This is a genomic window from Nitrincola lacisaponensis (genome assembly GCF_000691225.1).
Classification (GTDB): Bacteria; Pseudomonadota; Gammaproteobacteria; order Pseudomonadales; family Balneatricaceae; genus Nitrincola; species Nitrincola lacisaponensis.
The window spans coordinates 115,344-173,014 of the sequence record NZ_JMSZ01000015.1 but is presented as its reverse complement, the minus strand read 5'-3'; the positions used below and the strand labels follow the sequence as shown (position 1 = coordinate 173,014).

The 57,671-nt window shown below is 52.8% G+C and carries 52 protein-coding genes, 1 tRNA gene and 1 other RNA gene (2 of these 54 cut by a window edge); 22 read left to right on the top strand and 32 right to left on the bottom strand.

The window, feature by feature from the left end; all coding sequences use genetic code 11:
* Window positions 1–349, bottom strand: the beginning of a protein-coding gene (locus ADINL_RS03120) for a cytochrome-c peroxidase (RefSeq protein ID WP_036543854.1). The gene continues 710 nt to the left of window position 1, outside the view; the window shows 349 of its 1,059 coding nt (coding positions 1–349); its start codon is at window positions 347–349; its stop codon lies off the left edge, out of view.
* Between the two features lie 140 nt (window positions 350–489).
* Window positions 490–1,158 (bottom strand): ribulose-phosphate 3-epimerase, encoded by a 669-nt coding sequence (rpe, locus tag ADINL_RS03115; RefSeq protein WP_036543852.1) that lies wholly within the window; start codon window positions 1,156–1,158, stop codon window positions 490–492.
* Window positions 1,159–1,252: 94 nt separating this feature from the next.
* On the opposite strand from rpe, the gene ADINL_RS03110 reads away from it, so the two are divergent.
* Window positions 1,253–2,137, top strand: a complete 885-nt coding sequence (locus ADINL_RS03110) for a DUF3530 family protein (protein WP_036543850.1) — start codon at window positions 1,253–1,255, stop codon at window positions 2,135–2,137.
* Between the two features lie 3 nt (window positions 2,138–2,140).
* On the opposite strand, the gene djlA is transcribed toward ADINL_RS03110, so the two are convergent.
* The 3 genes from djlA to ADINL_RS03095 are packed head-to-tail and all read right to left on the bottom strand — an operon-like array spanning window position 2,141 to window position 4,697.
* Window positions 2,141–2,971 (bottom strand): co-chaperone DjlA, encoded by an 831-nt coding sequence (gene djlA / locus ADINL_RS03105; RefSeq protein WP_036543848.1) that lies wholly within the window; start codon window positions 2,969–2,971, stop codon window positions 2,141–2,143.
* The gene (gene murU, locus ADINL_RS03100; RefSeq protein ID WP_036543847.1) at window positions 2,968–3,663 is read right to left on the bottom strand and encodes an N-acetylmuramate alpha-1-phosphate uridylyltransferase MurU; all 696 of its coding nucleotides are present in this window, start codon (window positions 3,661–3,663) and stop codon (window positions 2,968–2,970) included. Before murU ends, djlA begins: the two co-directional genes overlap by 4 nt.
* Window positions 3,660–4,697: an aminoglycoside phosphotransferase family protein gene (locus ADINL_RS03095; RefSeq protein ID WP_036543846.1), complete on the bottom strand. Its 1,038-nt coding sequence runs from the start codon at window positions 4,695–4,697 to the stop codon at window positions 3,660–3,662. Before ADINL_RS03095 ends, murU begins: the two co-directional genes overlap by 4 nt.
* Before the next feature lie 112 nt (window positions 4,698–4,809).
* Between ADINL_RS03095 and ADINL_RS03090 the strand changes: the two genes are divergently transcribed.
* From ADINL_RS03090 to ADINL_RS03040, 11 genes are all read left to right on the top strand, one after another.
* On the top strand, window positions 4,810–7,659 hold the full coding sequence (locus ADINL_RS03090) for an LPS assembly protein LptD (protein ID WP_036543841.1): 2,850 nt from the start codon (window positions 4,810–4,812) through the stop codon (window positions 7,657–7,659).
* Window positions 7,646–8,944, top strand: a complete 1,299-nt coding sequence (locus tag ADINL_RS03085) for a peptidylprolyl isomerase (protein WP_036543840.1) — start codon at window positions 7,646–7,648, stop codon at window positions 8,942–8,944. Before ADINL_RS03090 ends, ADINL_RS03085 begins: the two co-directional genes overlap by 14 nt.
* Window positions 8,919–9,959 carry a 4-hydroxythreonine-4-phosphate dehydrogenase PdxA gene (pdxA, locus tag ADINL_RS03080; RefSeq protein WP_051632506.1) on the top strand — a complete coding sequence of 347 codons (1,041 nt, stop codon included), beginning with the start codon at window positions 8,919–8,921 and terminating at the stop codon, window positions 9,957–9,959. Before ADINL_RS03085 ends, pdxA begins: the two co-directional genes overlap by 26 nt.
* Window positions 9,952–10,773 (top strand): 16S rRNA (adenine(1518)-N(6)/adenine(1519)-N(6))-dimethyltransferase RsmA, encoded by an 822-nt coding sequence (gene rsmA, locus ADINL_RS03075; protein WP_036543839.1) that lies wholly within the window; start codon window positions 9,952–9,954, stop codon window positions 10,771–10,773. Before pdxA ends, rsmA begins: the two co-directional genes overlap by 8 nt.
* Window positions 10,774–10,782: 9 nt before the next feature.
* Window positions 10,783–11,169 (top strand): Co2+/Mg2+ efflux protein ApaG, encoded by a 387-nt coding sequence (gene apaG, locus ADINL_RS03070; RefSeq protein WP_036543838.1) that lies wholly within the window; start codon window positions 10,783–10,785, stop codon window positions 11,167–11,169.
* A 402-nt stretch (window positions 11,170–11,571) separates the two neighbouring features.
* Window positions 11,572–12,393, top strand: a complete 822-nt coding sequence (locus ADINL_RS03065) for a motility protein A (protein WP_051632505.1) — start codon at window positions 11,572–11,574, stop codon at window positions 12,391–12,393.
* Window positions 12,390–13,178 carry an OmpA/MotB family protein gene (locus tag ADINL_RS03060; protein WP_036543837.1) on the top strand — a complete coding sequence of 263 codons (789 nt, stop codon included), beginning with the start codon at window positions 12,390–12,392 and terminating at the stop codon, window positions 13,176–13,178. Before ADINL_RS03065 ends, ADINL_RS03060 begins: the two co-directional genes overlap by 4 nt.
* Complete coding sequence (locus tag ADINL_RS03055; RefSeq protein WP_036543832.1) at window positions 13,175–13,561, top strand: PilZ domain-containing protein; 387 nt, start codon at window positions 13,175–13,177, stop codon at window positions 13,559–13,561. Before ADINL_RS03060 ends, ADINL_RS03055 begins: the two co-directional genes overlap by 4 nt.
* Window positions 13,562–13,630: 69 nt before the next feature.
* Window positions 13,631–13,707 (top strand) — tRNA-Met (locus tag ADINL_RS03050).
* A 228-nt stretch (window positions 13,708–13,935) separates the two neighbouring features.
* Window positions 13,936–14,913 (top strand): efflux RND transporter periplasmic adaptor subunit, encoded by a 978-nt coding sequence (locus ADINL_RS03045; RefSeq protein ID WP_161667728.1) that lies wholly within the window; start codon window positions 13,936–13,938, stop codon window positions 14,911–14,913.
* Window positions 14,910–17,972 (top strand): efflux RND transporter permease subunit, encoded by a 3,063-nt coding sequence (locus tag ADINL_RS03040; protein WP_036543827.1) that lies wholly within the window; start codon window positions 14,910–14,912, stop codon window positions 17,970–17,972. The genes ADINL_RS03045 and ADINL_RS03040 overlap by 4 nt, the downstream gene beginning before the upstream one ends.
* 8 nt (window positions 17,973–17,980) lie before the next feature.
* Here the strand turns inward: ADINL_RS03040 and ADINL_RS03035 are convergent, their stop codons facing one another.
* Both ADINL_RS03035 and ADINL_RS03030 read right to left on the bottom strand, forming a co-directional pair.
* Window positions 17,981–18,952 (bottom strand): D-2-hydroxyacid dehydrogenase family protein, encoded by a 972-nt coding sequence (locus tag ADINL_RS03035; protein ID WP_036543826.1) that lies wholly within the window; start codon window positions 18,950–18,952, stop codon window positions 17,981–17,983.
* 24 nt (window positions 18,953–18,976) lie between these two features.
* Window positions 18,977–21,316, bottom strand: coding sequence for a methyl-accepting chemotaxis protein (locus tag ADINL_RS03030; RefSeq protein ID WP_036543820.1), 2,340 nt, complete (start codon window positions 21,314–21,316; stop codon window positions 18,977–18,979).
* Between the two features lie 209 nt (window positions 21,317–21,525).
* On the opposite strand from ADINL_RS03030, the gene ADINL_RS03025 reads away from it, so the two are divergent.
* Genes ADINL_RS03025 through ADINL_RS03000 form a run of 6 tightly spaced genes read left to right on the top strand, consistent with a single transcriptional unit; the run spans window position 21,526 to window position 27,367 of the window.
* Entirely contained in the window at window positions 21,526–24,321 is a 2,796-nt protein-coding gene (locus tag ADINL_RS03025; protein WP_036543818.1) for a monovalent cation/H+ antiporter subunit A, read from the top strand.
* Window positions 24,321–24,677, top strand: coding sequence for a Na+/H+ antiporter subunit C (locus ADINL_RS03020; RefSeq protein WP_036543810.1), 357 nt, complete (start codon window positions 24,321–24,323; stop codon window positions 24,675–24,677). The genes ADINL_RS03025 and ADINL_RS03020 overlap by 1 nt, the downstream gene beginning before the upstream one ends.
* Window positions 24,677–26,200 carry a monovalent cation/H+ antiporter subunit D gene (locus ADINL_RS03015; RefSeq protein ID WP_036543808.1) on the top strand — a complete coding sequence of 508 codons (1,524 nt, stop codon included), beginning with the start codon at window positions 24,677–24,679 and terminating at the stop codon, window positions 26,198–26,200. The genes ADINL_RS03020 and ADINL_RS03015 overlap by 1 nt, the downstream gene beginning before the upstream one ends.
* A gap of 1 nt (window position 26,201) precedes the next feature.
* Entirely contained in the window at window positions 26,202–26,705 is a 504-nt protein-coding gene (locus ADINL_RS03010; protein ID WP_036543806.1) for a Na+/H+ antiporter subunit E, read from the top strand.
* Window positions 26,699–26,968, top strand: a complete 270-nt coding sequence (locus tag ADINL_RS03005; RefSeq protein ID WP_036543804.1) for a K+/H+ antiporter subunit F — start codon at window positions 26,699–26,701, stop codon at window positions 26,966–26,968. The genes ADINL_RS03010 and ADINL_RS03005 overlap by 7 nt, the downstream gene beginning before the upstream one ends.
* A gap of 9 nt (window positions 26,969–26,977) precedes the next feature.
* On the top strand, window positions 26,978–27,367 hold the full coding sequence (locus tag ADINL_RS03000; RefSeq protein ID WP_036543803.1) for a Na+/H+ antiporter subunit G: 390 nt from the start codon (window positions 26,978–26,980) through the stop codon (window positions 27,365–27,367).
* A gap of 50 nt (window positions 27,368–27,417) precedes the next feature.
* Here ADINL_RS03000 and mutT read toward each other — a convergent pair whose 3' ends face one another.
* From mutT to rsmI, 21 genes are all read right to left on the bottom strand, one after another.
* Window positions 27,418–27,840: an 8-oxo-dGTP diphosphatase MutT gene (mutT, locus tag ADINL_RS02995; protein ID WP_084154367.1), complete on the bottom strand. Its 423-nt coding sequence runs from the start codon at window positions 27,838–27,840 to the stop codon at window positions 27,418–27,420.
* The gene (gene argJ, locus ADINL_RS02990; protein WP_036543802.1) at window positions 27,821–29,041 is read right to left on the bottom strand and encodes a bifunctional glutamate N-acetyltransferase/amino-acid acetyltransferase ArgJ; all 1,221 of its coding nucleotides are present in this window, start codon (window positions 29,039–29,041) and stop codon (window positions 27,821–27,823) included. The genes mutT and argJ overlap by 20 nt, the downstream gene beginning before the upstream one ends.
* A 23-nt stretch (window positions 29,042–29,064) precedes the next feature.
* Window positions 29,065–31,803 carry a preprotein translocase subunit SecA gene (secA, locus tag ADINL_RS02985; RefSeq protein WP_036543801.1) on the bottom strand — a complete coding sequence of 913 codons (2,739 nt, stop codon included), beginning with the start codon at window positions 31,801–31,803 and terminating at the stop codon, window positions 29,065–29,067.
* Between the two features lie 210 nt (window positions 31,804–32,013).
* On the bottom strand, window positions 32,014–32,928 hold the full coding sequence (gene lpxC, locus ADINL_RS02980) for a UDP-3-O-acyl-N-acetylglucosamine deacetylase (RefSeq protein WP_036543800.1): 915 nt from the start codon (window positions 32,926–32,928) through the stop codon (window positions 32,014–32,016).
* Between the two features lie 82 nt (window positions 32,929–33,010).
* The gene (gene ftsZ, locus ADINL_RS02975) at window positions 33,011–34,162 is read right to left on the bottom strand and encodes a cell division protein FtsZ (RefSeq protein WP_036543797.1); all 1,152 of its coding nucleotides are present in this window, start codon (window positions 34,160–34,162) and stop codon (window positions 33,011–33,013) included.
* Window positions 34,163–34,224: 62 nt separating this feature from the next.
* The gene (gene ftsA, locus ADINL_RS02970) at window positions 34,225–35,496 is read right to left on the bottom strand and encodes a cell division protein FtsA (RefSeq protein WP_239644323.1); all 1,272 of its coding nucleotides are present in this window, start codon (window positions 35,494–35,496) and stop codon (window positions 34,225–34,227) included.
* On the bottom strand, window positions 35,483–36,301 hold the full coding sequence (locus tag ADINL_RS02965; protein ID WP_084154366.1) for a cell division protein FtsQ/DivIB: 819 nt from the start codon (window positions 36,299–36,301) through the stop codon (window positions 35,483–35,485). The genes ftsA and ADINL_RS02965 overlap by 14 nt, the downstream gene beginning before the upstream one ends.
* 1 nt (window position 36,302) lies before the next feature.
* The gene (locus ADINL_RS02960) at window positions 36,303–37,262 is read right to left on the bottom strand and encodes a D-alanine--D-alanine ligase (protein WP_036543794.1); all 960 of its coding nucleotides are present in this window, start codon (window positions 37,260–37,262) and stop codon (window positions 36,303–36,305) included.
* Window positions 37,259–38,707, bottom strand: a complete 1,449-nt coding sequence (gene murC, locus ADINL_RS02955; RefSeq protein WP_084154365.1) for a UDP-N-acetylmuramate--L-alanine ligase — start codon at window positions 38,705–38,707, stop codon at window positions 37,259–37,261. The genes ADINL_RS02960 and murC overlap by 4 nt, the downstream gene beginning before the upstream one ends.
* Complete coding sequence (gene murG / locus ADINL_RS02950; protein ID WP_036543792.1) at window positions 38,704–39,789, bottom strand: undecaprenyldiphospho-muramoylpentapeptide beta-N-acetylglucosaminyltransferase; 1,086 nt, start codon at window positions 39,787–39,789, stop codon at window positions 38,704–38,706. Before murG ends, murC begins: the two co-directional genes overlap by 4 nt.
* Complete coding sequence (gene ftsW / locus ADINL_RS02945; protein WP_239644322.1) at window positions 39,786–41,003, bottom strand: putative lipid II flippase FtsW; 1,218 nt, start codon at window positions 41,001–41,003, stop codon at window positions 39,786–39,788. The genes murG and ftsW overlap by 4 nt, the downstream gene beginning before the upstream one ends.
* Window positions 41,000–42,352, bottom strand: coding sequence for a UDP-N-acetylmuramoyl-L-alanine--D-glutamate ligase (gene murD / locus ADINL_RS02940; protein WP_036543789.1), 1,353 nt, complete (start codon window positions 42,350–42,352; stop codon window positions 41,000–41,002). The genes ftsW and murD overlap by 4 nt, the downstream gene beginning before the upstream one ends.
* Before the next feature lie 12 nt (window positions 42,353–42,364).
* Complete coding sequence (gene mraY / locus ADINL_RS02935) at window positions 42,365–43,447, bottom strand: phospho-N-acetylmuramoyl-pentapeptide-transferase (RefSeq protein WP_036543783.1); 1,083 nt, start codon at window positions 43,445–43,447, stop codon at window positions 42,365–42,367.
* Window positions 43,447–44,829 carry a UDP-N-acetylmuramoyl-tripeptide--D-alanyl-D-alanine ligase gene (locus tag ADINL_RS02930; RefSeq protein WP_036543781.1) on the bottom strand — a complete coding sequence of 461 codons (1,383 nt, stop codon included), beginning with the start codon at window positions 44,827–44,829 and terminating at the stop codon, window positions 43,447–43,449. Before ADINL_RS02930 ends, mraY begins: the two co-directional genes overlap by 1 nt.
* The gene (locus tag ADINL_RS02925; protein WP_036543779.1) at window positions 44,826–46,322 is read right to left on the bottom strand and encodes a UDP-N-acetylmuramoyl-L-alanyl-D-glutamate--2,6-diaminopimelate ligase; all 1,497 of its coding nucleotides are present in this window, start codon (window positions 46,320–46,322) and stop codon (window positions 44,826–44,828) included. Before ADINL_RS02925 ends, ADINL_RS02930 begins: the two co-directional genes overlap by 4 nt.
* A complete protein-coding gene (locus tag ADINL_RS02920; protein ID WP_036543777.1) occupies window positions 46,319–48,031 on the bottom strand; it encodes a peptidoglycan D,D-transpeptidase FtsI family protein in 1,713 nt (570 codons plus the stop codon). The genes ADINL_RS02925 and ADINL_RS02920 overlap by 4 nt, the downstream gene beginning before the upstream one ends.
* Entirely contained in the window at window positions 48,028–48,399 is a 372-nt protein-coding gene (ftsL, locus tag ADINL_RS02915; protein WP_204368188.1) for a cell division protein FtsL, read from the bottom strand. Before ftsL ends, ADINL_RS02920 begins: the two co-directional genes overlap by 4 nt.
* Complete coding sequence (gene rsmH / locus ADINL_RS02910; protein WP_036543775.1) at window positions 48,396–49,334, bottom strand: 16S rRNA (cytosine(1402)-N(4))-methyltransferase RsmH; 939 nt, start codon at window positions 49,332–49,334, stop codon at window positions 48,396–48,398. The genes ftsL and rsmH overlap by 4 nt, the downstream gene beginning before the upstream one ends.
* Before the next feature lie 34 nt (window positions 49,335–49,368).
* Window positions 49,369–49,821 (bottom strand): division/cell wall cluster transcriptional repressor MraZ, encoded by a 453-nt coding sequence (gene mraZ / locus ADINL_RS02905; protein ID WP_036543771.1) that lies wholly within the window; start codon window positions 49,819–49,821, stop codon window positions 49,369–49,371.
* 269 nt (window positions 49,822–50,090) lie between these two features.
* An RNA gene (gene rnpB / locus ADINL_RS15830) (RNase P RNA component class A) lies at window positions 50,091–50,445 on the bottom strand.
* Between the two features lie 46 nt (window positions 50,446–50,491).
* Complete coding sequence (rsmI, locus tag ADINL_RS02900) at window positions 50,492–51,334, bottom strand: 16S rRNA (cytidine(1402)-2'-O)-methyltransferase (protein ID WP_036543770.1); 843 nt, start codon at window positions 51,332–51,334, stop codon at window positions 50,492–50,494.
* A gap of 34 nt (window positions 51,335–51,368) precedes the next feature.
* On the opposite strand from rsmI, the gene ADINL_RS02895 reads away from it, so the two are divergent.
* Genes ADINL_RS02895 through ADINL_RS02880 form a run of 4 tightly spaced genes read left to right on the top strand, consistent with a single transcriptional unit; the run spans window position 51,369 to window position 54,702 of the window.
* Window positions 51,369–53,165 (top strand): penicillin-binding protein activator, encoded by a 1,797-nt coding sequence (locus ADINL_RS02895; protein WP_036543769.1) that lies wholly within the window; start codon window positions 51,369–51,371, stop codon window positions 53,163–53,165.
* A gap of 3 nt (window positions 53,166–53,168) precedes the next feature.
* Complete coding sequence (locus ADINL_RS02890; RefSeq protein ID WP_036543768.1) at window positions 53,169–53,519, top strand: YraN family protein; 351 nt, start codon at window positions 53,169–53,171, stop codon at window positions 53,517–53,519.
* Window positions 53,520–53,542: 23 nt separating this feature from the next.
* Entirely contained in the window at window positions 53,543–54,130 is a 588-nt protein-coding gene (locus tag ADINL_RS02885; RefSeq protein ID WP_036543767.1) for an SIS domain-containing protein, read from the top strand.
* Window positions 54,131–54,135: 5 nt separating this feature from the next.
* Window positions 54,136–54,702, top strand: a complete 567-nt coding sequence (locus tag ADINL_RS02880) for a BON domain-containing protein (RefSeq protein ID WP_036543766.1) — start codon at window positions 54,136–54,138, stop codon at window positions 54,700–54,702.
* A 78-nt stretch (window positions 54,703–54,780) separates the two neighbouring features.
* Here ADINL_RS02880 and ADINL_RS02875 read toward each other — a convergent pair whose 3' ends face one another.
* The 4 genes from ADINL_RS02875 to ADINL_RS02860 all read right to left on the bottom strand — a co-directional run.
* Window positions 54,781–55,254: a ClpXP protease specificity-enhancing factor gene (locus tag ADINL_RS02875; RefSeq protein ID WP_036543764.1), complete on the bottom strand. Its 474-nt coding sequence runs from the start codon at window positions 55,252–55,254 to the stop codon at window positions 54,781–54,783.
* Window positions 55,255–55,284: 30 nt separating this feature from the next.
* Window positions 55,285–55,917: a glutathione S-transferase N-terminal domain-containing protein gene (locus ADINL_RS02870; RefSeq protein ID WP_036543763.1), complete on the bottom strand. Its 633-nt coding sequence runs from the start codon at window positions 55,915–55,917 to the stop codon at window positions 55,285–55,287.
* Between the two features lie 94 nt (window positions 55,918–56,011).
* Window positions 56,012–56,785, bottom strand: coding sequence for a cytochrome c1 (locus ADINL_RS02865; RefSeq protein ID WP_036543762.1), 774 nt, complete (start codon window positions 56,783–56,785; stop codon window positions 56,012–56,014).
* Window positions 56,785–57,671 carry the 3' portion of a cytochrome b gene (locus ADINL_RS02860; RefSeq protein ID WP_036543761.1) on the bottom strand. 370 nt of this gene lie beyond the right edge of the window, so only the last 887 of its 1,257 coding nucleotides appear in the window; its start codon lies beyond the right edge, outside the window; it ends in the stop codon at window positions 56,785–56,787. The genes ADINL_RS02865 and ADINL_RS02860 overlap by 1 nt, the downstream gene beginning before the upstream one ends.

Sequence of the window (57,671 nt, the reverse complement as noted above, 5' to 3'; positions counted from 1 at the left end):
AGAACTGGGCTGCGTTGAAAACCGCATTGAAGACTGTTGGTGCGTTACGTGGTCCTTTCTGCCAGCCGTGCCCAATAGACACAGGCAGGTAGTCATCACCACCGAAGCCAACGTTATGACAGGTATTACAGCTGATCAGATGACTGGCAGACAAGCGCGGTTCAAAGAACAGCATTTTGCCCAGCTCCACCTTTTCAGGCGTCAACTCATTGCCTTCAATCACCGGCGGCTCTTGTGGAATGGCTTCAAACAGTGCTGAAGCGCGATCCCGAAGAGCGTCAGCCATGGCTACAGAAGAAGCCAAAGACAAACAGACTGCAGATGTCAGTAGACTGATTTTACGTTTCATTTTGCCCCCTTTAACCCGTCTAGCGGGTATTAAACTAGGTTTAGTCTAGCAAGGTTACATGAAGGGGCAAATCGACAAACGCCCGAAAGTTCCTCGTATTAATTGACCTGGATCAAGAAAACTTCCGGTAAGTGTTTTTCCTATAAGTGCTTGAGATTTGATCTCATTTTCTCGATAGTGGCCTGATAATCGTTCGTATTAAAGATCGCTGACCCGGCCACAAAGGTATCCGCTCCAGCTGCTGCAATTTCAGCAATATTATCAACCGTCACCCCGCCATCAATTTCCAGACGTATGGCATAACCACTGGCATCAATGCGTTGACGCGCCTCGCGCAGCTTATCCAGCGTACCCGGAATAAAACGCTGCCCTCCAAAACCAGGGTTAACCGACATCAACAGGATTACATCCAGCTTATCCATCACATAATCCAGATAATGCAGTGGCGTTGCCGGATTAAACACCAAGCCAGCCTTACAGCCACCATCACGAATCATCTGCAATGAACGATCAATATGCTCAGATGCTTCAGGATGAAAGGTAATCCAGCTGGCACCTGCTTCAATAAAGTCCCCGATCAGACGGTCTACCGGCTTGACCATCAGATGCACATCAATGGGCGCTGTCACGCCATGTTTGCGTAGCGCCTTGCAGACCATCGGTCCCACAGTCAGATTAGGGACATAATGGTTATCCATGACATCAAAATGCACCACATCCGCCCCGGCAGCTAACACACTATCGACTTCTTCCCCAAGACGGGCAAAATCCGCAGAGAGTATTGAGGGGGCAATCAGATAATCAGTCATACAGGTTTCCTGGTCGTCAATCGATCAAATTTCCGCTATTGTAGCCTACAACGCATCACACAACAGCCACACTGACAGCATTGGAACCTCGAACTTGGCGACAAAACGCATCCTGGCCAGACTGCAGGCACTGTTGCTCTGCCTGTTCCTGACAAGCAGCCATGCAGCAGAAGACGCATTCATGGCGACATTGAAAGCAGCCGTACCCGCCGATACCCGGATAACGTTTTTGGAAACCGACAACGAGCGCTATCCAGCCTTGTTGCAAGCAGCTGAACGCTTTGAAGCACTGGGCGGCATACTGTTACTCAGTGACACAGACAGTCAGCAGCAGTGGTTACAACAAACCCACGCATTACGACTGTATCTGGCAGAACAGGGCTGGTTGACACTGACTCTCCCGCTTCCGTTAACACCTCAACACCTGAACACCCAGGCAACAGAAAGCTTTGCAGAACTGCAAGCAGCCCACCAGACACAAACCCTATCTCGTATACAGGAAGGTCTGCGTTTGCTGGAACAGCAGGATCTGGAACGTGTTCTGGTAATCGCCATGGGTCGCAGCGCCGAGTGGGCCAGCCTGTATCTGCAACAGAATCCGGCTGAACCCCAGATCCGACTGATCTTGATCAACCCGCGCCCGGCAGAGGATACAGAGCATGCACGCCTGCTGGAGCGGCTGACCGCATTGGACATGACCGTGATTGATCTCTACCGTGAGCCCTATGTCACCGGACAGAGAGCCCTTCCAGATGCCCGCATGCGCCGCAATGCAATGCGCCAGGCAGGCCAAACTGACTATCACCAACAGCGCATCAAGGACCCCTGGAGTGACTGGAATTCCGATATGACCTGGCTAAAGCGCCAGGTGCGTGGACTCATACAGACCCACATACTGAACCCGGATGAGCAGCGCCAGCAACAACGGATCAATACGCCTGAAACAGATCAGCGCCCACCCGGCATTCGCCGTGATTAGCCCTCAAAGCCCACGCGCCTTGCGAATCCGGTCATAGGCACTCTGGATCTCCTGGGTTTTCTCTTTGGCCAGCTGCAACATCTCTTCAGGCAAACCCTTGGAAACCAGTTTGTCCGGATGGTGTTGACTCATCAGCTTGCGCCAGGCTTTTTTCACCTCCGAATCACTGGCTGACGCACTCACACCCAGCACACCATAAGCTTCGGCAAGCAAACTGGTCTGCGAACGACCACTGCTTGCATCCCAGTCGCCTGCATGCTGGTTAAATGCCTGGGCCGCGCGTATCCGCTCCACTACCGCACGCATTTCCATCGGGGTAAACGCCAGGTGATGACAGATTGTCTCGATAACACTCAATTCCTCGGCAGACAGTTCGCCATCGACCATAGCCGCCTGCAATTGCAACTCCAGAAACATGAGTTTTACCGGGAAGCGATGCTTCAGCACAATCGCCAGAGGGCGCAGTACTGTTTCAATATCCACTTCAGGCTGCTTACCTTCAGTGAAATAACGAATCGCCAGTGACCGGGCTGCGTCGCTCAGTCGCATTTGCGTCATGACAGCACGGGCAAAATCTATCTCGGATTCGGTTACCCGACCATCAGCCTTGGCGATTTTACCCATGACGGTGAAGGTTGCTCTGAAAAACAACTGTTGCGGAGCCAGGGCTTTAACCTTTCGCAATGCCCGCTCTGCAAAATAGCCCAGGGTTCCACCGAACACCAGACCAAACAACCCGCCAAACACCAGTCCGATCAAACCACCCAACACCAGACCGGTTTTATAGCGTAAAAACCCCTGCCCGGCCTGCTGTCCCCAATGTTCGGCACTCATTCAACAACCTCTTTTTGCTCACTTGCGTTCAGTAAGGCCAGGCGCTCAGGTGTACCAACATCGGACCAATACCCGGCATGTCGTACGCCTCTCAATACACCTGCAGCAATAGCCTGGCGCAGCAAAGGAGCCAGACCAAAAGCTCCAGGCGCGCAGTTTTCCAGTAAACGACCGCGCAAGATACTGATACCACTGTAGGTCAGGGACTCTCCCTCAACAGGATGCAGATAACCTGTTTCAGATTGCCATCTGAAATCACCTTCAGCATGCCAGGATGGGTTATCCACCATCAGCAAAACCCCCAGGTCTGTATCCGCCAATGGCTGCTGAATCAGCCCGGTGACATCCAGATCACAGAACACATCGGCATTCACCACCAGAAACAACTCATCCGGATGCTCAATTAATGCGGGCAGCGCACGCAGAATTCCACCCCCTGTCTCCAGTGGCTCACCCTCTGGAGAGTAAGCAATCTGACAGCCCCAGCGACTGCCATCTCCCAGGAACATTTCTATCTGCTCACCCAGCCAGGCGTGATTAATGACCAGTTCAGTCACTCCTGCGGCTACCAAACGCTCGATATGCCAGACAATCAGAGGTTTACCCTGCACCTGCAGCAGAGGCTTGGGCGTCGTCAAGGTCAAGGGACGCATACGTGTTCCCAAACCTGCAGCAAGAATCATTGCCTTCATGCTTTCCACCAATCCTGCAAATTCAGTGCTTGCAGCTCAGGACGCTGATTGAGCCGGGGAATAACCCGTGATTCCAAAAAGCAGGCGAACTCTGCAAACTCCGGGTAACGTCTGGCTGACTGCCACAAATTCCGTAACGTCAGGGGAATATCCTGCAGGTAGCCCGCTTTACCATCACGCAGACACAAGCGTACAAAAATGCCGCAGACTTTTAATTGACGCTGCATCCCCATCCAGTCAAATGCCTGCCGGAATTCCTGTGCAGTCAGCCTGGCAGCCCAGGGTGACTGTTGATGAAACCTGTCCACCCACTGCATCACCTGTGCCTCCGGCCAATGGATATAGCTGTCACGCAGCAGCGAAACCAGATCATAGGTCGCAGCACCTTCTACCGCATCCTGAAAATCGATCACGCCAATTCCACCCTCTGGCAGGAGCATCAGGTTACGCGAGTGATAGTCACGATGGACAGCAACCTGAGGCTGTTCAAGAGCAGACTCGATCAGTCGCTGCTCAACCGCCGCCAGGCAAGCAGATTCAGCATCGGTCAATTCCAGTGCCAGCCAGCTGGACAAGAACCAGTCACGAAACAAGCACATCTCACGCTGCAGTAATACGGCATCGTATTTTGGCAAAACGCCCGCCGGGAGTGTCTGAATACGATGCAGCTGATCAAATGCCTGACAATAGAGGTCGTCGGCAGTCTTCTCCTGAAGCACAGACCTGAGCAGCACATCACCAAAGTCTTCCAGCATTAAAAAACCCTGCGTCAGATCCTCCGCCAGAATACGTGGTACACGAATACCTGCGGCATGCCATTGTCGTGCAATCTGTATAAATGGCTGACAGTCTTCATGCTCAGGTGGCGCATCCATCAAAACATAGGACTGTTGCTGATATGTCACACGAAAATAACGGCGAAAGCTGGCATCACCCGCGACGGGCACCAGCGAAAGCGCATCGGCCATTTGAGGATCCGATACTATCAACTGAGCCAATACCCATTTTTTCAACGCCTGTTGACGTCTTCCCATTCGTTGTCCTCTAGCACTTGGCCCTGTGAATGCTTTATTATGCAGATCTTAATAGTACTAGACTCACAGGCAGCAAGAAACTCTGCCTGACTCGCTACCGGACCGCGACCTGATGCCCTTTAAAAAACACAGTGCTTATCGACTTTCCCTGGCGGTGGCAGCCATCCTTTGCGCACCGATGGTAGCGGCCCAAACGGATGAACGCCTCTGGGTCTGCAACCTGCTGCCAAACGGTGAGTGGGATTGTGAAGTGAATGAACTGCTGATGGATGCCCAAGGCACACCTCAGCCAGCGTTGACCTCGCCTTCACCCAGTGCAACCACTCGTCCTGCGACTCCAGCTGCGGCTGCGCCAGTGACCACTGCACCAGAACCTGTGACAGCTGACACTCCGGCAGTACCTGTCAGCAGTGAGCCAGCAGCAGAGGTGCAAACCTTTGCCATAGAGCCTCCGGCTGACTTCAGTGGCGTGCCTGCAACACCTGCGGCAGACACACCGCAAGTCAGCACGGATACTCAGCCACATACGGCTGTTTCCAGTACGCGAGCCCGCACAGCGGACGCCTGGGAATGTACCGCCGGCTTTGATGGCAACTGGTCCTGTGCGCCTGGTAATGCCCAGGCTGTCAGTGTTGCGCAACTGGGCCGGTTTAACACGCCGACAGCTGGTGCCTCCGGGGTGCTGCTGAATAATCCTTATGCCTATCTGGACTGGTATCCACATACTGGTACTGAACCGATGCTCTGCAAGGGCCGTTATGTAGAACCAGAGATAGCCTATTTGCAAAGCGAGTTTGCAGACGGCGAACAGCCGATCTACGCTGAAGCAGATCTGTCCTCAGCGGACTTGCAAAGTGGTCTGGCAAGGTTAACCGGAGGTGTCAAGATCCAACAGGGCAGCCGTCTGTTTACCAGTCGCTACGGTGAAGTGGATAACAGCGCCCGCACAGCCTTTCTGGAAGGTGATGTAACCTTCAGAGAGCCCGGGGTATTGCTGGTAGGACAGCGTGCCGAAACAGACTTCAATGCCGGCGTTTCCAGCTTTTATTCCGCTGAATACGTGATGCATTATGAGCATTTGCGCGGCTCTGCTGCCACGATCACCCGCTATGATGATCAACGGGTACGCCTCGAATCAGGTGCTATTACCTATTGCGAGCCGGGTAATAATGACTGGTCGATTGCATCCGGTGAAATTACCCTGCATCCGGACAAGGGGTACGGTGTTGCAAAACATGCAACCTTCCGGATCGCTGACGTACCGGTATTCTACATGCCCTGGTTCCGTTTTCCGATCGATGATCGCCGCCAATCCGGCTTTCTCTACCCCAGTGTAGGGGCATCCAAGAGTGATGGTTTTGATTTCAGTATCCCCTACTATTTCAACATCGCTCCCAATCTGGATGATACGCTCACAGTACGCTATATCGAAAAGCGTGGCCTGTTGCTGGAGAATGAGCTTCGCTATATGAACAGCTGGTCTCACAACGAACTGAGTCTGGCGTACCTATCTGGCGATGACCGTAAAGATGATGAAAATCGATGGCTGACCGGCTTCAAGCATTCCGGCAGTCCGGCAGATCGCTGGACCAGCCGAATCGACTACACGCGTGTCAGCGACAATGATTATTTTGCTGATCTGGGCACTTCCCTGGAAGTGCAAAGAACGGATCATCTGGATCAACGTGGCCAGCTGCGGTATCAGGGAGATGGCTGGAACTTCCTGGCGAACCTGCATCAATACCAGACCATTAATGACAACCTGTCTTCTCCCTACCAGCGCACACCGCAATTGTTGCTGACCGGCAATGAGCGTCTGAACCGACGTGCCTCAGTCGATTATCAGGCGGAATACGTGCGCTTTGAGCGTGATCGCAAGGACTTCTTTGCCAATACGTCGGATATCCGCCGTACCGATGCCCAGCGTGTGCATCTGCGTCCCACTTTCAGTCATCGCAACAGCCGCCCCTGGGGCTATATGAATGGTGCGCTGACATTGTGGCACAGCAGTTATGATTTTGATTTCCCTGAAGGCGCCGATAGCAGCGACATTCCCTCATCGGTCACAGCCGGTATCGCCAGCCTGGACTCAGGACTGTATTTTGACCGGGATTTCAGCTTTTCCGGACAGTCTTACTCTCAGTCTCTCGAGCCACGATTGATGCTGTTGCATGTTGAGAAAGACAATGAGCAGCCGACGCTGAGCCAGTTCCGCTACTTTGACTCTTCACAGCTGAGCTTCAGCTATAACAACCTGTTTGATCGCTATGGCTGGAGTGGTAATGACCGCGTATCGGCGACCTCACAGGCCACAATAGGTGTGTCCTCGGCACTGTATGATGATCGCGGCATGGAGAAAGCGCGTATCGCGGTCGCTCAGGCGCACTATCTTCAGGACCGTGATGGTAACGACCTGCGCCCAGGCGATATCAGTGGCACCGAATCCAGCTCCAACCTGGCACTGCTGGCGCAATGGAATATCACGCCGAATCTGCGACTGCGTCATGATTCCGAGATTGACCGCGACAGTTTCAACATGGAAGAGCAGAATTATCAGCTGGCCTGGCGCCCCGATGATGAAAACCTGTTTTACTTCAGTTATCGTGACCGGGTCAACTCCGCTATTCCAAGCCGGGATCGTACCCGACAGTCTGACATAGTATTCCGCAACCAGATCAACCCTCAATGGGGCTGGATCGGACGCTGGCAGCATGATATTGCCAATCGCCAACGACTGGACACCCTGCTCGGACTGGAATACGGAACCTGCTGCTGGAAAATGCGTCTGACTGCCAGAGAGTGGCTGAGTTCGTCGAATGTCCGAGGCTCCGAAGCCGAATATGATCGTGGTGTATTCGTGCAATTTGTCCTGCGCGGCCTGGGCTCCTTCGGGGGTGACGGCGGACGCAGCCTGATCGAAGAAATAACCGGTTTTAGAGAGAAAGATCATGATAATTTCTAACAAATGGCTGACCCGGTCTCTGTTGCCCCTGCTATTGACCGCCCTGCTGCCGTTTCAGTTACAGGCACAGCAGCTGGATCGTATCGTGGCGGTCGTGAATGAAGACATCATCATGAAAAGCGAACTGGACTTGCGGACCCAACTGATCACAGAACAGATTCAGGGTCAGGGTGTGCAACTGCCACCATCCGATATTCTGCGCCAACAGGTATTGGATCGCCTGATCATTGATAGTTTGCAGTTGCAGGTTGCCGAAAATCAGGGGTTGCGCATTTCGGATCGCCAGCTCAATGAAACGCTGGAAGCCATTGCTGCACAAAATGGCATGTCTCTGGCGCAGTTCCGTGAAGCCCTGATTGCAGAAGGCCAGGACTATGCACAGGCACGCGAGCAGATTCGTCGCGAGCTCCTGGTGAATCAGGTACAGCAGAACAATGTTTACCGTCGTATTCAGGTTTCCGAGCAGGAAATCCGCAATTTTCTGGGTTCAGACGCAGCTCGCCAGCAGGCCCAGGCCGAGTTCCTGCTGAGCAATATCCTCATTGCACTGCCCTCTCAAGCCTCACCCGAAGCAATTCAGGCAGCTGAACGCCGCGCTCAGGAAGTCTTTGAGCTGCTCGTGGGCGGTGCAGAGTTTGCAGACCTGGCCGTTTCAGCCTCCAATGCACCTAACGCGCTGGAGGGCGGAAATCTGGGCTGGCGCAAGCAGAATGAGTTGCCTGAAAATCTGGCAGCCGCCATTGCCACATTACAGCCTGGTGAGTTCAGTCGTCCAATCCGTACACCGGGTGGATTCCACCTGCTGTACGTCAGAGATCGCCGTGGCGGTGATGTGACTCTGGTTGAACAAACACTGGTCAGCCATATTCTTCTGACGCCGAACGAAATTCGCTCTGCGCAGCAAACCCGCAATCTGGCATACGACCTGTTACAGCGCATTCGCGACGGTCAACCTTTCGAAAACCTCGCTCGTCGTTACAGTGATGACCCCGGCAGCGGCTCCCAGGGGGGCAACCTGGACTGGGCTCAGGAAGGTCAGATGGTTCCCGAATTTGAGCAGGTGATGATTAATACGCCTGTTGGTGAATATTCAGAACCCTTCGAGTCACGCTTTGGCTGGCATATTCTCTGGGTACGTGACCGTCGCACCCAGGATATGTCCAATGAGATGATGGAAAACATGGCCCGTAATACCATCAGCCAACGCAAGTTCAACGAAGAGCTGGACAACTGGCTGCGCGAACTGCGCTCACAGGCTTATGTTGAAATCCGTAATCCGGGATAAGTTAGCAGTGCCCATATTACGTTTTGCACTGACACCAGGAGAGCCTGCCGGTATCGGCCCCGACCTGTGCGTCATGCTGGCTCAACAGTACTGGCCTCATCAGCTGGTGGTTTTCGCCGATCCCCAGTTGATGCAGTCCCGTGCAACTTTACTGAATTTGCCGCTCACGCTACATACCTGGCAAGGCCCCGAAGATAGTCGCCTCTGCCAGGCCGGTGAACTGCTGATCCATCCTGTTCCCATGGCCACAGAGGCCAAGCCTGGACACGCTGATATTCGCAATGCTCAGTATGTGCTGGATACGCTGACCGCAGCGACACTTGCTTGTCAGCAAGGTCAACTGCATGCCCTGATCACAGCGCCGGTACACAAGGGCATTATCAATGATGCAGGCATTCCATTTACCGGTCACACGGAATTTCTGGAACAACTGACCGGCGTTTCCAAGGTCGTGATGATGCTGGCGACTGAAGGACTGCGTGTTGCCCTGGTGACGACACACCTGCCATTGCGAGCCGTTGCCGATGCAATCACGGCACCTCTGCTGGAAGAGGTCATCGAAATACTGCTGCAAGATCTGCGGCAAAAATTCGGTATTACACAACCTCGCATACTGGTCGCCGGCCTCAACCCTCACGCAGGAGAAGGCGGTCACCTGGGTGATGAAGAACTGACACTGATCTCACCGGTCCTGGAAGGTTTCCGTCAGCGTGGTGAACAGCTTGAAGGCCCATTGCCTGCCGACACCCTGTTTAACGAGAAGTACCTGGCTCAAGCAGATGCCGTACTGGCCATGTACCATGACCAGGGTCTTCCGGTACTAAAATACAAAGGATTTGGTAAAGCCGTGAACATCACCCTCGGCTTACCTATCATCCGCACCTCTGTCGATCATGGCACGGCCTTTGATCTTGCCGGTACAGGTAAAGCCGATGCCGGCAGCCTGATCACCGCCATTCACACTGCTGTGCAGATGGCCACAGCACAACATTTATCGTTGGAAACTCATGAGTAAAAAACCCGTGGGCCATAAAGCCCGCAAACGCTTTGGACAAAACTTCCTACAGGATCAAGGGGTGATTCAGCGCATTATCCGCTCAATCAGTCCACGTCCCGAAGATGCCCTGGTCGAAATAGGTCCGGGGCTTGGTGCACTCACAGAAGAACTGCTCAGTGCAGCCGGACATCTGGACGCAATTGAGCTGGATCGCGATCTGGTACCTATCCTGAGAACCAAGTTTTTCCGCTATGGTGACCACTTCCGTATCCATGAAGCTGATGCCATGAAGTTTGATTACACCAGCCTGTGTCACGGCTCGCAGCGTTTACGCATTGTCGGCAACCTGCCCTACAATATTTCAACGCAGTTGATTTTCCACCTGCTGAGCCACCATCGTCATGTGGCTGACATGCATTTCATGCTGCAAAAGGAAGTAGTCGAACGCCTGGCCGCTGCTCCGGGTGAAAAGCATTATGGTCGCCTGGGCATCATGGCGCAGTACTACTGCCGCGTCGACAACCTGTTTCTGGTTCCGCCAGAAGCTTTCGATCCGGTACCCAAAGTCGATTCCGCTATAGTGCGGCTGACGCCCTATGAAACCCTGCCTTATGAAGCTCAGGATGTAGAACGGCTTCAACAGGTAGTGCGCATCGCCTTTAATCAGCGTCGTAAAACGCTGCGAAACAACCTGAAGGAACTGATCAGTGCTGAAGACCTGGAAGCACTGAATATCAACCCTGGTGAGCGCCCGGAACGTTTAACACTGCAGGAATTCATCCGTATCAGTGACTTTCTGACTCACCTTGAGCAGCCAGCCGAAAAGGAATAATCCGCGTTTATGAATACTTCATCACTGGGTGATAACATCCAGATTCACATCGAGACTGCGTATCTGAATGAACAGTCTGACCCTGAGGCGCATCGCTACGTCTTCTCCTATCACATTACCATTACCAACCATAACAGCTTTCCGGTACAGCTGATCAGCCGCCGCTGGGTGATTACCGATGGAAATGAGCAGATTCAGGAAGTCATGGGCGAAGGCGTCGTCGGTGAACAACCCGTGATTCAACCCGGCGAAAGCTACAGCTATACCAGCGGCACTGTTCTGCCAACCGAAGTCGGCAGCATGCAGGGCCATTACGCCATGGTCAGCGAAGCACTGGGTGAATTCATCGCCCCCATTCCCCCGTTCACACTCGCACTACCCAACGCCCTGCATTAAGGCTTTAATTCAGAGCGTTCACACTTTCTGGTCACTCTGGATGCCGGCTTGGCACAGTGGTACCGCTACCGCGTGACACGCTTTCCGTCATCCTTGACCGCTCGACTGCCGCCGTCCATGGCGGCAGACGGTCCCACGGTAGCGGCACCCCCGGCCCCCATCAATACAGTGCCAGCCAGCAGAGGGCCCTCCAAAGGGGGGGGGGATGAGATCGGGTCTGACTGACCGTCTGCCGCCAGGACGGCGGCAGCGAGCCCTCAGGGACGAGCTCACGGCGTGTCGGGCAGGCCCGATCTCATCACCCTGACAATTCAGCTACTCAGCAAGTAGTATGCTGCGTATGTAAAACTCACCGGGTATTGGTATACTCGGTGACTGATCTTACTGACACAGAGACCGGCCATGGATTTTGCATCACTGCTGGGCATTATTTCCGGAATTGCCCTGATTGTCGTCGCCATCTTTCTGGGTGGAAACCCGGATGTATTCATCAATGTACCCGGCTTGATGATTGTGGCCGGGGGAACCATTGCCGCAACCCTGTTAACCGTGCAGTTCAGGGATGTACTGAACGCATTTCGCGCAGCATGGATTGTCTTTACCCGGGACAAAACCAACGCCCAGGAAATGATCGATACCATGCTGGAACTCAGCCGTATCAGTCATCGCCACGGTCTGCTGATGCTGGGCGATATTGAAACCGATTCCCGTGTACTGCAACGTGCAGCCAACCTGCTGGCCGAAGCAGCCTCTGAACAGGTGATCCGCAATACCCTGCAAAACGAAATTGACTCCCTGATCGCACGACACCACACAGTTCAGGATGTGTTTCGTAAAATGGCCATGTATGCACCTGCTTTTGGTATGCTCGGAACCCTGATCGGTTTGATACAGATGCTCAGCGCCCTGCAGGATCCGGAAACCATCGGCCCAGCCATGGCAATTGCACTACTGACAACCTTCTATGGCTCACTGCTGGCTACAGTGGTATTTCTGCCCATTGCCGGGAAACTCAGAGCCAGAACCCTGTCAGAAGTCACGAATCTTGAGATCATTCGTGAAGGCTGTATCAGCATCCTCACCAATGATCATTACGCACACGTGTATGAGCAGCTTTCCTCGTATTTACCTGAAGCCAATCGCAAGCCGCTGAGAATGGGGAGCAAGCAGAAAACCGAAACTGGCGACAGCAGCAAGCCCAAGCCCCAGGGTAACAAGGCATGAACCGCAAAACCCAGTTACTGGAAGAGAATGATGGTCCAGGCTGGATCACCACCTTTGCCGACCTGATGACATTATTGCTGGTATTTTTTGTGTTGCTGTTTTCGATTTCCAGTATTGAACGGGAAGCCTTTGAGGAGGCTGCCCGCTCATTAAATATCGCCCTCTCCCGTGATGCGGCGCCTTCCAGTCTGATCCCGTTACTGGAACCCGCAGCGGAAACCACTCGAGTGCCCGATCCCAATGAACCAGTACTGATCAATCGTGATGCTGAGCTGGCCGATCAAATGCGCTTCCAACAGGCACTTGTTGACTCAATCAATGTCGAACTCCAAGAGATAGTGCAGGAGCTTGAGGGCTCGCTGGCAGAAAAAGATATGGGCAGTTGGGTCGAAATTGGTACTCCCCGCGATGGCAAGCTAAATCTTAAGGTCAATGCCGCAGTGATGTTTGATCAGGGTTCAGTGGAAATACGCCGCTCAATGATGCCGTTACTCGACAGCATTCTGGAAGTAGTACTGGAAAATCCGTCTTTTAAACTGGAAATTCATGGGCACACTGATGATCAACCCGTTGACCCTGAACGCTTTCCGTCTAACTGGGAACTGTCTGCTTTTCGGGCAACAGCCGTATTACGCTTTCTGGTTGAGGGTGGATTAACCCCCCAACGTGTCGTCGCCAGCGGTTATGGTGACTCAATGCCGTTACTGCCGAATATTTCAGATGAAAACCGTGCAGCGAACCGGCGTATTGAATTTGTTCTGGAACGAGTGGAGTTGCCAAGATGAAACCACAGATTTCACTACCGGGACTCAAAGATCGAGGCCGTCGAGCCTATCGCATGACTCCAGTACAGGATGATCCAGTCAGTCTGAGAGTCAAAGGGGATCTGGTCGATCTGGAGGACTTATCTGCCAATGGTGTGGCATTTCTAAGTGAACATGAACTGGCTGCCGGAATCTACGACGCCCAGATCAACTTCACCCTGAGTGAACGTGACTACTCAATTTTCTGTCAGCTTAAGCTGATCCGTACCAAAACTGGCACCTATGCCGGTGAGCTGCAAGGCCTGAGCAGCCTGGATGAGCGCCTGCTATCGCGCTTTATTCTGGAATGCCAAAAAAATGCCATTATTCGCAGCCGGGAACTCCCCGCGGCACCCGATGCCTGATTATACTGCAATTGCGTAATAAAGGCTTGACAAGCATCAAATGCATCTATAATATACGCCCCACGTTGATGCGGGGTGGAGCAGCTTGGTAGCTCGTCGGGCTCATAACCCGAAGGTCGTTGGTTCAAATCCAGCCCCCGCTACCAAATTTTAGAAGGCAGATCAGGTAATTACCGATCTGCCTTTTTCATTTCTGCTATTCCTCAAAAATTATCCACATCTCCACCCCTGCCAAGTCGATAAAATTTAACGCACTGTATTGAGAATTATGGTACAAATGGTATTCAAGTTACGGAAGTCAACTGTTTATCAACAAGGGTTCAAGGGATTTTATGCGCTGTGGTTTTATCAGGGCGGTTCTTGCTGGTTGTGTATTGAGCTTTATCAGCCTTTCATGGATCAGCCCATCCTGGGCAACGGACTCAACATCAGCTTACATCACTGCGCCGATACAGGCTATCCAGCAAACACGACAGCACCGCTTTGCTGCGACAGTCATCAGTAAAAACACGACACAGCTGTCCAGTGAGATAGCCGCAAACATCCTTGATATTCATGTACGTCCTGGCGATCAGGTCACCAAAGACCAACGCCTGGTCACACTGGATTGCCGAGACTCAGAAGACCAGTTACGGTTACTTAAATCTCGTCTGGCAGAGATCCAAGCCAGCCTGACCCAGTCTCAACGCCTGGCAACACGTCTCGGGACACTGCGTGATCGACAGCTGACTGATAGCCTGTCTGCTGAGGATGCACAATCAGAAACAGCGCGCCAACACGCGAGACTGACAGCCACCCAGACTGAAATTCAGATGGCAGAGCGGCAAATAGAACGCTGTGTCGTTAAAGCCCCCTATGATGCAGCGATCACCGCCCAACTGGCCAGCATCGGTGAGCGCACGGCTCCCGGCATGCCCTTACTGGCACTGCAGCAACTCTCTGATGCTGAAATCGAAGTCACCCTGCCGGTGAACCGCTTCGACTTCAGCAACGCCATGCAGGCTGAATTCCAATTAGCAGAATCAACCTATCGGGTCGAATTCCTGCGTGTATCTGCGGTCATCAATGCGCAGAACAGAAGTCAAACTGCCTGGTTTCGTGCACCGGAATCTGTTCCGATTGGCAGCAGTGGCAGCCTGATTCTGACAGAACGTCAAGCCTTCATTCCGGCACAGCTGATTGTCAGCCGCCTGGGACAGCTGGGTGTCTTTGTCGCAGAGAGTGCCGATGTAAGATTTCACCCCCTCGCAGGTGCTGAAGAAGGACGCCCCTACCCGGTTCCTGACGAACTCAACTCGGCAGAGCTTGTCGTTCAAGGCCACCAGTGGCTGCAAGCAGGCACTACAGAATGATACGTGCTTTGCTGCGTAACACTGTGCTGGCCAATCTGGTCTTCGTATTAGTGCTTTTGATGGGCACACTGTCTTACCAAATGCTGCCCAGACAGCAGGACCCTACGATCAACTTTAACTGGATCGTCATTGTGACAGCCCTGCCGGGTGCCAGTGCTGAAGACATCGAGATGCGTGTGACTCAGCCCATGGAAGATGCGCTGCGAAAACTGAACGATGTCAACTTTGTATCCAGCACCTCTCGTGTTGGCCTGTCCAATATTCTGGTGCGTTTCCGGGATCTGGATGAACGTACATTTGACAAACGGGTGAACGATCTGCGCCGGGAAATTCAGAGCAAACGCAGCGAACTGCCCAGTGATATCGTCGAACCCATTATTCTTGAGATCACCAGCGCCAATGCTTTTCCGTCTGCCACGGTGGTGGTGTATGGAATGGATGATGACGAAACACTCAGACGACTGTCCTACCAGCTGGAGCGCGACCTGGAACAGATACGCGGTGTTGATCGGGTGGATACAGTTGGCCTGAACGATCCGGAAGTACAGGTAAAACTGGATTTTGACCGCTTGGCCAGTCTCGGTGTCAGCCCGACCCAGATTGCCGATATGATCGCCTTGCAATGGCAGGACCTGGCGGCCGGGCGCCTGACTGTCTCAAACCAGCAATGGCTGATACGTCATGTAGGACAATCGCCTGATCCAGAGCAGCTGGCCAGGCTCAAGCTCCCCTTGCTCAGCGGGGAAGTATTACTGGAAGAAGTCGCCACCATACAGCGTGCCCGTCAGGATGCCACGCAGAGCGTCCGGTTTGAGCAGAAGCCAGCTGTGATGATGGCTGTTATGAAAGATGCCAATGCCAACACCCTGGAACTGGTCAACACCCTGGATCAGTTTTTACAGGACTGGAACCACCTGAATACTGGCCAGGGCGTGACAGCCATACTAGCCGATGATCAAACCGAAACCACACGTCGTGCTATTGATATCATGCAATCCAATGCCCTGCAGGGACTGCTGTTTGTCTTTATTGTCAGCTGGCTGTTTCTCGGCTGGCGAATTGGTGTATTGGTTGCGTTGGCAATCCCTTTTTCCCTGACTGGCGTCTTTATTCTTTTACAGGCCCAGCAAGAAACACTCAACCTGACGGTATTACTGGGTGTTATCATCGCACTGGGCATGCTGGTCGACGTTGCCGTGGTCATGGTCGAAGCCATGCATCAACGGCTCCAGCACGGACAGGACTCCATTGAAGCCGCCATAGGTGCAATGCAGGAAGTCGGCTGGCCTCTGTTAGCGGCCATCATGACCACCGTTGCAGCCTTTCTCCCCCTGATGCTGATGCCTGGCATTCTTGGTGACTTTATGCGCATTGTGCCTCTGGTGGTCACATTTGCACTGTTATTCAGCCTGATACAAGCCTTCTGGATGCTGCCTTCCCAAACCAGACTGCTGCAATCAGATCCAGCCTATCAGCAGCATCACCTGAGCCGCCGTGAACAGTTCATGCGGCGTCTGAGAAACTTCTATGGACGCATACTGGTTAAAAGCTTTCGTCACCCCTGGGTGACACTGGTGGTCTTGATCAGTACATTTTCATCGGCTGTCTATCTGGTTGCCAGTGAACGCATCGCAACTAACTTTTTTGCGGCCGATACGCTACAGGTATTTTATGTCAACGTTGAAATGCCGGCCGGCTCGACGCTGGAGAGTACGCTGCTCGCTACACAACAGGTTGAACAGATCGCCAGAACGCTGATTCGACCAGATGAAATTCGCTCCATGGTCGCCTATGCCGGCCAAATGTTTACCGAAACCGAGCCACTGTTAGGCGATGCCTATGGCCAGGTGTTTATCAGTCTGACGTCACGCCACAATAATGGCCGCAGTGCTGATGACATTATCCAGACATTGCGTGACCAGCTCCCTGACCTGGCGCCCGCACCTGCCAGAATCAATCTGTTAAAACTATCAGGTGGCCCGCCAAGTTCGATGCCGATCAGCATTAAAGTACGTGGTGACGACTACCCGGTGATTCAGCGGGCCATAGATGACCTTACTTTGATACTGCAAGATATTGACGGCATTACCGATATCACCAATGATGCATCTCCCGGCATACAACAGCTGGTCACTCAGCTGAACTTGCCCGCAATACGTCGTGCCGGGCTTGATTCCATGACCGTCACCCGCACCCTGCGCATCATGACTGACGGTGAAATTGTTGCACAAATGACAGACCGGGGTGAACAGGTGGATCTGCGCGTACGCAGCCAGGGCACTGAGACAGAGGATATACGGCACTGGCTGGATACCCTGATTGCCACACCCAGCGGCACTCTCATTCCCTTGAGCGAACTGGTGGATATTGAGATCAGAGTAGGCTTTGAAAGCCTGCGTCACTATAACTTCAGCCGCTCTATTACCCTTGAAGCCAATATTGACCGCAGCAAGATAGACACCCTACAGGCTAACCAGCAAATTCAGGATGCCTGGCAAGAAATCGCACAGCAGCACCCGGGAATTACACTGGATTTCTCGGGAGAACTGGATGACATTCAAGAGTCACTCAGTGCCCTGACAGCACTCTTTATTCTGGGTGTAGGTTTGATGTATCTCATACTGGGTGCTCAATTCAGAAGTTATTTCCAGCCCTTCATCATACTGCTCACCATTCCCATGGCATTTACCGGTGTGGCATATGGTCTGTGGCTCAGCAATAATCCGCTCAGTCTCTATACCCTCTATGGACTGGTTGCGTTATCAGGGATCGCAGTCAACTCGGCAATCGTATTGATTGCCGCCGCCAACAGCCGCCGGGAAGCAGGCATGAGTATTCAGCACGCCATCATTTATGCATCCAGACGACGTCTGGTCCCTATTCTGATCACGGCCGCAACCACTATGGCAGGACTCATGGGACTAGCCCTGGGACTGGGTGGCAAGTCGCTTATTTTTGGCCCGGTTGCCACCGCAATCGTTTGGGGTATTTGCGTCTCGACACTGCTGACACTTTTCACCATCCCACTGATTTACAAGCTCACAAGCAGACGAACCTGAGCAGATGACTAGGATGCCACCTGTACCAGGTTGTGTGGCCTGCCCTCAGCAAACGCGAGCACATTTTCAAATGCCACACGAAAATAGAGTTCGTAACTGCTGCGTTCAACATAGCCCAGATGTGGTGATGCCAACACATTAGGCAGACGCAGCAGTGGCTCCTGCGCCGGGATCACAGGTTCCTGTTCAAACACATCCAGCGCTGCCTGACGTGTCGGCACCTGAACGAGCGCATCATAAAGCGCATTTGGTTCAATCAGCTCGGCACGACTGATATTGACCAGCAAGGCATCAGCTTTCATCAGGGCCAGGTCCTCAGCCGTCACGCAATAACGAGTCACAGGATTCAGTCGTAAATGCAGTGAAATCACATCGGCCGAGGCAAAAAACTGTGCTTTATTCTCAGCCGCCGAAAAGCCATCCTCAACAGCTTTTTTTCTGGAGCCCTCACTCCCCCATACCAGTACTTGCATACCAAAGGCACGGGCATACTGGGCCACACGCTGACCTATTTTGCCATACCCCCAGATACCCAACTGACGCCCCTGCAAGCTGCGTCCAAGCCCCAGGCTGCCTGACTGCTGCCACTGACCGGCAGACAACTGCTGCACATAAGCACTCAGGTGGCGTGAAGCATTCATGATCAAGGCCCAGCAGAGCTCAGAGGGTGCGACAGGCGACCCCACACCTTCGGCTACCGCAACACCAAAACGCTGACACAGCTGAGGATCCAGATGCTGACTGATTTTGCCGGTCTGGCTAATGAGTTTTAACGTCGGCAAGCGCGACAGCAAGGCTTCAGTGATCAACGTACGCTCCCGAATCAATACCAGCGCTTCAACACCAGCTAACTGATCAGCCAGTTCAACCGGATCGACATAGGTGGTGTTCAGTATGCGCACATCATGTGCCTGCAGTAAGGAAAAGCAGGACAGGCTTCTCACCTGATCCTGGTAATCATCCAGTATCGCTATGTTCACAAAGCACTCTCCAACCTGTCATTCTCAGCGTGAAACTTTCCACTGTGTGGCTGTCTGGTTCAGCTCATGAGCTACCTGCCCCAAGCGTTCACTGGCCGCTGCATTTTCATCTGCCTGCTGCTGAGTCGCACGCGCACTGTCAAAGCTGCCTTGCAGTACACTCGCCAGCTCATCCGTCATACGCTTCTGCTCAGTGGAAATCGTCAGGATATCCTGATTGGCCTCCACAATGGCCTGTAATGCACTACCGATTGTTTGCAAAGCAGATTCCGCAGTCAAGGCGGTTTTTCCCAGTGCAACAGAGCGCTCCTGCTCACTGTTCATCCGCTGCTCCGCCAGACGCGTATTTTTCAACAGGCCATTAATGATGTCCTGAATCTGTTCAGTGGCATCATGAGAGCGCTGCGCCAGCTTGCGCACCTCTTCGGCTACCACAGCAAACCCTCGACCATGTTCACCCGCCCGCGCAGCCTCAATCGCAGCATTCAACGCCAGTAAATTGGTTTGAGCAGCCAACTGGGAAATCACTTCCAGTACCTGGCCAATTTGATCAAACTCTTTTGCCAACTGGGTAATACTCGAGGCAGAGTCACTAACGCCCTCTGCCATCTGCTGTACCTCAGCGATGACCTGCTGAATGATACGACTGCTGCCGTCAATTTCCTGATCGGCTGTTTGGGTCAATCGGTGCGTAGTCTGTGCCTGCTCACTCACCTCAGTCGCACTGGATACCAAATCACCCAGCAGCGCTTCGGCAGACTGGTTACGCTGACGCTGCTGATTGAGCAGTTTCAGCGTCTGCTCTGACCCCTGGAGCAATTCTGATGACGCCGTATTGACCGTTCCAGCTGCCTGTCCTACCTGAGTGACTGACTGAGCAATATCCTCCAGCAGCCGATTCAATGCGGTTGAGATCTGACCAAACTCATCCTGCCCCTGTAACGGGCTTTTTCGGGTCAAATCACGACTCTGCTGTATACCTACCAAACTGCCTTTGAGTACCGCCACGGGTTTACCCAATGACCGTGCAATCAGCAGTGCAGCTACACCCGCCAACAACAGTACCGCTAATGTAATGCCAACAGCATAACTCACCACTTCCCGACGCAACTCTCGTACCGCCGCCAGGGCCTCATCTGCGTCCACTTCTGTGATCAATAACCAGTTCAACCCGGCAAATGTCAGCGGCTGGAAAGCACCGATCACGGCTTGCTGCATCGGATTGAGATATCCCTCGACTCCTGACTGCCCCGCCTGCGCCTGCTGTATGGCATGACTATCGAGTGACAGGATACCCACTGGACTCTGACGTTTCTGCATCAGCTCACGCTGCTGGGAGCCAAGTTGCGACAGTTGCTGCAGAAACACATCAGGAGCACTGTCAAATTCGCGCTTGCCCGATAACAGAACGCCCTGCCGATTCAACAGATAGGTATCTCCTGTTTCACCGAGTCCAAGCGCGGCACGATTCCCCTGATTGGAAAGGGTGGCTTGCAGAGCTTCAGTGGTTAACCGTACTGCAAACACACCGGCAGGCTCACTTTCTCCCGCCTCATAGACCGGCATAGCGACAAAGGCGCTGGGCAAATCCAGTGCCGGACGATAGCTGGCAAAATCTGTCACGACTGGCGCTGCCTCCACAGGCAGCTGCAATGCCTGACGATACGCCTGGGCCAGACCCGTATCACTCAACAGCGGATGATCTACCGAAATACCAAAATCAGGATGCTTCAACAGCGAGTAGACGACATTGCCGGATGTATCGATGTAATAAAGGTCCGTAAACCCATAGGCTTCAGAAAATTCACGCAGTTCTGGATTAAACTCCCGATGGGCTATGCTGTAGCGAGAACGATCATCAGCTTCATCCACCCACTGTTTCTGTGCCCAGTCACCGGACGATTCGACCAGATAGTAATATTGAAGAACCAGTTCAGGTTTGCTCAAGGACGCGACATAACCTGCAGCATCAAAGGATTGACCCGGATTCAGTGCCAACAGTGATTGCGCAAACCCTTGTTGCAAGTAGTGTTGCAGTGCGGCCGACACCTCATCGGTGTTTTCAAGACTGCGTACAACCGCATTCAGACGATAACCACGATAGGCAGAACCCATCCCGGTGATCGCCCGACGAGCCTGCACACTGCGGGCATGGTTGGCGACTTGCTGCTGCACACCCTGCAAGTATTCATCCAGACGCTGCTGCTGTGCCTGACTGATCATGGCAACACGCAGATCCGCCTGCTCTCTGAGCAAGGATTCTCCTGCACGCAAGCTTGCCGAGCTGATCAGCAGACTTGACGTTACCGCAGCCATCAATGCCAGCGCCAATATAATCAGCAATAATTTTTTTTGTAGACTCATACCACCACTCCGCCAGACCAAATAAAATCTATACCAAGGTCTTATACCACACTCATACTGTCGTCAAAATACTCCAGAGCTGTTGATTCAAACAAAGCCGTTTATTAGCAAAAACCCCTTAACCGCTTTTATTGCCTTTTGTAATTAGATTAGAATGGAGCGTTTTTCATGCCCGTCTGTTACGTTAAATTGCAGGAGCTTACTGCCACATGAGTCTTTTCTGGATCCCCTTGTTACCGGCACTCGGGGTGCTCGCTCCCATGTTTTCCGAGCGGTTTGGGCGAACCAATTGTGCCTTTGCAACAGCCGCAGCGCCCGCACTGGCACTGCTCATTCTGTTATTCAAGGCACCTGCCGTTTTTCGCGGTGACACCCTCATTGTTGCTGTTGACTGGGTGCCTGCACTTGGCATGGCATTGTCTTTCCGCCTCGACGGACTGGCCTTCCTGTTTGCACTGCTGATTCTCGGTATTGGCTTACTGATTATCCTGTATGCGCGTTATTACCTGTCCTCAAAGGATTCAATGGGCAAGTTCTACGCCTATCTGATGCTGTTCATGACCGCCATGCTCGGCATCGTCCTGTCCAATAACCTGATTCAGTTATGGATGTTCTGGGAGCTGACCAGTATCAGTTCGTTCCTGCTGATCAGTTTCTGGCATGGCAAGACAGAAGGTCGTAAAGGTGCGCGTATGGCCCTGACCGTCACCGGAGCCGGTGGACTGGCATTACTGGCAGGCCTGATTCTGCTGGGTAAAATTGTCGGCAGTTATGATCTTCAGGTGGTGCTGCAACAGGGTGATCTGATCCGTGAGCATGCCCTCTACCCTGTAGTGCTTGGCCTGGTTTTACTGGGTGCTTTTACCAAATCAGCACAATTTCCTTTCCATTTCTGGCTCCCGCATGCCATGGCGGCCCCGACACCCGTCAGCGCTTACCTGCACTCAGCCACCATGGTAAAAGCCGGCATTTTCCTGATGGCCCGTTTCTATCCGGCACTGGCAGGCACCGAGCTCTGGGTTATCGTGGTGACGCTGACGGGTATGGCTACGCTGCTGTTGGGCGCTTATACCGCACTGTTCAAACATGATCTGAAAGGTTTGCTGGCCTACTCCACTATCAGCCACCTGGGTCTGATCACACTGTTACTGGGAATGGGAACCGAACTGGCTGCAATTGCTGCAATCTTCCATATTATCAACCATGCCACCTTTAAAGCCTCACTATTCATGGCCGCCGGGATTATTGACCATGAAGCAGGTACCCGGGATATGCGCCGACTGAATGGTCTGTGGAAATACATGCCGCATACTGCCACCCTGGCGATGGTAGCGGCTGCATCCATGGCAGGTGTCCCCTTACTGAATGGTTTCCTGTCCAAAGAGATGTTCTTTGCAGAAACCCTGCTGCAGCATACGCTGGGTTCACTGTCCTGGATGATCCCGGTACTGGCAACGCTGGCGGCGGTCTTCTCGGTGGCCTATTCACTGCGCTTTATTCATGACGTGTTCTTTAATGGCGAACCGGTTGATCTGCCAAAAACACCACATGAGCCACCACGCTATATGAAGGTCCCGGTGGAGATTCTGGTTGCGCTCTGTCTGCTGGTAGGACTGTTCCCCGGCTTTATGGTTGGCGGGCTGCTCTACAGCGCCTCAGTTGCCGTTCTGGGGGGCGATGTCCCGAACTACTCCCTGTCCATCTGGCATGGCTTTAACCTGGCTCTGGTGATGAGTATCGTCGCTATGCTGCTGGGGGTAATCATCTATCATAACCGCCGCAAGCTGTTCAAATTTCAGAGTCAGTTTCCGGAAACCGATGCCAAACTGGTGTTTGAAAGTCTGATTCAGTGTCTGGTACGCAGCAGCGTACGTATCCAGCAGTTTTTCGAAAACGGGTCACTGCAGCGCTATCTGTTCCTGTTATTCCTGCTGGTCGCCGTTTTTGCAGGAAAACCACTGCTACAGCTGGTCGATACGGCAGGTGATCGTGAACCGCTGCCGCTGAACTGGCTGACACTGACGCTGGCCGTCATCCTGATCTTTTCAGCCCTGGCCACAGTGATCTGGCATCGTCAGCGCTACATTTCCCTGCTGACACTTTCCGTGGTTGGACTGGTTGTATCGGTAAGCTTTTCCTACTTCTCCGCACCAGACCTGGCACTCACGCAGCTGTCCGTTGAGGTTGTCACGATTATTCTGCTGATGCTGGCACTTTTTTTCCTGCCGCAACAGACCCCGAAGGAGTCCAGCCCCGGACGGGTGGCGCGTGACCTGGGTATCGCTGCACTGATTGGTGGCATTTTTGCCACCCTGAACTATGCCATCATGACGCGTTCAGGCTTGAGTATCTCTGACTTTTTCCTGGAGAACAGCAAGCCTGGCGGTGGCGGCACCAATGCCGTCAACGTCATTCTGGTCGATTTCCGTGGTTTTGATACCTTCGGTGAAATCCTGGTGCTGGGAATTGCCGCACTGGGCATCTTCAAACTGATTAATCGCATGAAAGTCTCCATGCCATCAGGTGATATAAAGGGCCGCAACTGGACCAAAGACAGCCACCCGATGATTTTGCGTACAGTATCTCAGTCACTGCTGCCTCTGGCGTTGCTGGTATCAGCCTATATCTTCCTGCGTGGCCATAACATGCCCGGTGGAGGCTTTATTGCCGGATTGATTACCGCTGTGGCTATCATTTTGCAATACATCGCGCATGGTGTGGATTGGGTCAAACCCAGACTGAAGGTCAACTATCAGTGGTCAATTGCCATCGGCGTGCTCATTGCTGCCCTGACCGGTATGGGCAGCTGGCTGTTTGACAAGCCATTCCTGACCAGCTGGTTTGATTATTTCCACTTGCCCTGGATTGGAGAATTTGAATTGGCCAGTGCCATTGCATTTGACCTGGGTGTTTACATTACTGTTGTTGCAGCAACACTGCTGATTCTGGCAAACCTGGGTAAACTCACCACCTCACACCGTCCCAAAATGGAGGAGAACCGTTAATGGAAGCGCTGTTTGCACTCTGTGTCGGTGTGTTAACCACCTGTGGAGTTTTTTTGATTCTGCGTGGCAGAACCTTCCCGGTTGTCGTTGGATTAACACTGCTGGGCTATGCCGTTAACTTGTTTCTTTTCTCCAGTGGCCGCCTGTCGATCAATTCTGCCGCGATCATTGGCAGCACTGATCAATACGGTGACCCTCTACCGCAAGCCCTGGTCCTGACGGCGATTGTCATAGGATTTGCCATGACGGCCTTTGTTGTCATTCTGGCGATGCGCGGACGTGGCGATCTGGGCAATGACCATGTGGATGGACGCATTCCCGATCACTCTTCCTTGTCTGACAAGGAGCGGAACTGATGTCACATCTGGTTATTCTGCCATTTTTACTGCCGATACTGGGTGGACTGCTGCTGTTGCTGCCACCGATTCAGAACGCCTTGATTCGTCAGCGCATCTTTGCCATTTTCACCAGTCTGCTGCTGATTCTGGTATCCGCCACGCTGCTGCATACCAGTTATACGCAGGGCACACAGTTGTACCTGTTGGGTAACTGGCAGCCTCCCTTTGGCATTGTGCTGGTTGCCGATCCTCTTGCGGCTTTGCTGATGCTGCTGACATCTGTACTCGGACTGGCTGCGATCCTGTTTGCCTGCGCAGGTGATGATGAAACCGGGATGTATTATCACACCCTGATTTTACTGCTGATGGCAGGTGTGAATGGTGCGTTTTTAACCGGCGACCTGTTTAACCTGTTTGTCTGCTTTGAAATCCTGCTGATTGCCTCGTATGCCTTGCTGGTGCACGGCGGCGGCAAGCAGAAAACCCAGGCCAGCCTGCACTATGTGATTCTGAACCTGGTCGGTTCAAGCATTTTCCTGATTGCACTGGGTATTCTCTATGGCATGCTGGGTACGCTGAATATCGCAGATATGGCGATTAAGCTGCAACACCTCAGCCATGATGATCAATTGCTGGTCAAGGTTGCCGGGCTGCTGTTACTGGTAGTATTCGGTCTGAAATCAGCCATGCTGCCACTGCACTTCTGGCTGCCCCGCACCTATGCAGCGGCCAGCGCCCCCGTCGCTGCCATGTTTGCGATTATGACCAAGGTGGGTATCTACAGCATTTTCCGGGTACATACCGTGATCTTTGGTGAGCAGGCTGGCGAGCTGGCTCATATCGCCCAATTCTGGCTCTGGCCAATTGCGATTCTGACACTCTTTGCCGGAGCTGTTGGTACACTGGCCAGCTCCAACCTGCGTTTACTGACGGCAAACATGATTCTGATTTCAGTGGGCACCCTGTTAGTCGGTGCTGCACTGGGAAGTGAACAGTCGGCAGGTGCTGCGTTCTATTACCTGCTGCACACAACTCTGGTATCTGCCGCCATGTTTCTGATCGCCGACATGATCAGCCGTCAGCGTGGCAAGGCTGAAGATCGCTTTGTTCAGGCACGACAGATGAAACAACGTGATCTGCTGGCAGGTCTCTACTTTGTCGCTGCCATTGCCATGGTTGGCATGCCACCGCTTTCCGGCTTTATCGGCAAAGCCCTGCTGTTGCAAGCCGCTGATTCAGGCGCCAGCATGGCCTGGTCCTGGAGCGCTATCCTGCTGGCAGGACTGGCTGCGATTATTGCCTTGTCACGTGCAGGTACAACACTGTTCTGGCGGGTCACCAGCCTGAATGAAGAGGGTGAGCAGGTGCCAGTAGCCAAGTTGCTGGCTGTATCCCTGTTGCTGATCTGCTCGCCGCTTCTGGTGATTTTTGCAGGCCCGGTCACTGCAGTAACCAGCACAGCCGCGGCTGTGTTACACGACCCGGCCCTGTCCGTGGACGCTTTGCTACCCGCACTGAACCTTTCTGCAGGAGGCTACTAAGATGCTTGCCAAGCCCCGCTTTCGCTGGCTCCCCATGCCTTACCACAGCATTTTGCTGCTGGTCACCTGGCTACTGCTGAATAACACCCTGGCACCCGGACACCTGGTGCTGGGAACAATTCTCGCACTGGGTATTCCGCTACTGACATCAGGTCTGAGCCACCCTCAGCCGGCTCTGCATAAGCCGGTCAAGACAGCCCGCTATGCACTGATGGTACTCGGTGATATTGTCACTGCCAATGTGGAAGTCGCCAGACAGGTGATGGGGCCTCTGGATCAATTACATCCAGCGCTGATCGCCATGCCGCTGGATATCGAAGGTGACCTGCCTATCACACTGCTGGCCAGCACCGTTTCACTGACACCGGGTACTGTCAGCTCTGAAGTTTCACAGTGCCGCAAGTTTCTCTATATCCATGCGTTATCGATGACCGATGAAGCGGAACTCATCGCCACCATTAAAGAGCGCTATGAAAAACCCTTGATGGAGATTTTCTCATGCTAAGTCTGACAGTTATTTTGGTCAGCATTATGGTGGTTATTGCCCTGATTCTGAATTTATGGCGACTGTTTGCCGGACCTGATCTGGCAGATCGACTGCTGGCCCTGGATACCATGTACATCAACAGTATTGCCCTGATCATTCTGTTGGGCATCTGGCTTGGTTCTACACTGTATTTTGAAGCCGCGCTGTTGATCGCCATGCTTGGCTTTGTCAGCACGGCAGCCCTGTGTAAATACCTGCTACGTGGCGACATCATTGAATAAGGCCTGACTATGAATTTTATACTCGAACTGGTTGTTTCTGTTTTTTTACTGGTCGGCGGGATCTTTATTCTGGTGGGGTCCATCGGGCTAATGCGCCTGCCCGACTTTTTCATGCGGCTGCATGCTCCAACCAAGGCAACGACACTGGGAATGGGGGGGCTGTTAATCGCTTCCATGATTCTGTTTACACTGCGTGAGCCTGGCCATATTAGTGTGCATGAGCTGCTGATCACACTGTTCCTGTTTATCACAGCACCTGTGAGTGCACATATGATGGCCAAAACTGCTTTGCATCAGAAACTCAAGATGATTTCACGCACGCGTGGACAAGCACTGGTGGAACCCGCATCACAGCAGATGGCACCTTCTGGTGAGACAGTCGAATCTGGTAAATCATGAAAAGTCTGAGTGGTAACGCTCTGCCAGGGGTTGAAACCCCGGCAGGCTAATCAGTCAGCAGCTGAGTCGAGCAGGCAGTCCAGAATAGGCTGATTGGCCGCAGGGAAAGCATACTCACGCAACCGGTCACGTGTTACCCAGGCCAATGGCTGGCCTTCACACCCTTGCGGCTCGCCTTGAAAGGCTGTCACGCTGTAAACATCCAGTAACACCGAACGGTCCGGGTAGTCATGCTGCAATTGCAGCAGCGGCTGCGCTTCAATTGCACTAATACCCAACTCCTCTTGCAGCTCGCGAGCAAGCGCCGCCAGGACACTCTCTCCGGCTTCTACCTTACCACCGGGAAATTCCCAGAGACCGCCCTGATGCTTATGCTCAGGACGTCTGGCAAGCAGAATAGCCCCTTCAGGGCTGTAGATCACCGCCGCGGCGACATGCAGTCGAGGCGTCTGATCAGGAACGGTATTCAGCATTGATTTTCACATAGTCGTGGGACAGATCAGTTGTCCAGATACTTTCCTGTACCTGACCACGATTGAGCGAGACACGAATCAGAATATTTTCCTGGTTCATGACGGCCTGACCCTGTGCTTCTGTGTAGCTCTCTGCACGACCACCGTTACGGACAATAGCCACATCATCCAGCCAGATATTGACTTCATCAACATCCAGATCCTGCACACCGGCACGACCTACACAGGCCAGAATACGTCCCCAGTTAGGATCGCTGGCAAACAGTGCTGTTTTGACCAGCGGTGAATGGGCAATGGTATAGGCGACTTTCAACGCTTCATCAACATTGGCAGCACGTTCGACACGAACTTCTACAAATTTGGTAGCCCCTTCGCCATCTTTCACAATAGCCTGTGCCAGCTCCAGCATCACTTCACGCAATCCAGCCACAAACTTGTCCATCAGAGCAGGTTCGAGATCGCTGACCTCCACACCACTTTGACCTGTCGCCACCAGCAGACAGGCATCATTGGTAGAGGTATCACCATCCACGGTGATGCGATTGAAAGACTGTTCATTCACCTGGCTCAGCAGACGCTGCAGTAAATTCGCATCCACCACCGCATCAGTAGCCACATAGCCCAGCATGGTCGCCATGTTCGGCATAATCATGCCCGAGCCTTTGGAAATACCTGTCAGGGTAATCTGTTTACCCTGATGCTCAATCACAACACTGTGCCCTTTGGGACGCGTATCGGTCGTCATAATGCCATGCGCCGCTTCCAACCAGTGATTTTCATCCAGATTGTCGAGCGCAGCATCCAGAGCGGCAACAATTTTTGCGACCGGTAAAGGCTCACCAATCACACCAGTGGAGAAAGGCAAGACGGATTCAGTATCCACACGGGTTTTTTCAGCCAAGGCAGCACAGCAATCAGCCGCCGCGGTTAAACCCGCTGCACCCGTACCGGCATTCGCATTACCGGTATTCACCAGCAAATAGCGTGGCAGTGCGCCACTGGCCAGGTGTTTTTTAGCGAGGACAACAGGTGCTGCACAAAACTGGTTACGGGTAAATACGGCAGCGAGCGTCGCATCCACCGGTACTTCCATCACCACAACATCTCGACGGCCAGGCTTTTTTATACCCGCTGATGCGATGCCCAAACGAAACCCTTTAACCGGAAGCAGTTCCAGTTTTTTTTCAACACCTACCGCCATGACTGTGTCCCCTATCGGTACGCTTAAATTTTACCGTGGCATTGTTTATATTTTTTACCTGAACCGCAAGGACAGGGTTCGTTACGCCCGACCTTAGGTACATCACGTACAAACGGTTCCTGTTTTTCACCCTCTGCACCCGCTGCTTCTGAATCGTTGGGCTGCATTGCACTGGCCTGTGAGTGTTCAAAATTCATTTTCTGGCGTTCAGCAGCTTCACGGCGCTGACGTTCAATCGCCTCTACATCTTCTGGTTCACGTACTTTCACATGGCTGATAATACGTACGACATCCTTCTTGATATTTTCCAGCAGGTTCTGGAACAACTGGAAGGATTCACGCTTATACTCCTGCTTGGGGTTTTTCTGCGCATAACCACGCAGATGAATACCCTGACGCAGCAAATCCATGGTCTGCAGATGCTCTTTCCAGAGGGTATCCAGTACCTGCAACATCACCTGCTTTTCAAACAAACGCATGGTTTCAGCACCCACCAGCGCCTCTTTCTCGCCATAGCGCTCGATAATCTGCTCCTGAATACGACGGCGCAGAGGTTCTTCATGCAGCAGGTTGTCTTCATCCAGCCACTGCTGAACAGGCAGTTCAATGGCAAACTCGGTCTGCAGTGCCTTTTCCAGGCCTTCGATATCCCAGGTTTCAGCCAGACTTTCCGGTGCAATGAATTCGCTGATGGTATTTTCAATCACCTCCTCACGAATCGCATTGATCGTTTCAGAGATATCATTGGTAGCCATCAACTCATTACGCTGTTCATAGATTACCCGGCGCTGATCATTGGCAACGTCATCGTATTCCAGCAGGTTTTTACGAATATCAAAGTTACGACCTTCCACTTTACGCTGTGCTTTCTCGATCGCATTGCTGACCATTTTATGTTCAATGGCTTCACCCTTGTCCATCCCAAGCGCCTGCATAAACTGACGAATGCGATCCGAGGCAAAGATACGCATCAAATCATCTTCCATCGACAGGAAAAAGCGTGATGAACCAGGATCTCCCTGACGACCGGCACGCCCACGAAGCTGGTTATCTATACGGCGTGATTCATGACGTTCTGTACCGATGATGTGCAAACCACCTGCTTCAACCACCTGGTTATGACGCTGCTGCCAGTCTGCCTTGACTGCTTCAATCTGCTCAGGAGTCGGCTCTTCCAGTGCAGCCAGTTCAGCTTCCAGCTTGCCACCCAGCATAATATCCGTACCACGACCAGCCATATTGGTCGCGATGGTAATGGCACCCGGACGCCCGGCATCTGCAATGATGCTTGCTTCACGGCCATGGTTTTTGGCGTTCAATACATTGTGGGCAATCTTTTCTTTCGCCAGCATCTTCGACAGAACTTCAGAGGAGCCAACGGATGCTGTACCGACCAGCACGGGCTGCCCTTTTTCCTGGCAGTGGCGTATTTCTTTAACGATCGCATTAAACTTCTCTTCAATCGTGAGATACACCAGATCGTTATAATCAAGACGCTGCACTGAACGGTTGGTCGGAATCACCACGACATCCAGGCCGTAGATCTGCCGCAGCTCGAACGCCTCTGTATCTGCAGTACCGGTCATACCGGCCAGCTTTTGATACAAACGGAAGTAATTCTGGAAGGTGGTGGATGCCAGCGTCTGGCTTTCCATCTGGATTTTCACCCCCTCCTTGGCTTCAACCGCCTGGTGCAGACCTTCAGACCAGCGACGACCAGGCATGATACGGCCTGTGTGTTCATCGACAATCACCACCTGCTGATTCTGAACGATGTAGTCCTTGTCCTTTTCAAACAGGTAATGCGCGCGCAAACCGGCCAGAACATGGTGGAGCAAATTCAGGTTACCTGATGCATAAAGACTGTCGTCTTCCTGCAGCAAGCCATCTTCACGCAGTAACTCTTCAACCAGTTGATGGCCCGCTTCGGTCAACTCAACAGTACGGTTTTTTTCATCCACGACGAAGTGTTCTTCAATGATCTGAGTGTCATCTTTGACATCAATTTCACCAAAGAACTGGGTCAGTTTCGGAATCAGTTTATTGATCCGCGCATACATGGCAGAACTGTCTTCCGCAGGACCGGAAATGATCAGAGGTGTACGCGCCTCATCGATCAGGATTGAGTCAACCTCATCGACAATAGCAAAGTTAAAGCCACGCTGAACCTTGTCTTCCACGCTGAAAGCCATATTGTCGCGCAGATAGTCAAAGCCGAATTCGTTGTTGGTACCGTAGGTGATATCACAGCTGTAGGCATCACGCTTACTGGTATTATCCTGTCCGGAAACGATCACACCGACAGTCAGCCCCAGAGCTTCATACAAAGGACGCATCCACTCGGCATCACGACTGGCCAGATAGTCGTTTACGGTCACGACATGCACGCCCTTGCCGCTGATGGCATTCAGGTAGGCAGGCAGGGTGGCCACCAGGGTTTTACCCTCACCGGTTTTCATCTCGGCCACTTTGCCATCATGCAGGGTGATACCACCGATCATCTGCACATCGAAATGACGTAGCCCCATGACACGGCGTGAAACTTCACGAACCGTAGCAAAGGCTTCCGGCAAGAGTTGCGTCAGCGTTTCACCAGCAGCATGACGTTCGCGGTAGGACGCTGTGAGTGCTTTCAACTCCTCATCACTGCGCTGTTCCATCTGCGCTTCCAGCGCATTGATATCTTTGACGATGCGACCCATACGTTTGAGTTCACGATCGTTTTTACTTCCGAAGACCTTTTTCAACAGTGATGTGAGCATAATTCAACTTTTACCGTCTATTGGATGTTATTCGCTCTGCGCTCAACGCGGAAACAGTGCACTATTCTACAGTGATTCCTATAGATAGTTGAGTTCCGGGTGCCCGAGTTCAAGTCCTGTGCACAGATAAAAATGCAAAAAGCCGGACTCAGTGCCGGCTTTTGCGGATATTTGCCTGATTCGGATGGCCGTTGGCCTGATCCGGTTCACTCAGACAGCAGCTGCCGGACGCAAGTAGGTAATCGGGGAAGCCTGTTCAACCGCCTCAAAAGTGACGATTTCATAGGCATCTTCCGTTTCCAGCAACTTTCTTAACAGCAAGTTATTCAGATAATGTCCGGATTTGTAACCAAAGTACTCACCAATCAGGCTCTTGCCCAGCAAATACAGGTCACCGACAGCATCAAGAATCTTGTGTTTTACAAACTCATTTTCGTAACGCAAGCCTTCTTCGTTCAACACCCGGTAGTCATCTACCACGATGGCATTATCAAAGCTGCCACCCAGTGCCAGATTCTGAGAACGCAAGAACTCGATGTCACGCATAAAGCCAAACGTACGCGCCCGACTCACTTCACGCACAAATGATGTGCTGGAGAAGTCCAGGCTGGATTCAAGATGACGATCCGTAAAGGCAGGGTGATCAAACTCGATACGGAAACCGACTTTGTAGCCTTCATAGGGTTTGAAGCTGGCGGTTTTGCCGTCTACTTCAACCTTCACCTCTTTCAGAATCCTGACAAACTGCTTTGGCGCGTCCTGCTCCTGAATGCCAGCAGACTGGATCAGGAACACAAAGGGCGCGGCACTGCCATCCATGATCGGCACTTCTTCAGCTGTGAGGTCGACATACAGGTTGTCGATCCCCATACCCGCCAAAGCTGACATCAGATGCTCAACTGTAGCGACCCGGACACCGTCAACGGACAGATTGGTCGAAAGCACCGTGTCAACCACATGCATGGCAAAACCAGGTATTTCAGCAACCGGATCCAGATCCACACGTCTGAAGCAAATACCGGTGTCTACAGGTGCAGGCCGCAACGTCAGGTAAACTTTCTTACCGCTGTGCAGGCCTATGCCGGTCGCACGGATACTGGTTTTCAGAGTACGTTGTTTGATCATTTCCGCTCACTGCTTATCATCAAAATCAAACGAGAATGATAACAGACTCTACTGGTTTCAGGCAATCTGCCACCCTGATACCTCAATCCGCCTGACGACGCAGAAAGGTCGGAATATCCAGTTCACCATAGTCCTTGCGGCGGCCATCCTGGGTCTCTGGCTTATCCAGCAGTGCTTCCTGCTTCTGACGGCGCAGCACAGAGGGCAGTTCAATCTCTTCCTGTCGCACGTCCGCTTTGGGGGCTTCAGAGGCCACCAGCTTGAACTCTTTTTCTTTAGGACGATCAAGCCCGGTTGCCACGACTGTTACACGCAGCTCACCATCCAGTTCAGGATCAATCACTGTGCCGACGACAACGGTCGCATCATCTGCCGCACAGTTTTCCACGATTTCACCGATTTCACTGTACTCGCCCAGGCTCAGATCTAGGCCTGCAGTGATATTCACCAGAATTCCCCGCGCACCGCGCAGGTCGATATCTTCCAGCAACGGACTCTTGATAGCCGCATGGGCTGCTTCCTGGGCACGCTTGTCACCCTTGGCAACACCTGTCCCCATCATCGCCATGCCCATTTCAGACATCACTGTCTTCACGTCAGCAAAGTCAACGTTGATCATACCGGTGCAGGTGATCAGGTCAGAAATACCCTTCACTGCGCCCTTGAGTACATCATTCACCGTATTGAATGCATTGATCAGACTGCAGTTTTTACCCAGCACATCGATCAGTTTCTCATTCGGAATAATGATCAGAGAGTCCACGCTGTCACGCAGTTCACGTATTCCCTCTTCCGCCACGGTCATACGCTTGCGCCCTTCAAATTTGAACGGACGCGTCACAACGGCAACTGTCAGAATCCCCATTTCCTTGGCAATCTGGGCAACAACAGGCGCCGCACCGGTACCTGTACCACCACCCATTCCGGCGGTGATAAATACCATGTCAGCACCACGCAGGCTTTCCGCAATACGCTCCCGATCTTCCAGGGCGGCCTTGCGCCCGACATCCGGATTAGCACCCGCTCCCAGTCCTTTAGTCATACTGCCGCCAATATGCAAAGAGGCACGGGTCGACATACGCTCCAGCGCCTGAGCATCGGTATTGGCGCAGATAAACTCAACACCCTCCAGATCCTCTGACACCATATGCTGCACGGCATTACCACCACCGCCACCGACACCGATCACTTTAATCACGGCTTCCTGAGGTACATTATCGATCAATTCAAACATTTTTTATCCTCCCCTGGCAGGCCTGCCTTTACCTTCCGGCACTGCCCTGCTAAACAATTCATTCAGAAATGACGCTTGAACCAGTCCTTGACCCGGCTCACCAGGTCTCCGACCTGGGGCCGTTGCAGACGCTTCTCACGCATCTCCGGCACTATCTCTTTTGCGGTTGGTTTCTGCTCTGCTTTCGCGTAGTGCAATAATCCGATCCCGGTCGCATAGATCGGGTTTTTCAGCAACGACTCCATACCTCGGACGCCCTGTGGAAGGGCCAATCTGACTGGCATATGAAAAATCTCTTCTGCCAGTTCAACGGCACCTTCCATTTTTGATGTACCCCCTGTCAGCACGATGCCAGCGGCGATCAGGTCTTCAAAACCCGAACGGCGCAGTTCAGCCTGCACCAGGGTAAACAACTCTTCATAACGGGGTTCGACCACTTCAGCCAATGACTGACGTGACAAGTCACGCGCAGGACGATCCCCAACGCTTGGCACCTTGATGGTTTCATCAGGCCGTGCCAACTGTGCCAATGCACAAGCGTACTTAATCTTGATTTTCTCAGCATGCTGAGTCGGTGTGCGTAATGCCATGGCGATATCATTGGTGACCTGATCGCCAGCAATTGGAATCACTGCTGTATGACGAATGGATCCACCAGTAAACACGGCAATATCCGTGGTACCCCCGCCAATATCGACGATACAGACACCCAGATCCTTTTCATCTTCCGCCAGTACCGCATAGCTGGATGCCAACTGTTCCAGTACGATGGCATCAACATCCAGACCACAGCGACGAATACACTTGTCGATATTCTGAATCGCATTCGTGGCACCCGTCACCAGGTGGACCTTGGCTTCCAGGCGTACACCCGACATGCCCAAGGGCTCTTTGATCCCCTCCTGCGTATCTATCAGGTATTCCTGCGGCAGTATGTGCAAAATGCGCTGATCCGCAGGAATAGCAACCGCTCTAGCGGCATCGATGACCCGCTCCAGATCATATTCGGAAACCTCCCGGTCTCGGACAGCCACAATACCGTGAGAGTTCAGGCTGCTGATGTGGTTTCCTGCAATTCCGACGGTTACGGAATGAATTTTACAACCAGCCATTAACTCGGCTTCTTCAACAGCACGCTGAATGGCATTCACGGTTGACTCAATGTTGACCACCACACCCCGCTTCATTCCATGTGAAGGCTGAGAACCCACACCGACGATTTCAATACTCCCGTCGGCACAGACCTCACCCACCAGACACACCACTTTGGATGTACCTATATCCAGTGCAACAATCATATTGTGATCTGACGCTGCGCGTTTATCCTGCATCATCCTGCCTCTCTTCAGTGCGCCAACGAACGGCAACACCATTGGTATATCGAATATCAACCTGCTCTATCTGTGCGGCAACCTGACTGAGCTCTGCCTCGTAGATACTCAGGAAACGCCTGAGTCTGGGCATCAATTGCTCCCGGCCCACGACGACCTGAATGCCGTTATCCAGCTCCAGATTCCAGGCTCCGCGACTTTCCAGAGTCAATCCGGTCAGGCGCAAACCCGCACGGGCAAACAACACGCTCAAGTCATGGTACTGCGCAATAATGGCTCGCGTTTCATGTGCAGGCCCGTTGAGTTTGGGCAGATAATCATATCCGGCACTCAAATCCGGCCAAAAAATATCGCCCTGATGGTTCAACAAGCCCCGATCCCCCCAGCGTGCGACAGGTACCTGCTCAGCAACGGCCACATGCACAGCCGCGGGCCATTGACGACGCACTTCAGCCATATGAATCCAGGGATTTGCCAGAGCTTCATCGCGTAAATGACGCACATCCAGCGACAACAAGGGAGCCCGTATTTCCTGTGCCAGTTGTGTAGCCAATGCCTGACCATCCAGATGGCGAATCTGGCCACTGATACTGACCTCACTGACCGGCTGATCCAGCCAGGCCAAAGCTTTGTCTGCCAGTAGCAGCATCACCGCCACAAATACACCCAGCAGGCTTAACCAGATTGCCGCCCGCTGAGCAACACGCGTTTCCGTTACCGCAGCCGGTTGCCGCTGAACGGCCACAGCACCCCGTACCGGAGCAGCCGGTGCAGTGTCCTGTTTTAGCCAAGGCAGCGACAAGTTCATCTTAAGCCTCCCGATCCCGACGAGCTGTACGCAGTATGGATACCACCAGCTCGGCAAAACTCATACCGGCCTCACGCGCCGCCATGGGAACCAGGCTGTGATCAGTCATCCCCGGCAGGGTGTTCACTTCAAGCAGCTGAAAATTTCCCTGACTGTCCATCATCAGATCTACACGCCCCCAGCCACGGCAACCCACAGCCTGAAATGCCCGCAGTGCCAGGGTTTTCAGCGCATCATAGCGTGCTTCACTGAGTTGATGATCAAACAGGTAACGTGTGTCATTGGCTTCATACTTGGCATTGAAATCGTAGAAGTCATGGGTGGTTTCCAGGCGAATCACCGGCAACGCCTGATCATTCAGAATTGCCAGGGTATACTCGGCGCCCTGAATCCATTGCTCTGCAATCACCTGATGATCATAACGTGCGGCTTCAGCATAGGCAGCTTTCAGCTGATCCAGATCCAGCACCCGGCTCATTCCAATGCTGGAACCCTCATGGACCGGTTTGACCATTAATGGGAAACCCAGCGTCCTGGCGACTTCCGCCAAGTCAGTTTCTGGTCGAAGCTCAGCAAAGGCAGGTGTCGGAAAACCGGCACCCATCCAGAGCTGTTTGCAACGCAACTTATCCATCCCAAGTGCTGAAGCCGCTACACCACTGCCGGTATAGGGTTTTTTCAGCATCTCCAGTAACCCCTGCAAAGTGCCATCTTCACCGCCACGACCATGCAGAATCAAAAAGGCGCGATCAAACTCAGCCGCCAATAACTGGGCAACCGGATCAGCCCCCTCGGCACACAGATCTATGGCAAATGCATCAACACCGGCATTACACAGGCCCTTCAATACTTCGGCACCACTGCGCAACGAGATGCTGCGCTCTGCTGAATCACCACCCAGCAATACGGCAACACGCCCAAACTCCTGGGCCTCAGCTGCTGTGATTTTGTAATCGCTCATACGCGTCCCTCTTCAGATCCGCTCAGATCCAACCGGCTCAAACGGTGGGCCAAGGCGGTGATATCACCTGCGCCCTGGGTTAACAGTAAGTCTCCTGGGCGCAACAGGGTAGTCAGCAAACCCGGCAGATCATCTGCTGATTCAACAAATACAGGTTCAACACCTCGCTGACGAATTGAACGACACAGGCTCCGGGTGTCCGCTCCCGGGATAGGTTGTTCACCTGCGGGATAAACTTCCAGCATGAGCAGCAAGTCAGTCTCTGCCAGCACCCTGACAAAATCCTCATACAGATCACGAGTGCGGGTATAGCGGTGTGGTTGATATACCATAACCAAACGTCGCTCCGGCCAGCCATCGCGCACTGCCTGAATTACGGCTTCCACCTCTCGTGGGTGGTGCCCATAGTCATCCACCAGTGTCGCCTCTCCGCCCTGCACCGGCACTTCGCCCAGAATCTGGAAACGTCGGCCAACGCCCTGAAAACGTTCCAAAGCACGGCAGATCGCTGTATCCGACAGCCCTTCATCCGTCGCCACTGCGATACAGGCCAGCGCATTCAGCACATTGTGTCGTCCCGGCATGTTCAGGGTCACCTGCAAAGGCTGATGCCCTGCAGGACGTTCAACCCTGAAGTGGGTTTTCAAACCTTCCATCTGCAGATCAACTGCACGGAAATCGGCGCCCTCATTAAAGCCATAGGTCAAAACAGGACGGCTGACGCGGGGCAGAATTTCGGCAACGACCGGATCATCGGTACACAACACAGCCAAACCATAAAACGGCAGGTTATGCAGGAAATTAACAAAGGTCTGCTTCAGTACGTTAAAGTCGCCACCATAGGTATCCATGTGATCGGCATCAATATTGGTGACAATCGCAACCATTGGCTGCAGATGCAGGAAAGACGCATCACTTTCATCCGCTTCAGCGACCAGATAACGACTGCCCCCTAACTGCGCATTGGTACCCGCACTGTTCAGTCGCCCTCCGATCACAAAGGTCGGGTCCAGCCCGCCTTCTGCCATCATTGATGCCAGCAGACTGGTCGTCGTGGTCTTTCCATGAGTACCCGCAACAGCAATGCCATGGCGGTAACGCATCAGCTCTGCCAGCATTTCGGCTCGCCGTACCACTGGAATACGCTGTTCGCGTGCAGCCCGTAGTTCGGGGTTTTCTTCAGATACAGCCGTGGAAATGACGACCACGTCCGCCTCTGCGACATTCTGTTCCTGATGTCCGATGGTAATACGTGCACCCAGCGATGCCAGGCGATCGGTCACGACCGAATCACGCATATCCGAACCACTGATCTGATAACCCTGGTTCAGCAGCACTTCAGCGATACCACACATGCCCACACCGCCAATACCGACAAAATGTATCTGGCGGATACGGCGCATCTCTGGCACTTCATAGACCCCTGCATTGCAATCTTTAATCATGCCATTACCTCCAGACACACCTCAGCCAGTTGTTTACCAGCGTCTGGTTTACCTTGCTTGCGCGCCAGCTGTGCCATCTGCAGCAAGCGATCACGTTGATTGAATTGCTGTAACATCTGGACCAGGCGTTCGGCCGTCAAGGCTTCCTGCTGAATACGCTCAGCCGCACCGGCATCCACCAGAAACTGTGCATTGGCCGTCTGGTGATCATCGACAGCAAACGGGAAAGGCACCAGCACAGCTGCAACCCCTGCAATTGCCAATTCACTGACTGTTAATGCACCTGAACGACAGATCACCAGATCAGCCCAGCCAAACGCCTCATCCATCTGTTCAATAAATGGCACCACCTGTGCGTCCACACCCAAACGCTGATAGGCTGCCAACGTAGCCTTATGGTGGGTCTGTCCGGTCTGATGCCATACCACGGGGCGCTGCTCCGCTGGCAATTGCGCCAAGGCTTCCGGCAAACGCTCATTAATGGCTTGCGCACCCAGGCTGCCGCCAACAACCAATACCCGAATCGGCCCCTCGCGCTCAGCCATACGCTCAGCGGGAGCAGGCAACTCTAAAATGGGGCCACGCACCGGGTTGCCTAGAGTGTCTTCAGGGGAACACTCCGCAAACGCACCCGGAAAAGCCTGTAATACACGGGTGGCAATGCGTGCCAACACCTTATTGGTCATCCCCGGAATCGCATTCTGTTCATGAATGACAACTGGAATTCCCATCAACCAGGCCGCCAAACCTCCTGGACCTGATGCGAATCCGCCCATTCCCAGTACGGCATCCGGTTTGACCTGTTTAATCACCTTACGTGCTGCCAGGGTGGCTTTGAGTAAATTGAAGGGTGCAGTCAGCATCCGCAACACCCCCTTACCACGCAGTCCAGCTACCGGAATGGTGTTCAGTTTGATGTCTGCTGCCGGTACGACACGTGCTTCAATCCCGCGTTCAGTGCCCAGCCATTCAACATGCACTCCCTGCTGACGCAGCAGATCAGCCGTTGCCAGAGCAGGAAATACGTGACCACCTGTGCCACCGGCCATCACCAACAGAGTTTTAGAATGCTTGATGGTCATGCCTCTACTCTCCCGGCTGATTTTCTGGTGCGTCGAGGCCCTCGTTGCCCTTCGACTGTTGCACGTTTCAGTTCATAATCTATGCGCAATACGATCGCAATCATGATGGCTGATGCCAATAAACTACTGCCGCCATAACTCAACAGCGGCAATGTCAGACCTTTAGTCGGCAAAGCACCCACGTTCACACCGATATTGATCAATGCCTGTCCGGCGAAAATAAAAGCAAAGCCATAGCAGACATAACCCATAAAAAACTGTTGCTGTTTTTCAGCACGCCGCCCGGTTACAAAAATTCGGTAAACCAGGAAGCAATAGAGCAGAATGACGATCAGAGCCCCCACCAATCCCAGCTCTTCGGCAAGAATTGAATAGATAAAGTCGGTATGGGCTTCTGGCAGATAAAACAGTTTTTGCACACTGTTGCCCAACCCGGTACCAAACCATTCACCCCGTCCAAAGGCGATCTGCGCCTGAGACAGCTGATAACCGGCTCCGAAAGGGTCGGCCCAGGGGTCCAGGAAGGTTTTCAGACGCTGCACACGGTAAGGCTGCGTCACCGCCAGCAACCCTGCCATCAAGACCCCGATCAGCAGCACAATAATGAACTGAAACAGTCGCATACCGCTGAGAAACACCATGCCCATCACGGTACACATCAGTACCACGGTCACCCCGAAGTCTGGCTGGCTGATCAACAGGCCAACATACACCGACAGAGGCAATACCGGCTTCATGACACCAGACCAGGTCGAACGCACTTCGGACAAACGGCGTACCAGATAACCGGCGATATAGATCACCATAAAGATCTTCGCCAACTCAGATACCTGCAGGTTAAAAAAGCCCAGACTGATCCAGCGGCGCGCACCATTGACCTCTCGTCCGATACCTGGCACCAGCACCAGTAACAGAGATACACCACCAATCACTAGCAGAGGCACACTGTACTGCTGCCACAGACGCATGGGAATTGCAGATACAATCGCCAGGGTCATCATCGCCATAACAACGAAAATCCCGTGGCGAATAATGAAAAAATAGGGCGATCCAAAGTCGCGCGCGGCCACATCCATGGATGCCGATGCGATCATCACGAAACCGGTCAGCATCAACGCCAGGACGCTCAGCAACAGGAACGGATCAAACGACAAGCGTCCCGCTGGCATATCCAGGAAGGCCGGCCAGGCTGATTTCAGTGAAACACTGCTCATGCCAGACCCTCCACAATTTCGATAAAGCGCTCACCCCGTGCCTCAAAGCCGCGGAACATATCGAAGCTGGCACAGGCTGGCGAGAGCAGCACCTGATCACCCGGCTGAGCTGCAGCTACCGCAACGTCAACAGCTTGCTCCAGTGAATCTGCATGCTGGATCGGCAATCCGGCCAGGTCTGCTTCAATCAGCGCCGCATCGCGACCTATCAACACCACTCTGCGCGCATAGTTGCTCAATGGCTGATGCAGTTCGGTAAAACGCTGTTCTTTGCCAACCCCGCCCAGAATCACTATCAGTTTCTGTTCCGGTTGCAGCATTTTGCCCAAACCTTCAACGGCAGCCAGCGTGGCACCGACATTGGTGCCCTTGGAGTCGTTGATAAAGCTGACACCCTGCTTCTCTGCCACCCACTGACAGCGATGCTTCAAACCGGCAAACTGGCGCACAGCTGACAACATCGCCTCTTGTGGCAATCCGGCGGCTTCACCCAGGGCCAATGCAGCCAGCACATTGGCAATATTGTGTGCGCCACTGATACGCAGATCAGTGACGGGCATCAGAGGAGTCAGTCCACGGTAGAGCCAATTGCCACCCTCCTGCTGCGCGATGCCATACTGGCCAAGGTCTGGTGCTGACAGGCCAAAACTCAGGGTTTTCATTCCCTGCGAGACCAACGGTGCTGTCAGAGGATCGTCACGATTGATGATGGCATGGCGGCAACCACGATAAATCCGGTGTTTGGCCAGATAGTAGCTCTGCAAGTCGGCATAGCGATCCATATGATCGGCGCTGATATTCAGCACTGTCGCGGCCTGTGCCCTTAACTCATGGGTGGTTTCCAGCTGAAAGCTGGACAGCTCCAAGACATAGAGCTCAGCCTGTGGCTGTTGCAACAGTTCCAATACAGGTGTTCCAATATTGCCACCGACAGCGACACGCACTCCGGCAGACTCTGCCATTTCACCCACCAGCGTGGTCACAGTACTTTTTGCATTGGAGCCGGTGATGGCGACAATCGGCGCATCGACTTCTCGACAGAAGAGATCGATATCACCAATGACTCGACAACCTTTTTGCAATGCATATTGAATAGCCGGTGAGGATTTCGCCACACCAGGGCTAAGAATCAATTCACTGGCCTGTGTCAGGTACTCTGCATCCAGTTCACCGCAGCGCAGTTCTATCTGCGGAAATTCACGATAGAACTGGGCTGCCATAGGCGGTTGCTCACGCGTATCCACAACGGCAAAAGGCCAGCCACGTGCCGCCAAATAACGGGCACAGGCATACCCGGTCTGTCCCAGACCGATAATAATGCGAAGTGTATCCGTTGCGATCAGCGTCACTAGCAGCTCCCGTCAGCGTAGCTTGAGTGTCGCCAGTCCAATCAGGACCAGTACAACACTGATAATCCAGAAACGCACAATGACGCGCGGCTCTGGCCAACCCTTTAACTCAAAATGATGATGAATCGGTGCCATGCGGAAAATACGCCGCCCGGTCAATTTATAGGAGGCAACCTGCAGAATCACCGACACGGTTTCCAGTACAAAAATGCCTCCCATAATGACCAGCACCAGCTCCTGGCGCACGATCACGGCAACCACCCCCAAGACAGCACCTAAAGACAGGGCTCCGACATCACCCATAAAGACCTGTGCGGGATAGGTGTTGAACCACAAGAACCCCAGGCCCGCACCCACGATGGCACCGCAGATGATAATCAGCTCACCAGAGCCTGCGACATAAGGAATATGCAGATAGTTGGCAAACTGCACATGGCCGCTCAGATAGGCAAACACTGCCAGCGCACCTGCCACCATCACCGTCGGCATAATCGCCAGACCATCCAGACCATCCGTAAGGTTCACCGCATTGGAGCTGCCGACTATGACGAAGTAGGTAAATACAATAAAGAAAATGCCCATGTCGATAATCACGTCTTTGAAGAACGGCACGATCAACTGGGTTTCAACCGGGCTCTGGGCTGTCATGTAAAGCAGGATCGCCGCACCAAAACCGCCTACGGACTGCCAGAAATACTTCCAGCGAGCGGGCAAACCCCGGGGGTTTTTCTCAATCACTTTGCGCCAGTCATCGACCCACCCCACAGCACCGAAAATAATCAGCACATACAAGGTGATCCAGACATAGCGATTACTGAGATCCCCCCAGAGCAACGTACTCACGGCAATTGCCAGCAAAATCAATCCGCCACCCATGGTGGGTGTACCGGATTTGCTCAGGTGTGACTGTGGTCCATCGGTTCTGACAGCCTGGCCTATCTGACGACTGCGAAGCTGATTTATCAGATAAGGTCCGAGCAGCAACGAAATCGATAAAGCGGTCAATACGCCCAGAATACCGCGCAGGGTAATGTATCGAAACACCGAAAAAGCCGAGAAGTACTGTGTCAGATATTCTGTTAACAGTAACAACATTACTGAGCATCCCCTTGTTGAAGAGCGCTGACCACTCTATCCATTAACGCACTGCGTGAACCCTTAACCAACAAGGTCATCGGTTCGCTCAGCCTCTGTTTGAGTGCCTCGATCAGGTCACTCTGCTGTTCAAAATGCCAGGCGGCCAGACCTGACTGTCTGGCAGACTCAACTGCATGGCGCATCAAAGGTCCGGTCGCATAGAGACCATCCAGTTCCGCCTGAGCCGCATAGTGGCCCAACTGATGGTGCAAGGCTTCAGCTTCTGCGCCCAATTCAGCCATATCCCCTAACACCAGCAAGCGTTGTCCGGGACGCGCCGCCAGATAATCAATTGCAACCTGCATTGCCTGTGGATTGGCATTGTAGCTGTCGTCGATCAACCAGCCTGATGGCAATGCAATCGGTTTCATCCGCCCCTTGACTGCTTCACAAGCCTCCAGTCCGGCTTTCACCTCACGCAAAGGCAGCCCCAGTGCTAACCAGGCAGCCGTCGCCGCTACTGCATTCGCAACATTATGCTGACCCAGTAAACGCAGCTGCACAGCCACCTGCTCTTGCTGATAGTTCAGTCGGAATCCCCAGGCACCGGCAGCATCCGCGTGAGCCTGACTGGCCCAAACATCGGCATCGGGATTGTGAGCGGAAAAAGTCAGATAGGCGCGGCGCATATTATCCAGCTTCTCTCGCCAGAAATCTGCATGTGGATCATCCAGATTTACGATGCCTACGCCTTCATCACTCAAGGCATTGAATATTTCAGATTTGGCTCTGACAACACCCTGCAAACTGCCGAAGCCTTCGATATGTGCTGCACAGGCATTGTTCAGCACAGACACATGCGGCTGAGTCAGATGAACGGTGTAGTCGATTTCACCTTCGGCACTGGCACCCAGTTCAATCACGGCAAACTGATGCGATGCCTCTAACTGCAGAAGTGTCAGCGGCGCACCTATATGATTGTTCAGATTACCCTGGGTATAGAGCGTCGCTCCCTGAGTTGAGAGCATGCTCGCCAGCAACTCTTTGACAGTGGTTTTACCGCTACTGCCCGTTACCGCCACGACTCGACCAGCAAAACGGTTACGATTCAATGCTGCCAGACGACCCAGCGCAATCAGACTGTCATTGACACACAATTGTGGCAGCGGGTCGTCAACCAGACGCTCAGTCACAGCGGCAACAGCGCCTTTTTCACGCGCCTGATTCAAAAAGTCATGTGCATCAAAATGCTCGCCACGCAGACAGACAAACAGGTCACCCGGCTTCACCTGACGCGTATCAGTACAGATGCGAACAATGTGCAGATCAGGTTGTACCTGCGAGGGCACTTCTGCTTCGATTGCCTGAGCTGCCACGGCCAGCGTCCAATCACCGATCATACTGACCTCCTCTGCTGCAACACATCTCTGGCCACCGCTTGATCACTGAACGAAAAGCGCTCGCCCGCAATTTCCTGATAATCCTCATGTCCTTTTCCGGCAATCAGCACGATATCCTGCGGACCAGCTGTTTCAATCGCGACACGAATCGCCGCGGCACGATCCACCTCAATCAGTGGTGTCTGCTGACTGCTGACACCTGTCTGAATCTGACGAATAATCAATTCAGGGTTTTCGCTACGCGGGTTATCACTGGTAATCACCAACTGATCTGCCAGGCCACTGGCAACCTGAGCCATAATCGGCCGTTTACCCTGATCACGATCACCACCACAACCAAACACACAGATGATCCGGCTGCCGGATTTGCGGTGTTCATTCAAAGCAGACAGAGTTTGCAACAGAGCATCCGGGGTATGTGCATAGTCAACCAGTACCAAAGGATCACCAGACTCCGATACCTTTTCCATACGACCACACACCGCTTTCACCTGTGACAAAGCACGGCTCATCTGCACGGGCGTATAGCCTGCCAGCCCCAATGAGGCCGTCGTCAATAACAGGTTACTCAGGTTAAAACGACCAATCAGTGAAGAAGTGGCACTCACCTCCCCCCAGGGGGTCGCCAGAGCAAAACTCATACCTTCATCATGCAACTCGGAATGCTTCACATGAATATCAGCGGCGGTATCCAGCAGTGAATAGCTGACCACATCACGTCCCAGAGCACGACCTTGCAGCACCAGTTCACGACCAAACTCATCATCCAGATTTAGCAGTTGTATGGCGTCCGGCTGCTCAAACAAACGACGCTTCGACGCAGCATAGGCTGCCATGCTTTGATGATAATCCAGATGGTCACGCGTCAAATTGGTGAAGCCTACCTGACTGAAATGTACGCCTGCTGTACGCTGTTGGTCCAACGCATGACTGGATACCTCCATCGCAACCACCTCGGCACCGGCCTGCTGATAGCCAGCAAGCAACTGGTGAACAGTGAGTACATCAGGGGTTGTATGACTGGAGCGATCCAGGGCACCCGGAAAACCGTTCCCGATTGTGCCAACCAAAGCTGTTTTTTCACCTAACAGATTCAACGCCTGTGCAATAAAATGACTGCATGATGTTTTGCCATTGGTACCGGTGATACCAATCACACGCATGGACTCAGATGGCGTATGGTAGTAACGGCTGATCACTTCACCGGCCAGTTGATTTAGGTCCGGCACCGGAAAAATCCAGTCTGCGTAGATATCCAGCCCCTCATGGTATTCATGGGCATGCATCAAGACCGCCGACGCACCGGCCTGAATTGCAGGAATAACAAAATCCGCGCCCTTATGATGCGATCCTGAGCGCGCGATATACAGATCACCGGCGCGCACATCTCGATGGTCCAGCACCAGATTACGGATCAGCAACTGCTCCGGCACATCAGGATAATCCGGCAACAGACTTTTTAAACTCGGCAAATCAGAACGTACAGCATTCATCGTCCAGCCACCTGTCTTCGGGGTTCAGGCCAACGGTCAGGATCCAAGTTCAGCAAACGCAAGGCGCCAGCGGCAACACGGGCAAACACTGGAGCCGCCACTTCGCCACCATAAATCTCCCGTCCCTTGGGGTTATCGACCATCACTACAATTGCCAGGCGCGGATCCGATACCGGCGCAACACCTGCAAATACAGTTGTATATTCTTCACGGTTGTAACCACCACCACCAATACGGTGCACCGTACCTGTTTTACCGGCGACCCGATAACCTTCAACCGCAGCACGACGGGCGGTCCCTTCTGGCCCGATCACCGTTTCCATCATATTCAGTACCTGATTACCAACCCCCGGCGGCATCACCCGAACACCCGCACTGTCCTGTTCATTTTTAAGCAGCGAAACGGGGTACAGCACCCCGTCCGACGCAAACGGAATATAGGCTTGTGCCAGCTGCAAGGGTGTCACAGACAGCCCATAACCATAGGACATGGTGGCACGCTCAACCACCTGACGTTCACGCAGATCCGGCAAGTGCCCTGTACGCTCACCCGGAAAACCTGTCTGACTGAGTTGCCCAAAGCCCAGATTCTGCAACAGCCTTGGCAACCGGTCATGTTCCATATCCATCACCAGTCGCACTGTACCCACGTTACTGGATTTGGTAATAATGCCGGTCAAAGAGAGATCACCATAATTACGGAAGTCGCGGATAGTGGCTGAACGTACACGCATGGTACCGGGTGAGGTTTTGACCACTGTGTCCGGGGTGTAGCGGCCAGTCATCAAGGCGGCAGCCACCGTCATAGGCTTCACTGTCGAACCCGGTTCAAACAAGTCAGTCATGGCCCGGTTACGCAACGCAGCAGGTTCCAGACGACTACGGTCATTCGGGTTATAAGACGGCTGATTCACCATCGCCAACACTTCACCCGTGTGCGTATCCAGAATCACCACAGACCCTGCATCTGCCTGGTGAGCCTCAACAACGGCTTTCAGCTCACGATAGGCCATATATTGCAAACGCAGATCGATACTCAGCTGCAGCTCATTTCCCTGACGTGCATCCTGAATAGACCGAATATGCCGGATCGTACGTCCGACTCGATCACGCATCACCAGTTTGCTGCCATGCTCCCCACTCAGCCACTCGTTAAACGCCAGCTCCATGCCTTCCTGGCCCTCACCATCAACATTGGTGAACCCCACCAAGTGAGCAGTCACTTCCCCCGCAGGATAGAAACGCCGGTACTCACGATCAACGTTAATACCTGGAATACCGAGCAGACGCACCGCTTCTGCCACTTCAGGCGTTACCTGACGACGCAGATAAATAAAGCGTCGTTCAGGATGACTACCCACCCGATCCAGTAATGTGCCGTGCGGAATTTCCAGCAGTTGTCCCAGACGGCTCAGGTAAGGATGTTGCAAATCAATATACTTGGGATCTGCCCAGATACTGGCGACCGGTGCACTCACAGCCAGCGGCTCGCCATTACGATCGGTGATTACCCCCCGGTGCGCAGGAATCAGCATGGTACGGATAGTACGGGCATCCCCCTGATTCTGCAGAAATGCCTGATCAGTCCAATAGAGAGACAAGAGTTTTGCCAAGATTCCAGCCACAGCCAGGCCGAGCAGGAGAAACACAACCCACATGCGCCAGCTTTTAGCTGCTGTTATCTGTGTCTGTTCTGTTTTGGCATTCATTTTCGGATTATCTCGGTTTCATCCGCTTTAGGTACCCGCATCTGCAATCGGGTTTCAGCTTCACTTTCAATACGACCATGACCACCCCAGGTACTCTGCTCCAGCAACAACTGCCCCCACTCAACCTGCAGTTCATCCCATTGATGCACCAGCACCTGATGATCGTTAAACAAGCGGCGATAGTCATAGGCCGCCTTTACAACTGTCAACGCAGAAACCAGTATCGCCAGAATCAGCACCAGCAAAATCATCAACGGACGATAGAGCTCTGCATGGTCGATATAGGCTTCAACATCCTCCGGTACAGTTTTTTTCCCTTGAGCCGCTTTCGCAGCTCTGGCTTTGGCAAACATTGCCTTGAGCGTCACGCGCTTTTCTCCGCCACGCGCATCACAGCGCTGCGCGAGCGTGGATTGACATCCACCTCTGCCGCACTGGCCTTGACAGCCTTGCCAATATTTTTCAAACGCTGATTCAGCATGGCCTGAGTAAAAGGCACACCACTTGGAAGGTGCTCATCTCCTTTCACATGCCGGCGGATAAAGCGCTTCACGATTCGGTCTTCGAGTGAATGGAAACTGATCACTACCAGACGGCCAGATAGCGCCAGGATTTCCAGGGCCTGATCCAGACAGGATTCGATCTCTTCCAGCTCTCGATTTATATGAATTCGAATACCCTGAAAAGCACGCGTAGCCGGGTTTTTACCCTTTTCCCAGCGCGGATTGGCTGCGGATATAATACTGGCAAGACGAGCTGTTGTAGTGATAGGAGCCTGCGCACGCGCCTCAACAATGGCTTTGGCCATACGTCGTGAAAAGCGCTCTTCGCCATAATGAAACAGCACATCGGCAATTTCAGTTTCTGCTGCACGATTAATCCAGTCTGCAGCGCTTTCACCGACAGTGGTATTCATACGCATATCCAGCGGGCCATCCTGCTGAAAACTGAACCCGCGAGAAGGATCATCCAGCTGCGGTGAGCTGACGCCAAGATCCAGCAATATGCCAGTCACCTGCCCAGCCATACCACATTTTTCAACGAAAGATTGCATCTCACTGAAAGCGCCATGCTCAATCATAAAACGTGGATCATTGCCAAAACGACGTTGTGCTTCTGCCACAGCGACCGGATCCTTGTCGATGGCCAACAGACGCCCCTGCTCACTCAGTTGTGACAGAATCAAGGCAGAGTGACCACCACGGCCAAACGTACCGTCGATGTAAAAGCCATGCGGATCTGTTACCAGAGCGGCAACAGCTTCCTGCAACATGACGGTAATGTGACTGAATTCCTGACTCATTTCAGATCCTGTAAACCTGCGTTTAGCCTACCGCTTAAAGCGACAGCTCCAACATTTCCGGTGGCAGGGTGTCTTCGCCAACCTCGTCAAGGTATTCATCCCGGGTCGCACTCCATTGAGCCTCATCCCAGATTTCAAACTTGCGTCCCTGTCCTAACAAAACAATTTTCTTATCCAGCCCGGCATACTCACGCAGGCTCGCTGGCAACAACAACCGGCCATTACCATCCAGCTCCAAATCCGTTGCATGACCAATTAACAGGCGCTGGATGCGTCGTGCAACTTTATTAAAACTTGGCAAGGCCTCTATCTGAGCCTGAATTTCTTCCCACTCAGGTAGCGGGTACAACAACAAGCAACGGGACTCAGTGTCGATCGTGGCAACCATCTGATTACTGCAATGAGAGGCAATCATCTCGCGATAGCGGGCCGGGATCGCCATGCGCCCCTTTGCATCAAGATTGATTGGATTCACACCGCGGAACATGATGCCCACTGATTTTCCCCAAAATTACCCACTTTTAACCACTTTCACCCACCATTGCACACTATAGTGAGTAACCCCAGGCAATGCAAGGCGGTACGGGCGGTCTGATACTGCCTGCACAAGCAACAAAATCAGCCTATCGACAGATCGGCGCTCAAGAAGCATCCACGAATCAATAAATTAAATAGAAACAACAAGATGAACTGTATATACATACAGCTGAAAGATTTTTTAATCGATATCAAAAAAGCAGAAAAGCAAACAAGGAAGATGGGAGCCTGCCTGTAAGCCGGGTTTTGTCGGGGACAATCATTCATCTAGGACCAGCGTCACCACTGGCCTCAAGCAACCTACCCGGATCCAGTGCGGGCCACACCTGAAGGATCCCTATTTGGTCTTGCTCTGAGTGGGGTTTTCCATCGCCGTGGAGTGTTACCACCCACGCGGTGCGCTCTTACCGCACCATTTCAACCTTACCGTGACTCCGAAGAGCCCTTAGGCGGTATACTTTCTGTTGCACTTTCCGTCGGCTCACGCCGCCCAGACGTTATCTGGCACTCTGCCCTGTAGAGCCCGGACTTTCCTCTCTCCTGCATGCAGGACAGCGATTGTCCGGCAGACTCCCGCGACGCAGAATAACAGGAAAAAGCCGAAGTGCAAGCCTTATCACTTACGAGCGCTGCAACAGCAGCTCATAGAGTCGCTTCTTGTGCACACCGGTAATCTGCGCAGCCAGTGCGGCCGCTTTTTTAGGTGGCAACTCATCTGCCAACAAACGCAGCACCGCTTCACTACGCGGATCAACCGACTCATCATCCGGCACTACTGGCTCAGCGCCACGCACCAATACCACAAATTCACCTTTTTGCTGATTACTGTCAGCCTGCATCCACGCCAGTAACTCAGCAAGAGCACCCTGCCTGAAGGTTTCAAAGGTTTTCGTCAGCTCCCGCGCCACCACCGCCTCACGCGCCGGACCAAACACCTCAATCATATCCTGCAGGCTATCCAGAATACGGTGCGTTGACTCATAAAACACCAGCGTGCAACTCTGCCCCACCAGCTCCTCCAGGCTTTTCAGCCGTGCCTGACGTCGAGCAGGCAGGAAACCGATAAACATAAAGCGGTCTGATGGCAAGCCCGCTGCACTCAGGGCTGCAACAAATGCACAGCAACCTGGTACCGGAGAAACCTGATAACCTGCCTCTCTCACACGCCTGACCAGCGCATAACCCGGATCTGAAATCAGCGGCGTACCGGCATCAGAAACCAGGGCCACGCGCTTGCCTTGTGAAAGCTGATCAATAATCATCTCGGCACGCGCAACTTCATTATGATCATGGACTGAAATCAACGTCGATTTAATGTTAAAGTAGGCTAGTAGACGGCCGGTGTGACGGGTATCCTCGGCTGCAATCAGATCCACCTCTCCGAGCAGTGATACCGCACGGGCTGACAGATCGCCCAGGTTACCGATCGGGGTGGCAATTACATACAAAACCGGTTCCGCCATGAAGGTTATTCTCTTTTAAAGGATTCATGAGTTTATGACAATGCGACTCCGTTTGCCGCTACTGCTTCTACTGGCATTACTGCTTTCTGCCTGTGGCAGCCTGCCCTCTACACAGGTTATGACGCCACCAACCGACGATAACGAAGTACGCCAGCTTCTCAGCGCCGCCCATTCAGCACCACCTGAGCAAGCCGCCCGCCTGAGAGCTGAAGCAGCACAACGTCTGACAGACCAGGAGCAACCAACAGAAGCGCTCAGTATACTGGAATCTATCGACAAACGCAGACTTCCTGCCGAGCTGGGCCTGGATATTGCCTTGCAACAGGCTGAACTGGCACTCGCACTGGAACAACCAGATCGCGCACTACAGACCCTCGATTTCCGCACTCTGCCCGCCAATCTGAACAACGAGCAGGTCATTCAGTTGAATCAAGCGCGTGCAGATGCGTTTAATCAGTTGGGCAACTCTGTCAGTGCTGCGCGTGAATTGATTTCAGCCAGCCAAATGACTCAAGACAACTCACTGAAGCAAACCCTGCATAACCAGATCTGGGCCACACTGCGCAGCGCCAGCGCAGCAACGCTGCGCCAGGCCACACAGGATACAGGCAATAACTTCCTGGAGCAGGGCTGGTTTGAGCGCGCAGCCATGCTGGCGGGCATTGACGACTTTGGTGAGCAGCAAGAACAGCTGTTTGACTGGCAACTACTCTGGGATCAGCACCCTGCTGCGGAGCTTCCCCCGCAGGACACGGACAGCCGTATCGCTACAGACCTGGGCCCGATTCCTCTACCGGGCATGACACAACGCACAGCACTTTTCCTGCCACTGCAAGGCGACCTGGCTGACATTTCCAGAATTATCATTGAAGGCTACATTACCGCTCTGCAGACATCCGGCGGCCATCAATCTGAAGTTGTCCTGCTGGACAGTGATGACATCCGCACACCTGAACAGCTTTTTCATGCTGCGCGCGTGCAAGGCGCCGACTTTATTGTCGGCCCACTGGATCGGAGTTTTGTCAATCAGCTGGCACAGTTCCCGGAACACCCTGTGACCGTACTGGCTCTGAATCCTGCACAGGAAGGCAACAACCCACCCTTACAGCTCGACCTGTCCAGTGATCATGAAGCCACTGCAATGGCTCGCCGCGCGATTGAGCTGGGTTATCGCTCAGCCATGCTGATACGCAGCAACAACCGCAGTGGCGAGCGCTTCGAGCAGCTTCTTCGCGAAGCCTTCGAACAGCAGGGAGGCTCTATCAGCGCCACCCTCAACTTTCGCCCCACGGAAAGCAACTCGGAACAGATACGCCAACTGCTAATGCAGGACCCCGAAATCGCACGCACAATGCCCAGCCGTTCCCGCAGCGGCATGAGTGTCAACGTTCGACACGAAACAGATGTTATTTTCATGGCAACTGAAGCCAGCGATGCCCGCCTGATTCGCCCAATGCTGCTGTATCACTTTGCCGGCTCAATCCCGGTCATGGCCAATTCACAGCTCTTTGAAGGTAACCCCAGCGCAGCACGCGATGCTGACCTGAATGGCATCACCTTTGTTGACCTGCCCTGGCGCCTGGCAGAGCCCAGCCCTACACGTCAGGCGCTACTGGAAAAACGCAGCGATACTGACAGTGATATCGGCAAACTCTATGCTCTGGGCGCAGATACCTATCTGATCAGCCAGCAACTTCCTCAATTGCTTCGTCATCAGAAAGGCATTCAAGGAGAAACCGGCATTCTGAAGCTTGGCAATAATCGTCGGCTTATCAGAGAGCTGAGCTGGGCACAATTCATTAACGGAGTACCTCAACTCATTACGGAGTAATTCATGGACAGACATAGCCTCGGCAAGGACGCCGAACGTAATGCGGAAAACTGGCTCGAAACCCAGGGCCTGCAACTAATACAACGCAACATGCGCTGCAGGCTGGGTGAAATCGACCTCATCATGACGGACGGCGAATCCCTGATCTTTATCGAAGTCCGGCAACGCAACACGCGCGCATTTGGCGGCGCTGCAGCCTCCGTAGACTGGCGCAAGCAGCGCAAACTATTGCGAGCAGCCCGTTATTTCCTGGCAGCTAATCCTGCCTGGTCAAAACACCCTTGCCGTTTCGATGTCATAGCGTATGAAGGCAATGACATTCCTTTATGGTATCGTAACGCCTTTCAGAACTGACACAGGCCACCGAGATACGCACCATGGAGCTTGAAGACCGCATCATTCAACAGTTTCATCAATCGATGGAGGTTAACGCCCAGACGATAGAACAGTTTACCCCTGTTATCGCCCTGGCCAGTGAGCAGATCCTGCACTGCCTGATATCAGAGCATAAGATCCTCTGTGTCGGCAATGGCGCATCCGGTGCACTTGCACAACACTTTGGCGCATTACTGATTAACCGCTTTCGCCATGAACGACCCGGACTTCCTGTGGTCACACTGAATGCAGACAGTGCTGCAATGAGTGCGATTGCCGAAGACAGTGGCTTTGCCGACATTTACTCCAAGCAAATCCGGGCAATTGGTATGCCTGGCGACATACTGCTCGCCATTTCCGCCAATGGTCGTGCTGCCAGCCTGGTGCAGGCTATTCAGGCAGCACATGATCGTGAAATGACAGTGATTGCACTCACAGGCGCAGACGGTGGTAATATGACGGCGCTGCTGCGCCCGGATGAAACAGAGCTCTGTATTCCCTGTGATGATGAGATTCTGGTTCATCATGCACAGCTACTGGTATTACACAGCCTGGCTGACTTGATTGATTTTCAACTATTTGGAGCCTGAACCCCATGAAAAAACTTACCCTGTTACTGCTACTGTCGGTTTTTACACTGAGCGGCTGTTCAACATTGGTCAGTTCAACCCGGGAGACACCGATTGAAGAGAATGAAGGCCGCCGCACACTGGGTAATTATATTGAAGACAATTCAATTGAGTTCAAATCTAAGGTCAATCTGAACAAGGGCTCACAGGCCTTGTCGCAGTCCAATATCAGCGTTAACAGCTTTAACGGTCAGGTATTGCTGACAGGACAGGTACCGGATGAACGCACCAAGCAGGAAGCAACTGAAGTTGTCAGTCAGCTACGTGAAGTTCGCAAGATTCATAATGAACTCGAAATCGCAGGCCCTACATCAATGATGATTCGTGCCAACGATACCTACCTGACTGGACGTGTCAAAGCACAACTGCTGGCAGACAACCGCACCAATGGCATGCGCATCAAAGTGGTAAGCGAAAACGGCACAGTCTATCTGATGGGGCTGGTCACCCGCCATGAAGGCGAAGTCGCCGTGGAAGTCGTGCGCAACATCGTCGGCATTAACCGCATCGTCAAGGTGTTTGAATATATCTGACAGATCTGCATGGACTACAGCTGATGGTACACAGCAGATTCCGCACATAAAAAAAGAGCGGCCTGGCCGCTCTTTTTATTATTTGATCACTTTCAGACTGGGCTTTGACTTCGTCGACTTTTTAGCTGCCTTCGAAGCGCCACCCTTAACCGAGACAGGCCCGGTTGAAGGCCCAGAAGATTGCGTTGGCACATCCGAAACAGGCTGATCAGCCTGTTGCATCAGCACTTCAGCACCCGGCTCCATACCAAATCCCATGCCTTGACCATTTTCACGCGCATAAATAGCCAGCACTGCAGCCAACGGAATAAAAACATTCATTGGTACGCCGCCAAACCGGGCATTAAATGAAACCCCTTCCTGATCGATAACCAGATGCTGCACAGCCGAATAACTGACATTCAGCACCAACTGCTCATCACGACTGAACTGATCTGGAACAATTACACCCTGGAGTCGGGCATCGACTGCCAGATGAGGTGTCAAATCGTTATCCGTCATCCACTGATGCAGTGCCTGAAGCAGATAGGAACGACTGGGAGTGAGGCTCATAATATCTCTACCGAAGGTTAATCTGAGTGATCAATCACGCATTTCTTTTTCAGCTTCAGACAAGCTGGCCTGGAATGACTCACGCTCAAACAGACGCTTCATATAAGACAGCAACGCACTACACTGTGCCGCTGGCAGTTCAATACCCATTATGGGCAGACGCCAAAGCAACGGTGCGATACAGCAATCTACCAGAGTAAACTCATCACTCATAAAGAAGGGTTTTTCAGCAAATATCGGCGCTATCGAAACCAGACTGTCTCGCAATTCCTTGCGACAAAACTCCAGATGATCCGGATCAGCTGTACCCGCCAGGAGCGTATCTGCATAGCCACACCAGTCACGCTGGATACGGTACATAAACAAACGGCTATCAGCACGTGCAACCGGATATACCGGCAACAACGGCGGATGCGGAAAGCGCTCGTCCAGATATTCCATCATAACACCTGGCTCATACAGGACCAGCTCACGATCAAGCAGAGTCGGCAAAGTGTTATAAGGATTCAAACCAGCCACATCCTCTGGCAGATCATCAATTTTGCAGTCAACAATATCAACTGCAACACCCTTCTCAGCCAACACGATACGGACACGATGGCTGTAATGATCATCACCGTCTGAGAAGAAGGTCATGGAAGAACGTTTAGCTACCACTCCCATTGAGTTACCTCGTTTATTACAGGGGGATCATAAAACAAAAAACTACGCGACCCATACAGGCCGCGTAGCTGGCTATACCTGAAAAATTTCAGGCTTAATGTATATCTCTCCAGTACTCACGCTTCAACAGGTAAGCAAAGAAGGTGAAAATTGCCAGGAAGATCAGTACATAAGTACCAATTCGCTCAGCCTGCAGACGTGAAGGCTCACCTACATAGGTCATGAAGTTAGTCAGGTCATAGATCGCCTGATCAAACTCAGCTGGAGTCATGCTACCCGTACCCGGCTGTACCTGCAGACACTGACCACTGCGATTACCGGTCAGCGGGTCCAGTGTACCCGTGAAACCACCACGCGCTTCCAGCTCTTCACGTGAACAGTGATTGATCACGATACCCTGCAAGTCTTCCAGTACGTTAGGCATACCAACGTCTGCGAACACACCGTTATTCACTCCAAAGCGAGCTGAATCATCACGGTAGAAGGTACGCATGTAATTGTACACCCAGGCACTGCCACGCAGACGTGTTTCCAGCGTCAGATCAGGTGGCGGCGCACCAAACCAGCCAGCAGCATCACCTTTATCCATGGAGATAGTCATCAGATCATTGATGGCGTGATCACCCAGAATCAGGTACTCCTCCATCAGATCTTCCGGGATACCAAGATCTTCTGCTGTACGCGCGAAACGCTGATACTCCATGGAATGACATCCCATGCAGCGGTTTACAAACAGCGCCATACCACGCTGCAGAGACTCCTGGTCACGCAAATCCGCTTTGAAACTTTCCATTGGATAGTTGGATGCCGCGGCTGAGGCCAGCCCAGGCAAGCATACCATCAATAATGCAATCAGATATTTTTTCATCAGCCTGTCACCCTCTGCGGAACCGGTTTAGTGCTTTCCATTCTGGTGTAGAACGGCATCAGAATGAAATAAGCGAAATACAGCACTGTACAGATCTGAGCAACCGTCGTCCGGCCATCAGTCGCAGGCAAAGCCCCCAGAATACTGAGGATAACGAAGCTGATTGCAAAGATCACCAGGAAAATTCTGCTAATCCAGCCTTTGTAGCGCATGGATTTAACCGGGCTACGATCCAGCCACGGCAGCACAAACAGAATCGCAATCGCAGCACCCATAACAACAACACCCCAGAACTTGGCATCTAATCCAAACAAGCTGAAGGTCACTGCACGCAACATGGCGTAGAAAGCTGTAAAGTACCAGACAGGCGCAATATGATCTGGCGTTTTCAAGGCGTTAGCAGGCTCGAAGTTTGGCGCTTCTATAAAGAAGCCCCCACCTTCAGGGAACCAAAATACCACGATTGAAAACACGAACAGGAACACACCTACACCGACAAGATCTTTGACAGAGTAGTAAGGGTGGAATGGAATACCATCTTTAGGGATGCCATTTTCATCCAGATTTTCGCTGATCTCGATACCATCCGGATTGTTCGAACCCACTTCATGCAACGCAATAATGTGCAGCACAACCAGCGCCAAAATCACGATTGGCAGCGCCACTACATGCAAAGCAAAGAAACGGTTAAGGGTAATGCCGGAGATCAGGTAATCACCACGAATCCACTGCTGCAGATCAGGACCGATCACCGGAATAGCACCAAACAGGGAAATAATAACCTGTGCACCCCAGTAAGACATCTGACCCCAAGGCAGCAGGTAGCCCATGAAAGCTTCTGCCATCAATGCCAGATAGATGGTCATACCGAAGATCCACACCAGCT

Coding starts and splice junctions, on each gene's coding strand:
- ADINL_RS02965 (WP_084154366.1), bottom strand. CDS start 36,301: ATGAACTTGTCGCTGCCTTGGCTAAAACAGGACACTGCACCGGCTGCT.
- murC (WP_084154365.1), bottom strand. CDS start 38,707: ATGATTAAAGATTGCAATGCAGGGGTCTATGAAGTGCCAGAGATGCGC.
- ADINL_RS02925 (WP_036543779.1), bottom strand. CDS start 46,322: ATGAATGCTGTACGTTCTGATTTGCCGAGTTTAAAAAGTCTGTTGCCG.
- murG (WP_036543792.1), bottom strand. CDS start 39,789: ATGACCATCAAGCATTCTAAAACTCTGTTGGTGATGGCCGGTGGCACA.
- ADINL_RS02920 (WP_036543777.1), bottom strand. CDS start 48,031: ATGAATGCCAAAACAGAACAGACACAGATAACAGCAGCTAAAAGCTGG.
- ADINL_RS03040 (WP_036543827.1), top strand. CDS start 14,910: ATGATACGTGCTTTGCTGCGTAACACTGTGCTGGCCAATCTGGTCTTC.
- rsmA (WP_036543839.1), top strand. CDS start 9,952: ATGAGTAAAAAACCCGTGGGCCATAAAGCCCGCAAACGCTTTGGACAA.
- rsmI (WP_036543770.1), bottom strand. CDS start 51,334: ATGGCGGAACCGGTTTTGTATGTAATTGCCACCCCGATCGGTAACCTG.
- apaG (WP_036543838.1), top strand. CDS start 10,783: ATGAATACTTCATCACTGGGTGATAACATCCAGATTCACATCGAGACT.
- mraZ (WP_036543771.1), bottom strand. CDS start 49,821: ATGTTCCGCGGTGTGAATCCAATCAATCTTGATGCAAAGGGGCGCATG.
- ADINL_RS03020 (WP_036543810.1), top strand. CDS start 24,321: ATGGAAGCGCTGTTTGCACTCTGTGTCGGTGTGTTAACCACCTGTGGA.
- ftsW (WP_239644322.1), bottom strand. CDS start 41,003: ATGAGCAGTGTTTCACTGAAATCAGCCTGGCCGGCCTTCCTGGATATG.
- mutT (WP_084154367.1), bottom strand. CDS start 27,840: ATGCTGAATACCGTTCCTGATCAGACGCCTCGACTGCATGTCGCCGCG.
- ADINL_RS03090 (WP_036543841.1), top strand. CDS start 4,810: ATGCCCTTTAAAAAACACAGTGCTTATCGACTTTCCCTGGCGGTGGCA.
- ADINL_RS02890 (WP_036543768.1), top strand. CDS start 53,169: ATGGACAGACATAGCCTCGGCAAGGACGCCGAACGTAATGCGGAAAAC.
- ADINL_RS02870 (WP_036543763.1), bottom strand. CDS start 55,917: ATGGGAGTGGTAGCTAAACGTTCTTCCATGACCTTCTTCTCAGACGGT.
- ADINL_RS02865 (WP_036543762.1), bottom strand. CDS start 56,785: ATGAAAAAATATCTGATTGCATTATTGATGGTATGCTTGCCTGGGCTG.
- rpe (WP_036543852.1), bottom strand. CDS start 1,158: ATGACTGATTATCTGATTGCCCCCTCAATACTCTCTGCGGATTTTGCC.
- mraY (WP_036543783.1), bottom strand. CDS start 43,447: ATGTTGTTACTGTTAACAGAATATCTGACACAGTACTTCTCGGCTTTT.
- murU (WP_036543847.1), bottom strand. CDS start 3,663: ATGAAGGCAATGATTCTTGCTGCAGGTTTGGGAACACGTATGCGTCCC.
- ADINL_RS03060 (WP_036543837.1), top strand. CDS start 12,390: ATGAACCGCAAAACCCAGTTACTGGAAGAGAATGATGGTCCAGGCTGG.
- djlA (WP_036543848.1), bottom strand. CDS start 2,971: ATGAGTGCCGAACATTGGGGACAGCAGGCCGGGCAGGGGTTTTTACGC.
- ADINL_RS03025 (WP_036543818.1), top strand. CDS start 21,526: ATGAGTCTTTTCTGGATCCCCTTGTTACCGGCACTCGGGGTGCTCGCT.
- secA (WP_036543801.1), bottom strand. CDS start 31,803: ATGCTCACATCACTGTTGAAAAAGGTCTTCGGAAGTAAAAACGATCGT.
- ADINL_RS03010 (WP_036543806.1), top strand. CDS start 26,202: ATGCTTGCCAAGCCCCGCTTTCGCTGGCTCCCCATGCCTTACCACAGC.
- ADINL_RS03065 (WP_051632505.1), top strand. CDS start 11,572: ATGGATTTTGCATCACTGCTGGGCATTATTTCCGGAATTGCCCTGATT.
- ADINL_RS02930 (WP_036543781.1), bottom strand. CDS start 44,829: ATGATCGGTGATTGGACGCTGGCCGTGGCAGCTCAGGCAATCGAAGCA.
- ADINL_RS03000 (WP_036543803.1), top strand. CDS start 26,978: ATGAATTTTATACTCGAACTGGTTGTTTCTGTTTTTTTACTGGTCGGC.
- ADINL_RS02960 (WP_036543794.1), bottom strand. CDS start 37,262: ATGAGCGATTACAAAATCACAGCAGCTGAGGCCCAGGAGTTTGGGCGT.
- ADINL_RS02875 (WP_036543764.1), bottom strand. CDS start 55,254: ATGAGCCTCACTCCCAGTCGTTCCTATCTGCTTCAGGCACTGCATCAG.
- ADINL_RS03095 (WP_036543846.1), bottom strand. CDS start 4,697: ATGGGAAGACGTCAACAGGCGTTGAAAAAATGGGTATTGGCTCAGTTG.
- ADINL_RS02895 (WP_036543769.1), top strand. CDS start 51,369: ATGACAATGCGACTCCGTTTGCCGCTACTGCTTCTACTGGCATTACTG.
- ADINL_RS03030 (WP_036543820.1), bottom strand. CDS start 21,316: ATGAGTCTACAAAAAAAATTATTGCTGATTATATTGGCGCTGGCATTG.
- ftsA (WP_239644323.1), bottom strand. CDS start 35,496: ATGATGCAGGATAAACGCGCAGCGTCAGATCACAATATGATTGTTGCA.
- ADINL_RS03085 (WP_036543840.1), top strand. CDS start 7,646: ATGATAATTTCTAACAAATGGCTGACCCGGTCTCTGTTGCCCCTGCTA.
- ADINL_RS03015 (WP_036543808.1), top strand. CDS start 24,677: ATGTCACATCTGGTTATTCTGCCATTTTTACTGCCGATACTGGGTGGA.
- pdxA (WP_051632506.1), top strand. CDS start 8,919: ATGTTGAAATCCGTAATCCGGGATAAGTTAGCAGTGCCCATATTACGT.
- ADINL_RS03005 (WP_036543804.1), top strand. CDS start 26,699: ATGCTAAGTCTGACAGTTATTTTGGTCAGCATTATGGTGGTTATTGCC.
- argJ (WP_036543802.1), bottom strand. CDS start 29,041: ATGGCGGTAGGTGTTGAAAAAAAACTGGAACTGCTTCCGGTTAAAGGG.
- ADINL_RS02880 (WP_036543766.1), top strand. CDS start 54,136: ATGAAAAAACTTACCCTGTTACTGCTACTGTCGGTTTTTACACTGAGC.
- ftsZ (WP_036543797.1), bottom strand. CDS start 34,162: ATGTTTGAATTGATCGATAATGTACCTCAGGAAGCCGTGATTAAAGTG.
- ADINL_RS02885 (WP_036543767.1), top strand. CDS start 53,543: ATGGAGCTTGAAGACCGCATCATTCAACAGTTTCATCAATCGATGGAG.
- rsmH (WP_036543775.1), bottom strand. CDS start 49,334: ATGAGTCAGGAATTCAGTCACATTACCGTCATGTTGCAGGAAGCTGTT.
- ADINL_RS03055 (WP_036543832.1), top strand. CDS start 13,175: ATGAAACCACAGATTTCACTACCGGGACTCAAAGATCGAGGCCGTCGA.
- lpxC (WP_036543800.1), bottom strand. CDS start 32,928: ATGATCAAACAACGTACTCTGAAAACCAGTATCCGTGCGACCGGCATA.